The organism is Citricoccus sp., assembly GCF_035445025.1.
Lineage (GTDB): Bacteria > Actinomycetota > Actinomycetes > Actinomycetales > Micrococcaceae > Citricoccus.
The window spans coordinates 1-56,747 of sequence record NZ_DAOMPX010000013.1; the positions used below are offsets into that span (position 1 = coordinate 1).

Below are 56,747 nucleotides of genomic sequence, written 5' to 3' on the forward strand. Positions count from 1 at the left end.
GCCTGGATGCGGTCGAGCGGAACGCGCCCCTGCCGGAGCGGCTGGTCCGGGACCTGCCGCAGGTGCACGTCGCCGAGCACCTGCAGACCTCGTTGCGCCAGATGCAGCGGGACGGGGCGCACCTGGCTCTGGCCGTGGACCACGATGGACATCCGTATGGAATCGTCACCCTCGAGGACATGCTCGAGGAACTGGTCGGGCAGATCCGCGACGACAGCCGTGTCTCCCGGTAGCAACGGTGAGCGGGCGGCCTGGTCCTCCCGCCCGGTTCCCGGTCCTGCGGGCCGCCCGTCCGAGGGTGGCCCGCAGGACCAGTCCGGTCACAGGCCATGAACGGCCTCGACGGGGCCGGGATCGTCGGGGACCTGCTGTCCTGGGTCGGATTGTGCCTGGGCCTGCCCCTGCTGCTGGCCGGGATGCTGCGGCGTTCCAGGGAACGGTCCCTGGTGGCCACCGAGGTCGTCATCGTTCGAGGCCCGCCTGAACCGCAGGCCCGCTGGTTCGCCAGCGGGGAGTTCTACGACCGCCCCCTGCACGCGACGGAGCACTCCCACTATGCCGGCAGGGACGTCTGCACCGGGTACGTCAGCCCCCGGGAGCCCTGGGTCATGGGTTTCGAGCGTCATCGGCAGGCCACCGGTACATGCCTGGCACTGGGTGCGACCTTCATCATCATCGGGCTCTGCGGCCTCATCCTCTCGATCATCCCCCTGGTGATCGGCTGAGGTCGGTGGCCGGGGCGCCGGGTGGACCACCGGTTCGCGTCATCCGCTCCCTTCGGGTCGGCGAAGCGCGTCGATCGGCCCCCTGGCACCCGGCCCGGCGGCTTTGTACCCTCGGAGGCACGAGGTGAGTCGACGGTGCCCCCTGATGATGTCTTCGTCCCCTATGGCCCCTCCCATTGGGGTGCGCTGGTCGTCTGCGTCCTCGGCGCCGTGTTCGTCATCGGCGTGGGCCGGCGGTTGCGGGGCTCCGGGGCCGAGGTGGTCTTCTCCCGGGTGTTCGCCGGGGTTCTGGCCGTGTACGCGGTGGCGATGCTCGTCTATCGGTGGTGGCCGGGCCAGTTCGACCTCCACATCGCCCTGCCGGTCCACCTCTCGGATCTGGCGTGGATGGTCGCGGTCATCGCGCTGTGGACCCGGACCCACTGGGCGTTCGCCCTTACCTACTACTGGGGACTGACGCTGAACCCGCAGGCCATCCTCACCCCGGCCCTGAACTCGCCGGACTTCCCCCACATCGACTTCATCGACCTCTGGATCCAGCACCTGCTGGTGCTGTGGGCGGCGCTGTACCTGACGTGGGGACGCGGCACCCGGGTGGCCTGGGGCAGCTACCGGATGGCCCTGGTCGTCACGGTGGCGTGGGCGGTGGCGGCCTTCGGGCTCAACGGCTGGCTGGGGACCAACTACGGCTTCCTCAACGCGAAGCCCGACAACCCATCGGTCCTTGATCTCTTCGGGTCCTGGCCCTGGTACCTGGCCGTGGAGTTCCTCATTATCTCCGCGGTGTGGGCGCTCATGACCTGGCCGTGGACGGCCCGGCGGCCGGCCCGGCGGCTGGCCCGGGCCTGGACGGCGTCCCCGGACGCACGAGCCCCACGGACAGACCGTGGACGGCATCGCCGGCCGCGGTAAGGGGCGGACCGTCCGCAGTCCGGAACGGTTCCGTCGCGGACGGGCGTGACATAGCGTGACGGAATGGACGCCGACACCCTGGTGAATCTCGCGCTGGTTGTGATGTTCGTGCTGATCGGAGGAGTCTTCGCCGGCACCGAGATGGCCATCGTGAACGTGCGTCCATCCCAGGTCCGGACCCTGGAGTCCACCGGTCCGCGCGGGGCCAGGACGGCGGCCCTGGTCCGGAACCCCAACCTGTTCCTCTCCGCCGTGCAGATCGGGGTGACGGTCGCCGGGTTCTTCTCCTCCGCCTACGGCGCCTCGACCATCGCCCCGGACCTCGAGCCGTGGCTGGTGTCCCTGGGGATGGGGGAACAGACGGCGGGCACCACGGCCCTGGTGGGACTGACCCTGGTCATCGCCTACCTGTCCCTGGTGTTCGGGGAACTGGTCCCCAAGCGGCTGGCCATGCAAAACGCGATGGCTCTCACCCGGACTCTGGCCCCGCCGCTGGGAGTCTTCGCGCGCCTGATGCGCCCGGTCATCTGGCTGCTCTCGGCCTCCACGAACGTCGTGATCCGCCTGCTCGGCGCAGATCCGACGGTGGACCGGGAATCGGTCTCCGCCGAGGAGATCCGGTCCATGGTCTCGACCGCCGAGTCGCTGGAGGAGGTGGACCGGCGGGTGCTCACCGCCGTCTTCGAGGCCGCGGAACGCACCGTCGTCGAGGTGATGCGCCCCCGCCCCGAGGTGAACTTCCTCGACGGCGCGACCACGGTCGGGCAGGCGCTGCGGGAGTTGGCCACGCTGCCGAACTCCCGCTACCCGGTGACCGGGCGGGACACCGATGACGTGCTGGGCTTCGTCCACGTCCGGGACCTGCTCCGGGTGGAGGACCGCACGCTCACCCTGGGGTCGATCGCTCGGACCATCACGGTGCTGCCCGGGACGGTCGAGGTCCTGCAGGCGCTGCACCGCATGCGGGACAGCGGTGACCAGATCGCCCTGGTGATCGACGAGTACGGCGGCACCGACGGGATCGTCACCCTGGAGGATCTGCTGGAGGAACTTGTCGGCGACATCTACGACGAGTTCGACGACAGCCTGGAGCCGGCGGGCGGCACCCTGAGCGAGGGGCAGGACGTGGAGGTCGACGGTGGGTTGATCCTGCAGGAGCTGGCCCAGCACACCGGCGTGCACCTGCCCGACGACGGTTCCTACGAGACCGTGGGCGGGTTCATGATGGCCGAGCTGGGCCGGGTCCCGGCGATCGGGGACGTGATCGACGTCGGGGGGGCCTCGCTGCGGGTCCTGGCCATGGACGGGCGGCGCGTGGGCCGCGTCCAGATCAGCCGGGGTGCCGGAACCGGACCCCCCGAGACGGGTCCCTGAGCCGCGCACCGGGGCCGCCTGCTGTCGGCCCCGGCCTCCCCCGGTCTCCCTCCGGCCGAGGGAACGGGGACGCCCATGGCACGGGTGACACCGGTCCTCAGCGGTGGCTTCCCGAGGTGTCGGCGGGGCGCGTACCGGAGGCCCGACGCCGTGGCCAGAGCGGTTCGAGGGTGGCGTCCTCCTCGGCGGTGGCGCTGCGGAACGGCGGGTCGGCCGGGGCGGACGGCCCCTGGCGCCCCTGCCCGCGGGTGGCCCGCAGGCTGGCGATGACGGACACGGTCAGGATGAGGGCGACGACGGCCAGGGAGACCGGGGTGGGGATGTAGAACACGTCGATCTTCAGCAGCATCTTGATCCCGACCCAGACCAGAACCAGCGCCAGGCCGACCTTGAGGTAGACGAAGCGGTGGATCAGGTCGGCCAGCAGGAAGTACATCGCCCGCAGTCCCAGGATGGCGAAGGCGTTGGCGGTGAAGACCAGGAACACCTCGTCGGTCACCGCGAAGATGGCCGGGATCGAGTCCACGGCGAACACCACGTCCGTGGTCTCGATCAGCACCAGCACCGCCAGCAGCGGCGTGGCCAGCACCACCCCGTCCCTGCGCACCAGCAGCCGCTGGCCGTGGAAGGTGTCGGTCATCGGCACCAGCCGGCGGAACGCGGTCAGCGCCCTGGACTGGTCCGGGTTCAGTTGTTCGTGGCGCTGCCGGATCATCCGGTACCCGGTGTACAGCAGGAAGGCGGCGAACACGTACAGCACCCAGGTGAAGTGCTGGATCAGCACCGCGCCGGCGGCGATGAAGATGCCGCGGAACACGAGGGCGCCGAGCACCCCGAGGAACAGCACCCGGTGCTGGAACCGGGGCGGGACGGCGAAGTGGGTGAAGATGATGGCCCACACGAACACGTTGTCCACGGACAGGGACTTCTCGATCAGGTACCCGGCGAAGTACTGCTGGCCGTACTCGGCACCCCATCCGGTCCAGACGAGCACGCCGAAGCCGACACCGCACGCCACCCAGACCGCGGACCAGGCTGCGGCCTCCCGCACCCCGATGACGTGGGCACGACGGTGGGCGACCAGGTCGACGACCAGCATCGCGATGATGAAGGCCAGGACCACTGACCAGATCCACAGGGGGACGTCCATGACGGGACACCTTTCGATCGATGAGATCGAAGGTCTCTCCCGGCCGGCTGAGGGCCCGCCCGCCGGGCCCGGTGGGCCGTAGTGACGACGGGTCGGCTGGGGGGATACTCCCCTTCTGGTGCAGAAAATTAGACCATGACCGCACCGGAGGGTTCAAGACCCCCGTTCATCCCCCTCACGGCCGTGGAGAGGACCGGGGCGCTCACTTCCGTCCGACGAACCAGCCCGCCAGCGTCTGCAACCGGGTCTCGAGCTGCTCGGCCGTGGCCTGGGCGACCGCCGGTCCCCCGCTGATCTCCCGCAACCGGTTGTGGATGATCCCGTGCGGGGTGCCGGACCGGGCCGACCAGGCCGAGACGTTCTTCGAGAGCTGGCTGCGCATCTCCTTGAGGCGGCGGTGGTCCACCACGGTGGCCTGACCGTCATGGCCGGCCGCCCCCGTGGCGGCGTGGTCGGCCCGTGGACGGCGCCGGAGCTGTTCGGCCTGGCGCTGGCGCAGCAGCTGCCCCACCTGTTCGGGCTCCAGCAGTCCCGGGATCCCCAGGAAGTCCAGCTCGTCCTCGGACCCGACCGCCCCGCCGGTGCCGAACTCGGAACCGTCGAAGAGCACCCGGTCGAAGGCCGCCTGGGACTCCAGTGCCTTGAACTCGGAGCGTGTCAGGGAGTCCGAGGCCCGGTCCTGGCGGTTCGCCGCCGCGAGCAGGTCCTCCTCCGGGGACTGGGACAGGTCCTCCGACTCCAGGACACCGGGGGCCGCTTCGGGCCGGTCCAGGGCGTGGTCGCGCTCGGCCTCCATCTCGTTGGCCAGCAGCATCAACTGGGGCACCGAGGGCAGGAACACGCTGGCGGTCTCCCCCCGGCGCCGGGAGCGCACGAAGCGGCCGACGGCCTGGGCGAAGAACAGCGGGGTGGAGGTCGAGGTCGCGTACACCCCGACGCAGAGCCGGGGCACGTCCACGCCCTCGGAGACCATGCGCACCGCGACCATCCAGCGTTGAGTGCCGGCCGAGAATTCCTCGATACGGTCGGAGGCGCCCTTGTCATCGGACAGGACGACGGTGATCTCCTCACCGGTGATGGCCTGCAGCTGGGCGGCGTAGGCGCGCGCGTCCTCGTGGTCCGTGGCGATCACCAGGGCGCCGGCGTCGGGGACGTTGCGTCGCACCTCGGTCAGCCGGCGGTCCGCCGCGCGCAGCACCGAGGGGATCCACTCCCCCTCCGGGTTCAGGGCGGTCCGCCACGCCTGGGCGGTGATGTCCTTCGTGGCCGCCTCGCCGAGCTGGGCCTCCATGACGTCACCCGTGGAGGTCTGCCAGCGCATCTGACCGGAGTAGGCCATGAAGATCACCGGCCGCACCACGTGGTCCCGAAGCGCCGGTCCGTAGCCGTAGGTGTAGTCCGCCTTCGACCGGCGGATCCCGTCCTCGAACTGCACGTAGTCCACGAAGGGGATGGCGGCGGTGTCCGAGCGGAACGGCGTGCCGGTCAGGGATAACCGGCGGGTGGCCGGCTCGAACGCCTCCCGGATGGCGTCGCCCCAGCTCAGGGCGTCACCGCCGTGGTGGATCTCGTCCAGGATCACCAGGGTCCGGGCGTTCTCCGTCCGGTTGCGGTGCAGGATCGGTTTCGACGCCACCTGCGCGTACGTCAGCGCGACCCCGATGTACTCGTCGCCGTGGCGCCCGTCCGCGTTCTTGAAGTTCGGGTCGATCGCCAGCCCGATCCGGGCCGCGGAGTCCGCCCACTGCCGCTTGAGGTGCTCCGTGGGGGCCACGACGGTGATCCGGCTGACCGTCCCGGCCTCCATGAGCATCTTCGCAACGCGCAGCGCGAAGGTCGTCTTACCGGCGCCCGGGGTGGCCACGGCCAGGAAGTCCTGGGGCTGCTTCGAGAAGTACAGCTCGAGGGCCTCCTGCTGCCACTGGCGCAGCTTCGGGGCGGTCCCCCAGGCCGCCCGCTCCGGCAGGGCGGGGGGCAGGTCTTCACCGATTTGGAACAGTGCATCGGACACGGAGCTTCGCTGGCCTCCTCAGGCGGGGACGGTGCAGGGGTGCGGTGGACGGACGGCGCGGTGAGCGCGGCGGGGCGGGGCCCTGCGGCGGGCCGGCCGGGGATCCCCGGAACGGGGCGGATGGGCGCGCGCCGGGTCGTCGGACACGACGACGGCACGTCACCGACAGGTGTCGGCCCGGCTGCGCGGCCGGGCCGGCCCGGTATGGACGCCGAGCCGTGGGTCAGTCGCGGCCTCGGCCGCCGAACCAGCCGCGCCGGCCACCGCTGGAACCCTCGCTGCCGGAGTCGCCGTCCTTCGGCCCCTTGAGGCCGTCGTAGATCTCCTTGCACTCCGGGCAGACCGGGAAGCGCTCCGGGTCCCGTCCTGGCGTCCAGACCTTGCCGCACAGGGCGACCACGGGGGCGCCGGTGACGGCGGACTCCATGATCTTCTCCTTGCGGACGTAGTGCGAGAAGCGCTCGTGGTCGCCCGGTTCGGCGTCCTGCAGCTGCTCCTGGCGGTCCAGCACGGCGGCCCCGGCGCTGCCGGGACCCTGCGGTGCTCCGGGGTCGTTCAGATCGGGCTCGGCGGGCAGACTCATGCGCCCCAGTCTACCGGTCCGCGGTCTCCGGCACGCCCGTCCGGTTGCGCCCGGTTCCGTCCCGTCGCCGCCGGCCTCCCGGCCCGGGGTCATGCGAACTTCAGCACGGACTGGTAGGTTTCCGCCTGGGCCCGGTCGAACCAGCGGCTGCCCCAGCGGATGCCGAGCCCCAGGACCAACAGCCCCAGCCCGAGGCCCACGACGAGGGTGAGCCACTGGAAGAGCATGTCACCGGTCAGCAGGGCCAGGACGAACAGGATGAGCTCGGGCAGCACCAGCAGCCCGAGGACCACCATCGCGCCCAGCGAGACCAGCAGCATCCGCATGGCCGAGCCCTCCGGGGTGGCGAAGGGGCTGTCCCCGGGTTTCGGCACCGGATAGATGAAGCGGGCCGAGGACACCGCGGACACCCCCGCGCCGGTGAGCAGTGCCCCCACCGCCAGGCCGACCAGCCCCGGCAACAGGTCCCAGGCCCCCGCCATCCAGGTGGTGGCCAGCGTTAGGACGAGTGTCAGGGGCAGGGCCCACAGCAGCAGCGCCCCGACCCGGCCCACACGGTCGTCCCGGCCGGATACCCCGGCGGTGACGTGCAGCGCGAACGCGGAGCTGTCATAGGCGATGTCCGCGGAGATCGCGTAGCCGAGCATGAACCCGGTGATGGGGCCCATGAACAGCATCAGGGAGTGGTCGCCCGACTGTGCACCCAGGAACCAGAACAGCACCAGCATCAGGGGCACGACCATGAGCGAGGCCGAGTAGCGCGGGTCCTTGAGCCAGTAGATGATCGACCGGGCGGCGATCGCCCCGGCGGGCGTGGCGGGCAGCGAGCCCAGCAGCCCGAGCCCCGCCCTGGAGGTGCGGGTGGCCGGTCCGGACCCGCGCACCTGGGTGTAGCTGCGGTCGACGGCGAGCTGCCAGAGCCAGACGGCGCCGGCCACCCAGGCGAGGCAGAGCAGTCCCTGCCCGAGCGCCTCGCCGTACCGGCCCTCGGCGGCCGCCCAGGGCGCGGCCGTGAACGATCCCAGCGGAGTCCACGCGATGACCGCGGCGATCCCCGGCAACCGGTCTGCGGCGGCCTCCACGGAATCGACGATCCCGGCCAGGATCACCCCGCTGAGCATGAGCGGGACCAGGGCGATGATGGACACGATCTCGCGGATGCGCCGGCGCCCGGTGAACGCCGCCAGCAGCCCGGTGACCGCGTAGGAGACGCAGATGCAGAACAGCGCGCCCAGGATCGCCGTCGGGATCGCGGTGAGCAGGGCCGGCAGCGAGTCGCGCCAGGCCAGGGACGAGAGCAGGTAGGCGATGAGGGTCGCCGCCCCCGGCACCGTGACCAGTCCGGCCAGGGCCAGGCCCGGCACGAGTGCGCGGGACGGGATGCCGAAGGTGGCGAAGTTGGCCGGGTCCAGCGTCATGTCCACCCCGGTGAAGAACACGGGGACCACGATCCAGCCGAGCACGGCGGCTGCGCCGACCAGCGTCAGGACGGTCCCCCGCCACTGCACCTCGAGGTCCGGCAGGAAGGTGGCACCGACGCCCCACATCGCCAGCACGAGGACCGTGTAGGCGATGAAGAAGACGGACATCACCAGCTGGAGCGTGCTGCGCCTCCACCCGTTGACGGTGATCGCCAGCTTCATGCGCATCAGGTGTGCAACCATGACAGCCCCTCTCCGCTCGTGCGGCCGCCCACGAGGTCCACGAACCGGTCCTCCAGGGACCGGCCCGCCCGGACCTCGTCGACCGTGCCGGCGGCGAGCAGGGTGCCCTCGGCGATGACGGCCACGTGGTCGCACATGCGCTGGACGAGGTCCATGACGTGGCTGGAGACCACGACCGTGCCACCGGAGGCGACGAACTGGGCCAGGATGTCCCGGATGTTGGCGGCCGAGACGGGGTCGACCGCCTCGAACGGTTCGTCCAGGACCAGCACCCTGGGAGCGTGGATCATGGCGGAGGCCAGCGCGACCTTCTTGGTCATGCCCGCCGAGTAGTCGACCACGAGCTTGCCGGCGTCCTGGGAGAGGTCCATGACGCGCAGCAGGTCGGCGGTGCGCTCGGCCACGGTCTGGCGGTCGAGCCCGCGCAGCAGGCCGGAGTAGGTCACCAGCTGCTCACCGGTCAGCCGGTCGAACAACCGCACGCCGTCCGCCAGGACGCCCATCCGCCGTTTGGCGGCCAGCGGCTCCTCCCAGACGTCCGTGCCGTGGATCCAGACCCGTCCGTGGTCCGGGCGCAGCAGGCCCGTGGCCATGGACATGGCCGTGGTCTTGCCGGCCCCGTTGGGACCCACCAGCCCGTAGAACGACCCCGCGGGCACGTCCAGGGAGATGCCGTTGACGGCGATCTTCTCCCCGAAGCGCTTGGCCAGTCCGCGGATCGCGATGGCGGTGTGCGGGTCGGGCAGCTCCCGCGCCCCGGCGTCGGGGCGCAAGGTGGGCAGCGGGGCGGGGTGGTCGGTGCCCGGCGGGGCATCGGGGGTGTCAGGAAGGCTCATGGAACCGACCGTAGCAAGGGCCGCGGTCAGCGCCCCGGTGCACCACGGGCCGGAGGGCCATGACCCACGTCATGACGCGGGGGCCACGGCCGCCCGGACTCAGAACAGGGCGCGGGCCAGTGCCTTCCGCGAGGCCTGGGTACGGGGGTCCTGGTCCCCGACCACCGTGTACAGGTCCACGAGGTGCTCGCGGGCGGGGTCGCGCTCCGTGCCCGGATGGGTGGCGATGAAGCGCACCAGCCGGGTGAAGGCGTCCTCGACGTGTCCACCGAGGAGGTCGAGGTCGGCCACGTCGATCTGGGCCTGGACGTCGTCCGGGGCGGTGGCCGCCCGCTCACGCACCGCTGCCGCGTCCATGGCGGCCGTCCGGGCGAACAGTCCCGCGTGGGCCAGGCCGGCCTTGGCGTCCTCGTCACCGGGGTTCTCCGCCAGGGCCCGCCGGTAGGCGTCCAGGGCGGCGTCGTAGTCACCGCGGTCGATGGCGTCGACCGCCTCCTGGTGCAACGGCGGCAGGGGCGGCTGGGCCGGGGCCTCGGCCGGGGTGCCCGCGTGGTCCCGTGGCGGACCCAGCGGGGGGACGGTTCCGCTCACGCCGTTCTGGGCGGCGGCGGCGAGGAGCTCGTCGATGAGCTGGCTGAGCTGTTCGGCGGGCACCGCCTGGTTCAGCACCGGGACCGGCTGCCCGGCCAGCACCGCGACGACGGCGGGCCCGGCGGGCAGTCCGAAGACCTGGAGGGCCTGGGGCTCGGCCTCGGCGTCGACCCGGGCCAGCACGAGCCGTCCGCCGCGACGGTCGACCTCGGGGGCGACCAGGGCGTCGAGCTGGCCGCTGACCGGGTCGGACGGCATCGCGAGGTGGATCAGGACCGGGACCCGGCCCGAGAGCTGGACGAGTTGCTGCAGGTCGGCCTGCCGGGCCCCGTCCAGGACCCAGCTGCCCTCGGGGGCGGCAGCGGCCCCGGGCTGCCCCGGAGCCGCCCCCGGGCCGGCGGCCGGCCGCTGCTTGAGTCCGGACAGGTCCACCGCTCCGCGCAGGTGGGACGGCATCGCTCCAGGCTGCTGTGACATGCTCCCGTGTTCTCCTCGTCTCGTGGTTCGTCCGCCGGACCGGACTCCACGGACCGGCGGGTCGTCAGCTCAGGAACTTCACGGTACGCAGCTCGTCGGCCATGCCCACGAGGGAGATCCTGGCATCCTCCCCGCTCGCTCCGGCAGCCGGCACGTGCAGGGCCAAGACCTCACGGTACGTCATCCGCACGCCCTTGTGGGTCACCCGGCCGCCCCCACGCAGCTCGGCCGCCAGCTCGTCCACGATCACGGCGCCACCGGCCTCCTTGGGCCGGGCGTAGGTCCGGGCGTAGAGGTTGCCCAGGACGATCGCCGACCCGTCCGCCAGCCGCAGCCCGACGACGGAATCGGGCACGGACTCGCGCCGGAACGTGAAGCGGGCGTCGTCGGCGCCCTCGACCAGTGACTCCTGGTACTCGTGCACCGCGTCCACGTAGGGATTGGCCTCGATGCTCTCCGAGAAGTCGTCACCGGCGTCGCTGAGGTACCGCGCCGTTCCGGCCACGGCGTGACCGGGGGCCATCATCAGTCCCTCGGCGTCCGCCGATTCGAGGACCTCGACGCCGGTCTGGTCCAGGCTGCCCGCCGGCAGCTGCGCACCGGGGGTCATCGGCGCCGTGGCCACCAGCCGGTACTGGCCGCGCGCCGACTCCTGCCGGAGCATCAGGATCTGCGGCGTGCTGTTGCCCTTGCCCTCCGTGATGGCCATGGCCGTCCGCGGGAAGGAGGGGTCCGAGACGGCCGCGGCCGAGAGCACCGGCGAGGACCCGATCGGTTCCGGCGCCGGGATGCTGTCGTCGATCTTCCGGTTGCGGTAGTTCAGGGAGCGCATCTCCAGCGCGTGCTCGGCGACGCGCGGCCGGAGCTTCGTCGCGTTCTGGGCGAGGTCCCCGGCCCTGACCGTCTGGGCGACCTTGCCCAGGATCCGCTCCAGCTGGGCATCGGTCAGGACGGAATACGCCTCGTCCCCGGCCTCCTCCGTGGCGGCCGGCGACGAGGCCTCTGCGGTGGCCGCGGGGGCGGCACCGGCCGGGGCCACGCCGGTCAGCCCGATCGCCAGCGCGGTGACACCGGCGCCGATCGCGCGGAGGGCGCGCCGGGTGGCGGGCCCTCCGGAGGGTCCCGGCACGGCCGCCCCGGAGGTGCTGGTCACCGTGCCGGCGGTGGACCCGGTGCCGGACGATGCCGCGCCGGAGGGGGGCGACGCCGCACCGGCCCCCGGCGCGACCGGGGTCCCGGCGCCGTCGCGGGGACCCCGCGCGCGCCGGGCCGCGGCCCAGGCCAGCAGGCCGATCCCGATCAGCACCAGCAGCCCGCCGATGACGTACAGCGGCACGATCCAGGGGTTGTCGCCGACGCGGTTGGTCCAGGTCACCGTCATCTCGGTGGGGGCGGGGTCGGTGCCGTCACGGGCGACGAGCAGCGCCCAGTCCCCGTCGGAGGGCACGCTCCAGCGCTGTTCCAGGCGGTCCTTGCCCTCCTGGACGTCGAGCCAGAGGTCGGAGCCCTTGGGGTCCGGAACGGTGGCCTCACCCTCGGCGTGCTCGACCTCGATGCGCGGGGCCTCCCCGCCGGGGACATCCGTGGTGATGCCCGTGACGGTGTTGTGGGCGGCGTCCCCCACCCAGGCCTGGACGTCGCGCTCGCGGCCGAGCATCACGGTGAAGGAGCCCTCCCCGGAGATCGTGTACTCCACCGGAGCCTCGTCCACCGCGTCGATGCCGGAGGTGATCACCGTCAGCGGCGCCTCGGCGGGCTGCTGGCCGACGGTCGCCGTCATCGTCTCCGGTGGGGCCCAGATCGTCTGCAGTCCGCCGGCGCACAGCAGGGCGGCGATGCCCAGCAGAAGGGCCACTATTCCGGATACAACTCGCACTCGGTCACCTGTCGATGGGGGTCGGTTCGGGCCCAGAGGGCCAGCGACCAGTATAGCCGGAAGGTCACCGAATGATAACGGCAGGTCAGTGACGTAACCTGTCGCTTGTGCAGGACCATGACCCCTCCCGACCGGGCCCCGGCCCTGTCGCCGGCGCCGGCCCGGAGGCCGCCGGCCGCCCCCCGGGGCCGCCCTCGGCTGCGGTCCCGACGGCCGGCGCCCCGGCGCCCGCCGCCCCGGTGGCCGACGACCGCGAGCCCCCGGAACCCCGGCGCCCGCCGGGGTTCCTCCGGCGCGTCCTCGCCACCCGGCGGGTGCCGGGCGCCCGGCCCCGGCCCCGGTTCGACGTCCGCTCCCCGGAGGCGGAACGGGCGCCGGTGGACACGGCCGAGGTCCCCGAGGAGAGCCGGGTGCGGCTCATCGGTGCCGCCCACCCCATCCAGACCGGGTTCCTGCTGACCGTGGGCGTCGGGCTGGCACTGCTGGTCTACGGCATCCTCTCGGCCAACACGCAGTTGCTGGTGTGGATCGGCGCGGCACTGTTCATCTCGCTGGGCCTGGACCCGATCGTGCGCCGGATCGAACGCTGGGGCGCCCCCCGCGGAGTAGGCGTCGCGGCCGCGCTGCTGTTGCTGGCGGCCATCCTCACGGCCTTCTTCTCCCTGCTCATCCCCACCGTGGTGGAGCAGACCACGGCGTTCGTCAACGACCTGCCGGACATGGTCTCGGACTTCCTGGAGTCCCAGTTCTTCCACGACCTGGACTCGCAGTTCGGCATCCGGGAGATCGCGGAGACGGAGATGAACAGGTTCGTGGCGGACTCCGCCAACTACACCGCGATCTTCGGCGGACTGTTCGGCGTGGGCAGCGCGATCGTCAACACCGGTTTCTCCGTGCTGATCGTGCTCGTGCTGACGCTGTACTTCCTGGTGTCCCTGCCGGCCATGAAGTTCTGGGCCTACCGGCTGGCCCCGCGCTCCCGCAGGCATCGCGTGGAGTACCTGGGCGAGGAGATCACCTCCTCGGTGGGCTTCTACGTCATCGGCCAGTCGGTCGTGGCCGTGCTGAACGGCCTCGTGGCCTTCATCGCCGTCTCGATCGCCGGACTGCCCTTCGGTGCGCTGCTGGCGTTCTTCGCCGGGCTGATGGCGTTCATCCCACTGGTGGGCGCCCTCACCGGTGGGATCATCATCACCGCCGTCGCACTGACGGGTGGCTGGCAGCAGGCCCTGATCTTTGCGGCCATCTACTTCACCTACCTGCAGGTCGAGGCCTATTTCGTCTCCCCGCGGGTGATGAGCAAGGCCGTGGCCGTGCCCGGTTCGGTGGCCGTGATCGCGGTGATCGCCGGGGCGGCGCTGCTGGGCGTGCTCGGGGCCCTCATGGCCATCCCGCTGGCCGCCGGGGTGATGCTGGTGGTCCGGGAGGTCCTCCTGCCCCGGCAGGACCGTCTCTAGGCCTGGCGGACACCGGCCAGGACCGGTCCGTCCCACGTCGCCGGCATCCGCACTGCCCTGCCCAGCGCCGTGGACGCCACCTCGTCCAGGGCCCGGTGCGTGTGGGTCCGGCCCACCCACAGGTGCCGCGCCCCGTCGACGCCGACCACCTCGGCCTGCGGCACCCGGGCGAAGCGCCGCACCGCCTCGGCCGGTCGCAACGTGTCGTCCAGGCCGGGGACGAGCACCCGCAGGGGCCGTCCGTCGGCTGCCCAGCGGTCCAGGTCGTCCGGGGTGGAGCGGCGCAGCGGCGGTGAGAGCAGGATCCCGCCCACGGCCCGCTGGGCGTGGGGCACCAGCAACCCGTGCTTGAGCACCAGCTCGGTGCCGAAGGACCAGCCCAGCAGCCAGGGGGCCGGCAGTGACCGCTCGGCCACGAACGCCAGCGCCGCGGCCACGTCGGCCCGCTCGGAGACGCCGTCACCGAACGACCCGTCCGAGCAACCGCGCGCCGAGCACGTGCCGCGCGTGTTGAACCGCAGCACGGCCAACCCGGCCGTCGCCGGAAGCCACTGGGCCGCCTTGAGGTAGAGGTGGAAGTCCATGTGCCCGCCCACCGTGGGAAGCGGGTGGAAAGTCACGAGCGTGGCCCGGGGTGCCCGGTCGACGGGCACGGCGAGTTCGCCGACCAGGTCCAGGCCGTCCTCGGTGCGCAGCACGATGCGTTCGCGCGCGGCGGGCAACACCGTCCGGGAATGGATCGGTTCCGCTCCCCGCGTGTCCCGGTAGTCCTCGGCCACGGGCCCGGGAGGCAAGGGGACCGCGGGGGCGTCGTCGGGGGCCCCGCGCATCGGGCCGTCCTGTGGGTGCGGCATCGTCAGTACCGTCCGTCCTGCCGGCGCGTGCTCCAGCACTTGGGATGCCAGTGGCGCCGCTCCGCGCCGGCGGCCTCGTCACCCAGGATCGAGTCGCTGCGCCAGGCCACCAGGTGGGCGAGCCCCGGCGGGATGGTGCGCCCGCACCCCGGGCAGGTGTAGTCCTTCACGGCGCGCCAGGCGGGGATCCTGCGCACGTGCCAGCCGCCGTCGGGACCGGTCTCGTGCCGGTAGCCGGGGTCCAGTCCCAGCAACCGGTCCAGTTCTCCGGGGCCGCCGGGCCCCACCCCCGACGCCGGCTCCGTCCCCCGGTGGCGACCGGCGCGTCCGGCACCCGCTCCGGTACCGGGGCGGCGGCGGGGTCGGTTGGAACGGGGCACCTCCTCATGGTGTCACAGCACGGGCGCGGTGGAGCCGTCCGGGCGCCGGCTGCCAGTAGACTGCCCGGTGTGCGTTTGGTGATTGCCCGGTGTTCCGTCAACTACGAGGGGCGCCTGCGCGCCCACCTGCCGCAGGCCACCCGCCTGCTCCTGGTCAAGGCGGACGGCTCCGTCCTGGTCCACTCCGACGGCGGGTCCTACAAGCCCCTCAACTGGATGAGTCCGCCGGCGACGCTGCGGGTCGCCCCGCCCTCCGAGGAACTCGCCGAGGAGGGCGTGCGCGAGGTGTGGACCGTGCAGTCGACCAAGGCCGACGACCGCCTGGTCGTGCACGTCTTCGAGGTCCTGCACGACACCTCGCATGAGCTGGGCGTCGACCCCGGGCTCGTCAAGGACGGCGTCGAGGCCGACCTGCAGCGCCTGCTGGCCGAGCAGATCGAGCTGCTCGGCACGGGCCACTCGCTGGTCCGGCGGGAGCACATGACGGCCATCGGCCCGGTCGACATCCTGGCCCGTGACCCCGAGGGCGGCACCGTGGCGGTCGAGCTGAAGCGCCGCGGGGACATCGACGGTGTCGAGCAGCTCACCCGCTACCTCGACCTGATGAACCGGGACCCGCTGCTGGCCCCGGTCCGGGGCGTCTTCGCCGCCCAGCAGATCAAGCCCCAGGCCCGTACACTCGCCGAGGACCGCGGCATCCGCTGCCTCACCCTGGACTACGACGCGATGCGCGGCGTGGACGATGCCGAGTCCCGCCTCTTCTGACCCCGTCCCCGTCCCCCGTCCGCACGCCCCCGGGCGCCTGGTCACCCCGGGCCTCGTGGACCAGCACTGCCACGGCTACGGCGGCACCGACTTCGCGACCGCCGGACCGGAGGCCGTGCGCACGGCGCTGGCCGCGCTCGCCGGGCGCGGGGTGACCCGCGTGGTGGCCTCCGTGCCCACGATGCCGGCGTCCGAGATGCTGGCCGCGGTGCGCCGGCTCGCCCCGCTGGTCCGCTCCGGGGACCTGGCGGGAATCCACCTGGAGGGCCCGTTCCTGTCCCCCGCCCGGTGCGGGGCACACCCCCCGGCAGACCTCCTCGCCCCGGGCACCGGCGCGTCCCGGGCGCTGGTGCACGCCCTGCTGGAGGCCGGTGCGCAGGGTGGCACGGATCCCGGGTCCGGGGGCGGCAACGCCATCACCGCCATGACCTACGCCCCAGAACTGGACGGGGCGGCCGGTCTGGAGGCCGCGCTGCTGGCCGCCGGGGTCAGTCCCTCCCCCGGCCACACGGACGCCACGGCGGACCAGTTCGACGATGCCCTGGACCGGCTCGCCGGGGCGCCCGGGCCGCCCGCGGTCACCCACCTGTTCAACGCCATGGCCGGCTTCCACCATCGTCGTCCGGGGCCCGTCCCCGGTGCCCTGCGGGCGGCGGCAGGGGGCCTGCTGCGGCTCGAGCTGATCGCCGACGGACGGCACGTGGACCCGGCCGTGGTGCGCGACGTCATCGCGCTGGTGCCCGACGCGGTCTGCGTGGTCTCCGACGCCTCCGCCGCCACGGGTGCGGCACCGGGCCGCCACCGGCTCGGACGCGTGGACCTGGACTCCGCACCGGGCAGCGCGCCGAGGCTGGCCGCCTCGGGCACCCTGGCCTCCGGGTCGGTGTCCCTGGACCGGGCCCTGGGCCTGCTGCTGGAGTGGGGCGTGGCCCGGGACGCCGCCGTGCGCTCGGTGACCGCCACCCCGGCCCGGGGCCTGCCGCCCGGGCGCCGGGACTCCGGCTGGGTGGTGTGGGACGCACCCGGGGTGCCGGGCGACATCATACTCCCCGCGGGACATCCCCTCCGCCGGGGTCGTTAACGCATCCAGCGCACCGCCGTCACGGCGATGCGCTGGAGGATGTTCCGACCGGAGCTCAGTGGGCCCGGCGGCGCGAGGCCCGGTGGCCCCGGCTGGCCCGGTGACGTCGGGACGGCATCTCCCGCCACGTGCCGAAACCGACCGCGGGGCCGGCCTCGATCCAGGCCGAGAGACCCGAGCAGTCATCCGTGTGGATGTCCAGGTCGATCGGTGACGGCCCGCCATCCACGCGCACCACCACCGACCCGTCCTGCCGCCCGGGCGCCCCGCGGCGCAGCCGCAACTGGTGTCGGGCCGCCTTCCACCGGGGCCGGGGATCGATCGACCAGACCGTCATCAGGTCCAGCCCGGCCTCGTCATACCGGCCGATGACCAGCGTCCCGGCGCCGCGCTCGTCCGCGGGCCGGGCACGGGCCGTGAACGTCCCGGGCGTGCGCACCAGGGTGCGCCAGCGCCACCACACCATGAAGGCGAGCACCAGCAGCGCGGCGGCGATCGCCGCGACCAGTGCCGACCACCCGGGGCTCACGTCAGGCTGCGCCCTGTCCGGCCGCGGTCCCGTTCAGGGACGCCGCACCCGCCACGATGACCACGCGGTCGTTGTCCACGGAGAAGAACCCGCCCTCGGCGTGGGCCGTGATGGTCTGCCCGCCGGCCTGCTGGACGACGACGTCGCCGTCGCCCAGCACGGCCAGCATCGGGGTGTGACCCGGCAGGATGCCGATCTCGCCGTCGATGGTCCGGGCGCTGACCGACTGCGCCGGTCCGGACCACACGAAGTGGTCCTCCGCCACGATCTCCACCTCGAGTTCGTGCCTGTCAGCCATGATCAGTTCTCCGACTGGATCTTGGCCCAGTTGCGCTCGACGTCGTCCAGTCCGCCGACGTTGTAGAACGCCTGCTCGGAGATGTGGTCGAGGTCACCGTTGGCGATGGCATTGAAGCCCTCGATGGTGTCCTTGATCGGGACGGTCGAACCCTCCACGCCGGTGAACTGCTTGGCGGTGTAGGTGTTCTGGGACAGGAACTGCTCGATGCGGCGGGCGCGGGAGACGACGATCTTGTCCTCTTCTGAGAGCTCGTCGACACCGAGGATCGCGATGATGTCCTGCAGTTCCTTGTTCTTCTGCAGGATCTGCTTCACGCGGGTGGCGGCGTCGTAGTGCTCCTGGCCCACGTACTGCGGGTCGAGGATGCGCGAGGTCGAGGCCAGCGGGTCCACGGCGGGGTACAGGCCACGGGAGGCCAGGGTACGCGTCAGGTTCGTGGTGGCGTCCAGGTGGGCGAACACGTTGGCCGGGGCCGGGTCGGTGTAGTCGTCCGCGGGGACGTAGACGGCCTGCATCGAGGTGATGGAGTGGCCGCGGGTGGAGGTGATGCGCTCCTGGAGCACGCCCATCTCGTCGGCGAGGTTCGGCTGGTAGCCCACGGCGGAGGGCATGCGGCCCAGCAGCGTGGAGACCTCGGAACCGGCCTGCGAGAAGCGGAAGATGTTGTCGATGAACAGCAGGACGTCCTGGTTCATCTCGTCACGGAAGTACTCGGCCATGGTCAGGCCGGTCAGGGCGACGCGCAGACGGGTTCCCGGCGGCTCGTCCATCTGGCCGAACACGAGGGCGGTGTCCTTCAGGACGTCCGCCTCCTCCATCTCGACCCAGAGGTCGTTGCCCTCACGGGTACGCTCGCCGACACCGGCGAACACGGAGGTGCCGCCGAAGTTGCGGGCCACACGGGTGATCATCTCCTGGATGAGCACGGTCTTGCCCACGCCGGCGCCGCCGAACAGGCCGATCTTGCCGCCCTTGATGTACGGGGTCAGCAGGTCGATGACCTTGATGCCGGTCTCGAGCATCTCGGTGGAGCCCTCGAGTGCCGCGAAGTTCGGCGCCGGGCGGTGGATCGGCCAGCGCTCGGTGACCTGCAGCTCGGAGGTCGGCACGTCCAGGGACTCACCCAGGACGTTGAAGATGTGGCCCTTGACGACCTCGCCCACCGGGACGGAGATCGGTGCGCCGGAGTCGGTCACGGAGGCGCCCCGGACCAGTCCGTCGGTGGACTGCAGGGAGATGGCGCGGACCAGGTTGTCGCCCAGGTGCTGCGCGGTCTCGAAGGTGACGGTGCGGGTCTCACCGTTGAGGGTGATCTCGGCGGTCAGGGCGTTGTACACGGCCGGCATGGCGTCCGCGGGGAATTCGGCGTCGATCACCGGGCCGATCACGCGGGCGATGCGACCGATGGCGCCGCCGGTGGCGGTACCGGTGCCCTGTTCGTTCGTGGTGGCAGTCATCTCTCTCACTTCTTTGGTGTGGATGGCGGTTGCTGTGGTGCCGGTCGGCCCGGGGTCAGGATGCGCTGAGCGCGTCCGCACCGGCGATCAGCTCGGTGAGTTCCTGGGTGATCTCGGCCTGGCGGGCGTTGTTCATCTTGAGCGTGTACTCGCGGACGAGGTCCTTGGCGTTGTCACCGGCGGACTTCATGGCCCGCTGGCGGTTGGCCAGCTCCGAGGCGGCCGACTGGAGCATCGCCGAGAAGATCCGGGACTCGATGTACTTCGGCAGCAGGGCGTCGAGGACGTCCTCCGGTGCCGGCTCGTACTCGTAGAGCGGCAGCAGCTCGGTCTCGTCGGTGACCTCCTCCTCCACCACCTCGAGGGGCAGCAGCCGGACGACGGTCGGCACCTGGCTGACGAGCGAGTGGAACTCGGTGAAGACGACGTGGATCTCGTCCACGCCACCGTCCTCGGTGTCGTGCAGGAACGAGTCGACCAGCGTGCGGCCGATCTCCCGGGCGCGCTCGAACTTCGGGCTGTCGGTGTCCCCGGACCAGATGTCCTTGTACTCCCGGCCCCGGAAGTCGAAGTACCCCTGGGCCTTGCGGCCGACGAGGTAGACGTCGGTCTCCTTGCCCTCGGAGTGCAGCTTCTCCAGCAGCTCCTCGGCGTGGCGCAGGATGTTGGCGGAGTAGGCCCCGGCCATGCCACGGTCCGAGGACAGGATCAGCACGGCCGAACGGCGCGGGTTCTCCACCTCGGAGGTCAGCACGTGCTCGATGTCCTGCTGCGATGACACGGCGGACACGGCGCGGGTGATCGCGTTGGCGTACGGCAGCGACGCGGCCACGCGTTCGCGGGCCTTGCCGATACGGGACGTGGCGATCAGCTCCATCGCCTTGAAGATCTTCTGCATCGACTGCGTCGAGGCGATCTTCTGGCGGTAGACCCGGATCTGGGCTCCCATGGTTGTCCTTTCCTTCGTTCCCGCTCACCGGTGCCCGCCCTCGCGGGCGGGCACCGGTGAGCGGTCACGGTCAGCGCTTCTGCTTGACGATCTTTTCCTGGGTGACCGCGTCGGCCGCCAGCGGATCGTGTTCCTCGTGCCCGGCGGCCACGAGCTGGCTGTCGCCCTCGCCGAAGAAGCCCTTCTTGAAGGACTCGACCTCGGCCTTGAGGGTCTCCAGGGCGGAGTCCTCGAGCTTGCCGGTCTCCCGGATCGACGCCAGGACCAGGTCCTTGTGGCGCAGGTGGTCCAGGAACTCGCGCTCGAACCGCAGCACGTCCTCGACCGGGACCTCGTCCAGGTGGCCGTTGGCGCCGGCCCAGATGGACACGACCTGCTCCTCGACCGGGTACGGGTTGTACTGCGGCTGCTTCAGCAGCTCGGTCAGGCGCTCGCCACGGGCCAGCTGGCGGCGGGTGGCCGGATCCAGGTCCGAGGCGAACATGGCGAAGGCCTGCTGGTCGCGGTACTGGGCCAGGTCCAGCTTCAGGGTGCCGGAGACCTTCTTCATGGCCTTGATCTGCGCGGCGCCGCCGACGCGGGACACGGAGATGCCCACGTCCACGGCGGGACGCTGGTTGGCGTTGAACAGGTCCGACTGCAGGAAGATCTGGCCGTCGGTGATGGAGATGACGTTGGTCGGGATGTAGGCCGAGACGTCGTTCGCCTTGGTCTCCACGATCGGCAGGCCGGTCATCGAGCCGCCGCCGAGCTCGTCGGAGAGCTTGGCACAACGCTCCAGGAGCCGGGAGTGCAGGTAGAACACGTCACCCGGGTAGGCCTCGCGTCCCGGCGGGCGGCGCAGCAGCAGCGAGACCGCACGGTAGGCCTCGGCCTGCTTGGAGAGGTCGTCGAAGATGATCAGGACGTGCTTGCCGCCGTACATCCAGTGCTGGCCGATGGCCGAGCCGGCGTAGGGGGCCAGGTACTTGAAGCCAGCCGGGTCAGAGGCCGGGGAGGCCACGATCGTGGTGTACTCCAGCGCGCCGTTCTCCTCCAGGGTGTGGCGGACGGCGGCGATGGTGGAGGCCTTCTGGCCGACGGCCACGTAGATGCAGCGGACCTGCTTCTTCGGGTCGCCCGAGGCCCAGTTGTCCTTCTGGTTCAGGATCGTGTCGATGCCGATGGCGGTCTTGCCCGTCTGGCGGTCACCGATGATCAGCTGGCGCTGGCCGCGGCCGATCGGGATCATCGCGTCGATGGACTTCATGCCGGTCTGGAGGGGCTCCTCGACGGACTTGCGCTGGGTCACGCCCGGCGCCTGCAGCTCCATGGCGCGGCGTCCCTCGGCCTGGATGGGTCCCAGGTCGTCGATCGGTGCACCCAGCGGGTCCACGACGCGGCCCAGGAAGGCATCGCCCACCGGGACGGAGAGGACCTCTCCGGTGCGCTGCACCTCCTGGCCCTCCTCGATGCCCTGGAAGTCGCCCAGGACGACGACGCCGATCTCACGGGTGTCGAGGTTCTGGGCCAGGCCCAGCGTGCCGTCTTCGAAGCGAAGCAGCTCGTTGGCCATGGCGGAGGGCAGTCCCTCCACACGGGCGATGCCGTCCGCGGCGGAGACGACGTGGCCGACCTCCACACGTTCGGTGCCGGCCGGTTCGTAGGATGCCGCGAACTCATTCAGGGCATTGCGAACATCGTCAGCGTTGATGGTCAAGTCGGCCATCTGCGTTCCCTGCTCTCTAACGTTGGTGATCATCGAGATGACGATGACCGAAGGTGTCTGGGTGGATTCGTCGGACCGGCCTCAGCCGGCCAGTTTCCGCTGGAGGTCGAGGAGCCGGGTCTGGAGGGAGGAGTCGACGACGTCGTCGCCCACCTGGACCCGGATGCCACCGACCAGTTCGGGATCGACGGCCACGTCCAGCTTCAGGTCGCGGCCGAAGAGGCGCTTGAGCCCGGAGGCCAGGCGTTCCTGCTGCCCGGGCCCGAGCGGACGGGCGACCGTGACCTCGGCGATCCACGTCCGCTGGCGCTGGGCCACGGCGTCCACGAAGTCCCGGACCAGGTCGACCGGCTTGCTGCCGCGCGGGTTCTCCACGGCCTGGCGCACCAGCAGGCGCGCCTCCGGGGAGGCGCCTCCCATCAGTCGCTCGGCCAGGGTGCCCCGGGCTGCGGCGGGGGCCTGCGGATCCGTCAGTGCACGCTGGAGATCATGGGATTCCCCGACCGCACGGTTGAAGGACAACAGCTCGTCCGAGAGCCGCTCCAGTCCGCCCAGGCCCTCGCGTTCGGCGGACCCGGCCACCGCGGTGGTGGCCAGCTGCTCGAGCGCGTCACCGAAGTCCCGGTCCCGGGACCAGCGGCGGCCGGCGAGGTCGGCCAGGACGGTGAAGCCCGCCTCGGAGAGCTTGCCGCCGAACAGGGACCGGACCACGCCGACGCGACGCTCGGTCGTCCACGAGGGATCGGTCAGGGCCCGGCGCAGGGGCGCGCTGGAGTCGACCGTCCCGAGTGCCGAGAACAGTTCGCCGGCCAGCGGGAGTCCACCGGTGGTCAGGACGGAGTCCAGGTCCCGGCGGGCGGCCGTCAGTGAGTCGGAAGATGCACCGGCCATTACTCAGCAGCACCTGCGCTGGTGGAGGCCTGGCCCACGGTCTCGCTGCGCTCGAGGTCCGCGAGGAACCGGTCCACGACGCGCTGCGAGCGGGCATCGTCCTCGAGGGACTCGCCCACGATGCGGCCGGCCAGGGTGGTGGCCAGGGCGCCGACGTCGTTGCGCAGCGAGGACTCGGCCTGCAGGCGCTCGGCGGCGATCTGGGCGTGGGCCTGCTCGACGATGCGGGCCGCCTCGCCGGAGGCCTTCTCGCGGGCGTCGGCCAGGATCTGGGCACCCTCGGCGCGCGCCTCCTCGCGGATGCGATTGGCCTCGGCGTAGCCCTCCTGCTGCTGCTGCTCGTAATTCGCCTTGAGGGCGTTGGCCTCGGCCTGGGCCTTCTCCGCCTTCTCGAGGCCGCCTTCGATCGCGGCATACCGGTCCTGGTACGCCTTCTCCAGGGCCGGTGCGATGTACTTGATCACGAGGAACATCAGCACGGCGAAGCCGACGGCGGTGACCAGCACCTCCCACCAGTTGGGGACGAGAGGATTCGCCCCCTCGGCTGCCGCGAGGATCGTTTCAGACCTGATCATGGTTCAACCATCCTTTGGTGATATTTCCTGTCATGGGTGGCCGGACTGCCGGCCGAGGATGGACAGGAATTAGAGGACGAAGGCGAAGACCAGGCCCAGGATGGCGAGGGCCTCGGCCAGGGCGAAGCCGAGCAGGGCGATCGGCTGCAGGATGCGCTGGGCCTCCGGCTGGCGGGCGACGCCGTTGATGTAGGCGGCGAAGATCAGGCCCACGCCGATCGCGGAGCCGATGGCGGCCAGGCCGTAGCCGATGAGGTTCAGGTTACCGGTGATTTCCATGGTGTTCCTTTCAAGATGCCAGGCGGCAGGTTGTGAGGGAATCCCCGGCGTGGTTCCGGCGATTGCCGGTACCGGGAAGTCATGTGGTGCCGGACGGCGTCCGTCACCCCGTTCCCGCTCCGTCCCGTCTACTGCCGGGCCGGGTGCGGGGCCGGAAGGTCAGTGTTCGTTGGCGGCGAGGGCGCCCTGGATGTAGATCGCGGTCAGCAGGGTGAAGACGAAGGCCTGCAGGAACATGATCAGCAGCTCCAGGAAGTACATGGCCACGAACCCGAGGATCACCAGCACGCCGGTGCCCTGCAGTGCGAGGTTCCCGGTCTCCATGATGAGGAACTGCGCGCCGGCGCCGGCCAGCATCACGATCATGTGGCCGGAGAGCATGGTGGCCATCAGACGCAGGGAGTGGGTCAGCGGCCGGACGATGAAGTTGGAGATGATCTCCAGCGGCACCAGCAGCGGCAGGATCCAGCCCGGCACCCCGCTGGGGACGACGGCGAGCTTGAAGTAGCGCGGCCCGTTGCGGCGGACGCCGACGCCGATCCAGATGATGTAGACGATCAGCGCCATGGCGTAGGCCGAACCGGCGTGCGAGAAGCTCGGCAGCTGCAGCAGCGGGATGGCGCCGAAGATGTTGTTCAGCAGGATGAAGAAGAAGATGCCGAACAGCAGCGGCACCCAGGCCTTGAATTCCTTCTCGCCGATGATGTCCCGGCCGATGCCGTTGCGCACGAACGCGTAACCGGACTCGGCCAGCCACTGGACCTTGCCGGGCTTGAGCTGCGCCTTGCGCATCGCCAGCATGAAGAAGGCGGTGATCAGGATGACCGACAGGATGATCATGGCCATCTGCTTGCCGAAACCGGTGCCGTACTCGGCCATCCAGGGGATGATGTCCGGGAGGTGAGCGTCGTCGATCGTGGGAGGAACAAATCCACCCTCGTTGGTGGAGCTGGCGAGCACGATCGGTAGCACGCTGATCCTCTCTGCAGTGTCCGTCAGCGGAACGCGGTCAGTGGGCGTTCCCTCCACGCGGTCCCGGGCGGCGACACGGCTCGGCCCGGACCGTCGTTATTGATCGTTGATGAGCCTATCAAACCGGGCACGGTGCTCATGACCAGATCGGCCGTTTCGAGGCGGTTTCCGGGCCTCAGGACGATTTATTTCTACGTTGTGTCGAAGTCGGGCCGGCGGAGCGGCTCAGTCGTCGTAGATCTGCTGCCGGGTGCGGGCGAAGACCATCACCTCGGTGGCCTGCCAGACGAGGATGGCCAGGAGCGCCCCCACGCCCGCGGGGAGGGGCTGGAGCCAGGCCGGGACGGGCACCGCCGTGAGCAGCACCGCCATCAGGACGAGCTTGACCACGAAGCCGAACAGGGCGATGACGATGGCCTGGTCACGCCAGCGGTTCCAGGACCAGGCGGTGAGCGCCAGGGTCATGGCGGACAGGACCACGACGGCCACGCCCGCCAGTCCCAGCGATCCGGCGGCCCCGGCGCCGGCCACCGGCCAGGCGATGAGGGTGGCGACGGCGAGCGTGAGGAGGCCCACGGCCAGGCAGGCCGTGAGGATCCCCCACCAGCCGTGCGTGTTCTGGCGGGGCGCGCGGGCCGCACCGGTGGATCGTCGGGTCTTCGGTGCGGGCCTCATCGGCTCCCCCTTCTGGAACGGCGGACCCAGGGATGCAGGGTCAGGTAGCCGGCGCCGATCAGCAGCACGGCCAGGACCGGCAGCACGATGCGCCAGTCGAGGAAGTTCAGCGACACCACCCCGTAGGCGATGAGGAAGGCCCACAGGTAGAGCAGCAGGACCGCCTGCCGGTGCGTGTATCCGCCGTCCACGAGCTTGTGGTGCAGGTGGCCGCGGTCGGCCGAGAACGGGCTGGAACCCCGCGCGGTGCGCCGCACCACGGCCAGCGAGAGGTCGATCAGCGGCAGGGCCACCACGGCGATCGGCAGCAGGATGGGCATGTACGCCGGCACGTTCCGGAAGCGGAAGCCCTCCATCGCCTCGAAGTCGGCGGTGACGGCGACCGCGGCCGTGGCCAGGAGCAGGCCGATGAGCATCGCCCCGACCTCTCCCATGAAGATCCGGGCCGGGTTGAAGTTGTGCGGCAGGAACCCCAGGCAGCAGCCGACGAGCAGTGCCATCAGCAGGGTGGCCAGGTTGGAGTAGTCGAACTGGTTGATGGTCCGGGTCAGCAGGTACGAGTAGATGAAGAACGCCGATCCGCCGATCACCGCGATGCCGGCGGCCAGCCCGTCCAGCCCGTCCACGAAGTTGATGGCGTTCATGGTCAGCACCAGGATGAAGATCGTCAGCCCGATCTGGACGGGTTCGCTGCCCACCGGGATCCAGCCCACCGGCATGGCCTCGACGCGGATGCCGTGCAGGGCCACCAGGGCGGCGGCACCGACCTGGCCGGTGAGCTTGAGCGTCCAGTGCAGGTCCCACAGGTCATCGGCCACCCCCATGACCAGGACCACGGCCAGTGCCAGGAGGACTCCGCGCACCGGGTCGGGATCGGTGAAGATCCCGTCCAGGAACGGGACCATGGCACCGATGCCGAGGCCGGCCAGGACGCCGGCGAACATGGCCACGCCGCCGAGCTTCGGCACGGGGCGGCGGTGGACGTCCCGCTGGCGGCGCGGGGTGTAGACCCGTCCCTTCAGCGCCAGGACCCGGACCGCGGGAGTCAGGACGAAGCTGACGAGGGCGGACAGGACCAGCAGGAGGAGGTAGGCCCTCATCGTCCGCCCGGTGCCGCCGGCCCGGACCGGCCCGCGTCGCCGGTGGCGTCCGGTTCCGGTCCCACGAGGTCGGGGACGACGCGGACGAGCTCGGAGAAGGCCAGGGCGCCCTGGCGGACCACCCGGAACGGCGAGACCGTGCAGTCGACGATGGTCGAGGGTGCGGAGACGTCACGGTCGCCGTCGTCGAGGTAGACGGCCACGGAGTCGCCGAGCATCTCCTCGGCGGCCCGGGCCGACGTCGCGGCCGGCAGGCCGGTGCGGTTGGCGCTGGAGACGGCCATCGGACCGACCTCCTGGAGCAGCTCGCGGGCGACCTGGTCGTCGGGGACCCGCAGCGCCACGGTCCCCCGGGTCTCCCCCAGGTCCCAGGCCAATGACGGCTGGGCGGTGAGGATCAGGGTGAGGGCACCGGGCCAGAAGGCCTCGGCCAGCTCCCGGGCGGCCGCGGGGATCTCCACAGCCAGTCCGTCCATCACCTGGGGGGCCCCGATCAGCACGGGCGGGGGCATCGAGCGTCCGCGGCCCTTGGCGGCCAGCAGGACGGCCACGGCCTGGGGCGAGAAGGCGTCGGCGCCGATCCCGTAGACGGTGTCGGTCGGCAGCACGACGCACTGCTGCCGGCCCAGGGCCTGCCGCGCGGCCGCGATGCCCTCGTCCAGTCCGGGCTCAGTGGTGCAGTCGATCATCGTGCTCACGGTGCCATTGTCCCATCGTCGCCCCCGGTGGCCCGCCCCTGCACCGGCCGGGCGGTGCGGACGGCCTCGGTGAACCGCGGCCGGTCGTTGAGGTCATCGTGGGTGAGCACCTCGGTGAACAGCCCGTCGCAGGCGAGCAGCCGGGCCATGGCGGCCTCCTGGGTGTCGTCGTGCTCCATGACCAGCACGCCGCCGGGACGCAACAGCCGGGCCGCCGTCGCGGCGATCACGGCCGGCATCCGCATGCCGTCCGCTCCCCCGCCGTAGAGCGCGAGCTCGGGGTCGCGACGCGCCTCGGCCTGCTCCGGGATGCGTCCGTCGGGGACGTAGGGCGGGTTGGACACCACGACGTCGACGCGGCCGTCGAGCGCGGACAGTGCGGTGGCGGCGTCGCCCAGGTGCAGGTCGACACCGCGCGGTCCGAGGTTGGCGGCGGCCCACCAGGCGGCCTCCGGGTCGGCCTCGACCGCGTGCAACCGGGCCCCGGGGACCTCGGCGGCCAACGCGGCCGCGATCGCCCCGGAACCGGTGCACAGGTCCACGCCGATGACATCCCCCGCCCCGCGCACCCGCGCGGCGTCGGCGAGGGCCTCGATGGCCCGGCCGGCCACGAGCTCGGTCTCCGGCCGGGGCAGGAACACCCCGGGGCCGACCTGCAGGTCCACGGACCGGAAGGGGGCGGTGCCGGTCAGGTACTGCAGGGGCGTGCGCGTGGACCGGGAGATCAGCAGGCGGCGCAGGTCCACGGCCTGCACCGCGGTGAGGGCGCGGCCGGACACCGCCCACGCGGCCACCTCGCCGCGAGAGGCGCCCAGGACGTGGGCGGCCAACAGCTCGGCGTCGGCGCGCGGGGACGGCACCCCGGCAGCGGCCAGCAGCTCGGTCCCGGAGCGCAGCAGGACAGCCAGTCCGCGCTCCTGCGGTGCTCCCGTGGACCGGACGCCGGGGGCACCCCCGGTGCCGGCCGGCGTCGGGCGAGGCCGTGAGGGGATGGTGCGTGGCGTGGTCATCGCGTCTGCCATGGGCGTTCCCCTACTTCCCCCGGCCGGACTGGTCCCGCCCGGAGTGCTGGCCCAGCGACTCCAGCCGGTGCTGCTCGTCCAGGTCGATGCAGGACTGCAGGACCGGGCCCAGGTCCCCGTCCAGGACGGCGTCGAGGTTGTAGGCCTTGTACCCGGTCCGGTGATCGGCGATCCGGTTCTCCGGGTAGTTGTAGGTCCGGATCCGCTCGGACCGGTCCATGGTGCGTACCTGCGAGGCCCGCGTGGCCGCGTTCTCGGCGTCGAGCTGTTCCTGCTGGTGGGCCAGCAGCCTCGAGCGCAGCACCCGCATGCCGGCCTCGCGGTTCTGGATCTGGGACTTCTCGTTCTGCATGGACACCACGATCCCGGTCGGCAGGTGCGTGATGCGCACGGCGGAGTCCGTGGTGTTGACGGACTGGCCACCGGGGCCCGATGACCGGAACACGTCGATCTTCAGGTCGTTCGCCCCGATCTGGACCTCCTCCGGCTCATCGACCTCCGGGAACACCAGCACGCCGGCGGCCGAGGTGTGGATCCGGCCCTGCGACTCGGTCACGGGCACCCGCTGCACGCGGTGCACCCCGCCCTCGAACTTCAGGTGGGCGTAGACTCCCTCCGCCGGGTCCGTGGAGGAACCCTTGACGGCCACCTGGACGTCCTTGTACCCGCCCAGGTCGGACTCGGTGGACGAGAGGATCTCCGTCTTCCAGCCCCTGGACTCGGCGAAGCGCACGTACATGCGCAGCAGGTCCGCGGCGAACAGGGCGGCCTCCTCACCGCCCTCACCCCCCTTGATCTCCAGGATGGCGTCGCGCGCGTCCGAGGGGTCGCGCGGGATGAGCAGCCGGCGCAGTCGCTCCGCGGCCTGGTCCGCGGCATCCTGCAGGGCCGGCACCTCGGCCGCGAAGTCCGGGTCGTCCTGTCCCAGTTCCGTCGCGTCCGCCAGGTCCTCGGCGGCCTGTCGCCAGGCCCGGTGGGCGGAGACGATCCCGTTGAGCTCCGCGTAACGGCGTCCGAGCCTGCGGGACAGGGCCTGGTCCTGGTGGACGGCCGGGTCGGCGAGCCGCTCGGTGAGTTCACGGTGCTCGTCCAGCAGCTCCTGCACGGACTCGAACATGGTGGTTCCTTCAGTCAGTGGCCACCCGGGGCGGTGGCCGTCAGCGGGGATCGGTGGTGGGGGTCGGTGGGAACGACTCAGCCCCCGGCCCGCCGCGTCCGTGCGGCGGGCCGGGGGCCGGCGTCGATGCTACTTCTCGCCCTTGGGCCCCAGCGTGGTCTTGGAGACCAGCATGAGGAACTCGGCGTTGGACTGGGTGTCCTTGATCTTGTTGGTCAGGATCTCCAGTGCCTGCTGCGTGTCCAGGCCGGACAGCACCCGGCGCAGCTTCCACATGATCTTGATCTCCTCGCCGGAGAGCAGGTTCTCCTCGCGGCGCGTGCCGGAGGCGTTGACGTCCACGGCCGGGAAGATCCGCTTGTCCGCCAGCTGGCGGGACAGGCGCAGCTCCATGTTGCCGGTGCCCTTGAACTCCTCGAAGATGACCTCGTCCATCTTGGACCCGGTCTCCACGAGGGCGGTCGCCAGGATGGTCAGCGACCCGCCGTTCTCGATGTTGCGGGCGGCGCCGAAGAAGCGCTTCGGCGGGTACAGGGCCGAGGAGTCCACACCACCGGAGAGGATGCGTCCGGAGGCGGGGGCGGCCAGGTTGTAGGCACGGCCCAGTCGGGTCATGGAGTCGAGCAGCACGACGACGTCGCGGCCCATCTCCACCAGCCGCTTGGCCCGCTCGATCGCCAGCTCGGCCACGGTCGTGTGGTCGTCCGCCGGGCGGTCGAAGGTCGAGGCGATGACCTCGCCCTTGACCGAACGCTGCATGTCGGTCACTTCCTCGGGCCGCTCGTCCACCAGCACCATCATCAGGTGCACCTCGGGGTTGTTGGTGGTGATGGCGTTGGCGATCGACTGCAGGATCATCGTCTTGCCGGCCTTGGGCGGCGAGACGATCAGGCCACGCTGGCCCTTGCCGATCGGGGCCACGAGGTCGATGACGCGCGGGCCGATCAGCTTGGGGTCGGTCTCCAGGCGCAGGCGCTCCTGCGGGTACAGGGGCACCAGCTTGTTGAACTCGACGCGCTTCGGGGTGTCCTCGGCGGGCTGGCCGTTGACCGAGGTCAGCTTCACCAGGGCGTTGAACTTCTGGCGGTTGCTGCCGCCGCCGCCCTGGCTCTCCCCGTCGCGGGGCGCGCGGATGGCACCGGTGACGGCGTCGCCCTTGCGCAGCCCGTACTTCTTGACCATGGACAGCGAGACGTAGACGTCGTTCGACCCCGGCAGGTAACCGGAGGTGCGCACGAAGGCGTAGTTGTCCAGCACGTCCAGGATGCCGGCGACGGGCAGCAGCACGTCGTCCTCGGTCACCTCGGTGTCGTCGACCTCCGGGCCGCTGCGCCCGCGACGGTTGCGGTTGCGGTCGTTGCGGTTGCGGTTGCGGCGATTGCGGCGGCTGTTGGGGTCGTCGTCGCGGTCGTTGCGGTTGTCGTTGCGGCCGCGTCCCCCGCCGGACTGCTGGTCCTGGCCGCCGTCCCGGGACTCCCCGCGCTGGTCACGGTTCTCGGAGCGGTTGCGCGCACCGCGGCCGGACTGCTGGTCCTGGCCACCGTCGCGGCCCTCGCCCTGGTTGCGGGAGCCGCGGCCGGACTGCTGGTCCTGGTCGCCGTCCCGGGACTCCCCGCGCTGGTCACGGTTCTCGGAGCGGTTGCGCGAACCGCGGCCGGACTGCTGGTCCTGGCCGCCCTCGCGGGCGTCCTGCTGGCGGGTGCCGCGGCCGGAACCGCCGGACTGCTGCTGGTCCGCTGCACCGTCGGTGTCCGGGCCCGCGGCCGGAGCGGCCTCGGCCGGTGCCTCCGCCGAGGAACCTGCCGGGGACTCGGCGCGGCGGGAGCGCGAACGGCGGGCCGGGCGGCCGGCGCCCTGGCCGGACTCGTCGGACTTCTCGCCGGCGGACTGCGGACCGGCCTCCTGCTGTGCGGGGGCGGACGTGTCGGCCACGGCGGCGTCAGCGCTCGTCACGGACGGAGCGTCGGCCTGCTTGGCGGCACCCCGGCCCCGGGTGCTGCGGCCGGAGGCGGTCCCGGTGGCGCCGTCGCCCGCGGTGGCCTTGTCGGCGGCATCCTTGTGCTCGGGCTTGCGGTCGGCCACGGCGCCGCCGCGCTGGTGGCTGGAGATGGCGGCCACGAGGTCGGACTTGCGCATCCGGGAGCCCCCGGTGATGCCGAGCTGGGAGGCCAGGGCCTGCAACTGTGCGAGCTTGAGGCCGGCCAGGCCGCCACCGGTGGGGGCCTGGGGGGAATTGCCCTCGGATGCCGTGGGCAGTTCAGTGGTTTCGGTCACGAAGGTTCCTTCTCCCTCGTCAGGCGGGATCCGACTGGAGGGATCCCGCTACGTGTGCTCCGGCCGCCCCGTGAACACTGGAGAACCAGGGGCTGAAGACCGGGATTCGAGTCCGCCGGCCGGAATGACGGCCGATGGACGTGGCGCCGGATGGCGCCGACCGGACCGCAGACGGTCCGGGAGGGGCGATCCAGGGTGCCGTGACAGGCCGGGGGCCAGCAGGACCGCCTTCGGTCCGCTCGGTGCCTGGATCCACACCGTCCGCCGGCTCCACGTAGAAACGGGGTCCGGCCGGCTTCAGCCCCGGGGGGGATGGCCTGTGCGGTGTGACTCCACCTTAGCACCCGCCACGTCCACCGGGAGAATGCGCACCCGCCACCCCTGCGCCGATCCGCTGAGGGCGGACTCCATGGTCCCGCGGGCCCGTTCGGCGCTGTCCTGGTCGGGGGCCAGCACCATCACCGTCGGCCCGGCACCGGACACGACGGCGGCCAGGCCCTCGGCGCGCAGCGCACGGACCAGCCCGACGGACTCGGGCATGGCCGGCTCGCGGTAGTCCTGGTGCAGCCAGTCCTGGGTGGCCGGGAGCAACCGGGACGGGTCGGTGGTCAGGGCGTGGACCAGCAGGGCGGCCCGGCCCGCGTTCGCCGCGGCCACGTGGTGCGGGACCTGCGGCGGCAGCAGTCCGCGGGCCGTCTCCGTGCTCAGCGGCTCCTCGGGGATCGCGACCACGGGCACCACGTCCGGATGGACGGCCATCCGCACGGACCGGTAGCCCCCGACCTCACCCCAGGAGACCGCGAAACCGCCGGTCAGCGCCGGGGCGACGTTGTCCGGGTGACCCTCCAGGCCCGCCGAGGCGTCCAGCAGCCCCTCCGCCGAGGCGCGCTCGGACTCGGGCAGCAGGGCGTCCGCGGCCAGCACCGCGGTGGCGTGGGCGGCCGCGGAGGACCCCAGTCCCCGCCCGTGCGGGATCCGGTTGGTGGCGGTCAGCTCGATCCCCGGGACCTCCCAGCCGCGCTCGGCGAGGTACTCGCGCAGGGTGGCGATCACCAGGTGGGTGCCGTCCGTGGGCACGGAGCCGGAGCCCTCTCCCTCCACCACGGCGGAGAACCCCTCGGCCACGGTGGTGATGACGACCTCGTCGCGCAGGTCCAGGGCCAGGCCCATCGAGTCGAAGCCCGGCCCGAGGTTCGCCGACGTCGCCGGGACGGAGACGCGGACCGTGATCCCGACGGGCACGGTCCGCAGTGCCGGGGACCCGGTGGCCGGCGGCGTGGTCCGGGGCTCGGCGGCGGGCATCACGACAGCCCCAGCGCCTCGGCCACCGCCACGACGTCGAAGGGCACCCGCTGGGGCTCCACGTCCGAGCCGTCGGCGTTGCGCAGGGCCCACTGGGGGTCCTTCAGCCCGTGACCGGTGACGGTGATGACCCAGCGCTTGCCGGTGGGCACGTTGCCGAGCCCGTGGTGCTTGATCAGCCCGGCCACCCCGGCGGCCGAGGCGGGCTCCACGAAGACGCCCTCCTTGGCGGACAACCAGCGGTGGGCGGCGAGGATCTCCTCGTCGGTCACGGAGTCGATCAGTCCCCCGGACTCGTCCCGGGCGGCCTCTGCCTGCTCCCAGGAGGCCGGGTTGCCGATCCGGATGGCCGTGGCCAGCGTGTCCGGATCCGTGACCGGGTGGCCCAGCACGATGGGTGCGGCGCCGGCGGCCTGGAAGCCCCACATCACGGGCGTCCTGGTGGACACGGCCGGCAGCTCACCGGCTGCGGCGCCGGGGTGCGGGTTGGTGTACGGCTGGGAGTACTCGCGGTACCCCTTCCAGTAGGCGGTGATGTTCCCCGCGTTGCCCACGGGCAGCAGGTGGTAGTCCGGGGCGTCGCCGAGGGCGTCCACCACCTCGAAGGCACCGGTCTTCTGGCCCTCGATGCGGTTGGGGTTCACGGAGTTGACCAGGAACACCGGGTAGTTCTCGGAGAGCTTGCGGGCCACGTCGAGGCAATTGTCGAAGTTCCCGTCCACCTGCAGCAGCGTGGCCCCGTGGGCGATCGCCTGGGACAGCTTGCCCATGGCGATCTTGCCCTCCGGCACCAGCACCGCGCAGGTCAGTCCCGCCTGGGTGGCGTAGGCGGCGGCCGAGGCGGAGGTGTTTCCGGTGGAGGCGCAGACGACGGCCTTCGCCCCCTGCTCCACGGCGGCCGTGATGGCCATGGTCATGCCGCGGTCCTTGAAGGAGCCCGTGGGGTTCATGCCCTCGAACTTGACCCAGACCTCGCCCTCGACGAGCCGGGACAGGGCCGGTGCCTCGATCAGCGGGGTACCGCCCTCGCCCAGGGTCACCACCCGGGTGGACTCGCTGACGGGCAGCCGGTCTGCGTACTCGCGGATCACTCCGCGCCATTGGTGTGCCACTGGTGTTCAGTTCCCTTCGACGCGCAGGACGGAGACCACGTCGGTCACTGCGTCCAGCTCCTTGATGGCGGTGACGGTGGAGGCCAGGGCCCGTTCCCGGGCGCGGTGGGTGGTGATCCGCAGCAGGGACTCGGCCGGCCCCTCCGCTCCCGGGGAGCCGGGCACGCCCTCGGCGGCGTGCACCTCGTAGACGGCGCTGTCCTCGGGCAGCGGCACCTGCCGCATCGCCTCGATCGACACGCCGTGCTCGGCCACGACCGTGGCGATGGCGGCCAGCACGCCGGGCCGGTCGGCCACGCGCAGCACGATCATGTAGCTCGTGGTGGCCTCTCCGACGTCCAGTGCCGCCAGGGCCCTCTTCGGCGTGCGCGTGCGGCCGGGCCCGCCGCGGACCAGTCGGCGGGCGATGGACACGGTGTCCCCCATGACCGCGCTGGCCGTGGGGGCACCCCCGGCGCCGGGGCCGTAGAACATGAGTTCACCGGCGTTGTCGGCCTCCACGAACACGGCGTTGTAGGCACCGCGCACGGCGGCCAGGGGGTGCTCGCGCGGCAACAGGGTCGGATGCACCCGCAGCACGGCGCCGTCGACGCCGGCCTCGGACCGGATGCGCTCGGCGATCGCGAGCAGCTTGATGACGTATCCGGCCTCGGCGGCGGCCTCGTTGTCCGCGGCGGTGATCCGGGTGATGCCCTCGGCGTGGACCTTGTCCATGGAGAACGACGCGTGGAAGGCCAGGTTGGCCAGGATCGCGGCCTTGGCCGCGGCGTCCAGGCCCTCGACGTCGGCCGTCGGGTCGGCCTCCGCGTACCCGAGCCGCTGGGCCTCGGCCAGGGCGTCGTCGAAGGACGCCCCGGTGGTGTCCATCTGGTCGAGGATGTAGTTCGTGGTGCCGTTGACGATGCCCATGACCCGGTTGACGCGGTCCCCGGAGAGGGAGTCGCGCAGCGGCCGCAGGATCGGGATGGCCCCGCCCACCGAGGCCTCGAAGGACAACTGCGTGCCGGCCTTGGCGGCCGCGGCGAACAGCTGGCTGCCGCTCTGGGCCAGCAGCGCCTTGTTCCCGGTGATCACGGCCGAGCCGTTGGCGATGGCCCGCTCGATGAGTGTCTTGGCCGGTTCGATCCCGCCCAGCAGCTCGATGACGATGTCCGCGGAGTCCACGAGGGACTCGGCGTCCGAGGTGTAGAGCTCGCGGGGCAGCTGGTAGTCACGCGCTCCCTCGGGGTTGCGGACGAACACCCCGACCAGTTCGAGCTCGGCGCCCACGCGGGCCGCGAGCATCCGGGCGTCCTCGGTGAGGATGCGGGCCACCTGGGAGCCGACGGTGCCGGCGCCGAGCAGCGCGATCTTCAGGGGCGGGATCGTGTCGGTCATGGTCCTCCGTTGGGTCTGGGATGAAGTGCTGGGGTGTCCGGGGGCGGGGGCGTCAGAGGCCGGTCTCGCGGGCGAAGAGGTCCTCTTCGGTCTCCCGCCGGATGATGACACGGGCCTGCCCGTCCCGGACGGCCACGATGGCCGGACGCGTGAGCTGGTTGTAGTTGCTGGACAGCGAGTGGCAGTACGCACCCGTGGCGGGCACCGCGAGCAGGTCACCGCGCGCGACGTCGTCGGGCAGGTAGGCGTCCCGGACCACGATGTCCCCGGACTCGCAGTGCTTGCCGACCACGCGGGAGAGCACCGCGGGCTCGGTCGAGGTGCGCGAGGCCAGCGCCACGGAGTAGTCCGAGTCGTACAGCACCGGGCGGGCGTTGTCGCTCATCCCGCCGTCCACGGACACGTACCGGCGGGGGTGGGTCCTCCCACCGGCGCCCCCCGCCGCGTCCGGGGCGTCCACGGACACGGTCTTGCGCACGCCGGCCTCGTACAGGGTGAACGTGGAGGGTCCGGAGATGGCCCGGCCCGGCTCGATCGAGATCCGCGGACAGGCCAGCCCCAGGCGCTCGGTGGCCGCCCGGACGGCGGAGGCCAGGGTGGTGGCGATGTCCTCGGGCGTGCGCGGATCGTCCGCCGCGGTGTAGGCGATGCCGTGCCCGCCCCCGAGGTCCAGCTCGGCCAGTTCCACGCCGTGGGTGTCCCGGATCTCGGCCAGGAAGCCCAGCAGCTTCTCCGCCGCCACCCCGAAGCCCTCGGCCTCGAAGATCTGGGAGCCGATGTGGCAGTGCAGGCCCAGCAGGTCGATGGACTCGGCCGCCAGGGCCTGGGCCACGGCGGCCGCGGCCGGCGAACCGGCCGTGCCGCTGCCCTGCCCGGCGTCCGGGGCGGACATCGACAGGCCGAACTTCTGGTCCTCGTGCGCGGTGGCGATGAACTCGTGGGTGTGGGCGTGCACGCCCGGGGTGAGCCGGAGCATCACCGGTGCCCTCACCCCGGCCTCGGCGGCCAGGGCGGCCAGCCGGTCGAGCTCGTCCAGGGAGTCCACGACGATCCGCCCGACACCGGCGTCCAGGGCACGGCGCAGTTCCGCATCGGACTTGTTGTTGCCGTGCAGGCCGATGTGGGCCGGGTCCACCCCGGCGCGCAGCGCGATGGCCAGCTCACCGCCGGAGGCGGTGTCCAGGCGCAGCCCCTCCTCGGCGACCCACCGGGCGGCCGCGGTGCACAGGAAGGACTTGCCGGCGTAGTACACGTCCACTCCCCCGCAGAGCTCCGCGAACGCCGCGTCGAAGGCGTCGCGGAACGCCCGTGCCCGGGCCCGGAAGTCCTCCTCGTCCAGGACCAGCAACGGGGTGCCGAACTCCGCGGCGAGCCGGGAGACGGGAATGCCCTGCACGGCGATCTCGCCGTCGTCGTCGCGGGACACCCCGGCCGCCCAGAGCTTGGGGACCAGGGCGTTGGGGTCCCGGGGGTACTCCAGCCAGTCCGGGGCCAGCGGCGAGGGCCCGGCGGCCGGGTTCGCGTGATCGGTCGGGGTCGGCATCGGCGTCCTCACATCCTCTCCGGGGCGCTGACGCCCAGCAGTCCCAGTCCGTTGGCGAGCACCTGGGAGGTGGCCTCGTTCAGCCACAACCGGGTGCGGTTCAGGTCCGTGATCTCCCCGGGCGTGCCCTCCCGGGAGGTCACCGGGACGATACGGCAGGCACCGTACCAGGAGTGGTAGGCCCCGGCGATGACCTCCAGGTGGCGGGCCACCCGGTGGGGCTCGCGGAATTCGGCGGCCTGGGCGACCACCGAGGGGAACTCGCCGAGCCGGGCCAGCAGATCCGACTCGGTGGCGTGGGTCAGCAGGGACGCGTCGAAGGCGGAGCGGTCGACGCCGGCCGCCTCGGCCGTGCGCGCCGCCCCCCGGGTCCGGGCGTGAGCGTACTGGACGTAGAACACCGGATTGTCGTTGGTCCGGGAGGTGAGGATCTCCGGGTCGATGGTGATCGGCGAGTCCGCGGGGTACCGGGCCAGCGAATAGCGCAGGGCGTCGGCGCCGAGCCAGGACACCAGGTCCTTGAGCTCGATGATGTTGCCGGCACGCTTGGACAGCTTGGCCCCGTTGACGGAGATCAGCTGGCCGATCAGCACCTCGATGTTGCGGTCCGGATCGTCCCCGGCGCACGCGGCGATGGCCTTGAGCCGGCCCACGTAACCGTGGTGGTCGGCGCCGAGCAGGTAGATCTTCTCGGTGAAGCCGCGGTCCTTCTTGGAGAGGTAGTAGGCGGCGTCGGCGGCGAAGTAGGTCGGCTCGCCGTTGGCCCGGATGAGCACGCGGTCCTTGTCGTCGCCGAAGTCGGTGGTGCGCAGCCAGACGGCGCCGTCACGGTCCTCGATGTGGCCGAGCTCGCGCAACCGGGCCACCGCGTTCTCGATCGCCCCGGACTCGTGCAGCTGCTTCTCGGAGAACCAGACGTCGAAGTGCACGCCGAAGTCGGCCAGGGTGGTGCGGATGTCCTGCATCTGGTGCCGGTAGGCGGACTCGCGGATGATGGGCAGCGCCGCCTGCTCGTTCACCGTCCGGATGTCCGGGTGCTCGGACAGGACCTGGTGGGCGAGGTCCTGGATGTACTCCCCCGGGTAGCCGCCCTCCGGGACCGGCAGGCCGTGCAGCCGGTTGTAGACCGACTGGGCGAACACGTTCATCTGGTTGCCGGCGTCGTTGATGTAGTACTCGGCGGTCAGCTCCGCCCCCGAGGCGTGCAGCAACCGGGCGATGGCATCGCCCAGGGCAGCCCAGCGGGTGTGGCCGATGTGCAGCGGCCCGGTCGGGTTCGCCGAGACGAACTCCATGTTGACCACGTGGCCGGTCAGGGCCGAGTTCCTGCCGTAGTCGGCACCGGCCTCGACGATGGTCCGGGCCAGCTCACCGGCGGCGGCGGCGTCCAGCGTGATGTTCAGGAAACCCGGTCCGGCGATGTCCACGCCGGCGACACCGGGCACCTGCTCCAGGCGCCGGACGAGCAGGGCCGCGAGGTCACGGGGGGCCATGCCCGCCTTCTTGCCCAGCTGCATGGCGACGTTCGTGGCCCAGTCCCCGTGCTCGCGGTTCTTCGGTCGCTCGACCTTCACCTGCGCCGGGATCTCGACGGCGATCTCGCCGGAGTCGACGGCGTCCTGCAGGCAGGCGGCCAGGGCTGTGGAAAGGTCTTCGGGGGTCACCCGGGACAGTCTAATGTCGCGCAGGCAGCCGCCGCGAAACCGGCCGGCCGCGTGACCTGACGGGGCGCACGGGGCCCGACCGGGTGCGATTTCTTCTGTCGGCCCCGGATGCGATAGGGTTGTGAAGTCCCGCTCGGCCCCACCGGCCGCGAGACCCCCGCCTCCGTAGCTCAGGGGATAGAGCGTCTGCCTCCGGAGCAGAAGGCCGCAGGTTCGAATCCTGCCGGGGGCACCCTCTTCCTCCTCATCGTCCAGCGCGTTTCCGCGCCGACGATCCCCCCGGCACCGGGGTGACCCACAGCCGGATGATCCCCCGCACCACCACGGTCCCGTCCTCCCTCGTGGCCGTCACCGCCACGGGCACGTCCGGCGCCCCGTCCCAGTCCGCCGTGGTGCTCTCGGCGACGCACGTCACCTCCGAGTCCGCCGCGGCCAGGTACTCCACCTCCATGCCCTTCGGCAGCCACCGCATCCCGGGAGGCACGGTGGCCTCGGCGAGCAGGCCCATCGCCGCCTCCAGGCCGTTGCAGACCGCGATCGCATGGACAGTGCCGAGGTGGTTCTGCGTCGAGCGCCGCAACGGCACCGTCACCTCCCCGTAGTGCGTCGCCATGGCCTGCACGCCGAGGTGCGCCGAGGCGAAGTACGGAGCACGGCGGCAGAACGCGGCGGTGAACAGCCGTCGGCCGCCCGGCAGGGCGGAGAGGCGCCGGTAGAGCGAGAGCGTCGAGTTCATTACCCGATACTACGGGTATCGAGTGATACTCCCCACGGGCCGGCACCAGGACCTGGGCCGTGCCCCGGCCGGCTCGCCACCCGTGACCGGAGCCGTGCCGGGTCCGCACCCGGGCGCCGGGCCCGGGTCGGCAGGACGCCCGGGGCTGTACTGTCCCGCGGCAAGCCGCGAGGATGAACCGTGACCGCAGTGCCCCGAACGCCCGACGACCCCTGAGGGAGGCCACGGGACCGTGACCGTCTTCGGATTCCACGCCAGCCACGAGCAGGCCTCTCCGCGCCAGCTGCTCCAGGACGTGCACGCCGCCGAGCGCGCGGGCTTCGCGGCCGCCATGTGCTCGGACCACCTCGCCCCCTGGTCCCGACGGCAGGGGCACTCGGGCTTCGCGTGGTCCTGGCTCGGCGCCGCCCTGGCCGGCACCGGGATGCGCATGGGCGTGGTGACCGCCCCCGGCCAGCGCTACCACCCGGTGATCCTCGCCCAGGCATCCGCGACGCTCGCGCAGATGTTCCCCGGACGGTTCTGGATGGCCCCCGGCAGCGGGGAGAACCTCAACGAGCACGTCACCGGTGACCCCTGGCCGGACAAGGAGGACCGGCAGCTGCGTCTCGAGGAGTGCGTCGAGGTGATCCGCCGCCTGCACCGGGGTGACACCGTGGACCACCGGGGCCGGATCACCGTGGACCGGGCGAGGATCTGGGACCTGCCGCCGACGCCGGTCCCGCTCATCGCGCCCGCGCTCAGCCCGGAGACCGCCGCGCGCTCCGCGGCCTGGGCCGACGGTCTCATCACCGTCAACCAGCCCCTCGACGACCTCAGGACGGTCCTGGAGGCCTACCGCGGGCAGGGCGGAACCGGGCCGGCGGTGCTGCAGGTCCACCTGTCCTGGGCCCCGACCCGTGCCGAGTCCGAACGGATCGCCGTGGACCAGTGGCGGTCCAACACGGTCCCCCGTCATCAGCTGGAGGACCTGGCCCGGACGGAGGACTTCGAGGCGGCCTCGGCCGGGGCCGGACTGGACGAGGTGGCCCAGGCGGTGGACGTCTCCGCCGATCCCCACTGGCACGTGGAACGGCTCGCCGAGTACGCCGGGCTCGGGTTCGACGAGGTATACCTGCACTGCGTGGCCCAGGACCAGGGTCCGTTCATCGAGACGTTCGGCCGTGAGGTCCTGCCGGCCCTGGCCGGCCTGACGACGGAGGCGAACCCATGAGGTCGGCGCAGACCTCGGACCTGTGGTGGAAGAACGCCGTCTTCTACTGTCTGGACGTCGAGACGTTCATGGACGCGGACGGGGACGGAACCGGAGACTTCGAGGGCCTGACGGACCGGATCGACTACCTCCAGGAGCTCGGGGTCACCTGCCTGTGGCTGATGCCCTTCTACCCCTCCCCCGGACAGGACGACGGTTACGACGTCACCGACTTCTACGGCGTCCACCCGCGGCTGGGCGACCACGGTGACCTGGTCGAGTTCCTCCGCGCCGCCCGGGACCGGGGCATGCGGGTCATCGTCGACTTCCTGGTCAACCACACCTCGGACCGCCATCCCTGGTTCCGCGCGGCCCTGCGGTCGAAGGACTCCCCCTACCGCGACTACTACGTGTGGCGGCAGGACCCGCCGCCGGACACCTCCCACGAGGTGGTCTTCCCGGACCAGGAGGACTCGATCTGGACGCGGGACGAGAAGTCCGGGCAGTGGTACCTGCACCGGTTCTACCGGCACCAGCCCGACCTGAACGTCATGAACCCCCGCGTGCGGGACGAGCTCGCCAAGGCCATGGGGTTCTGGCTCGAGCTCGGCGTCGACGGGTTCCGGATCGATGCCGTCCCCTACTTCCTGGAGGCCTCTCCCACGGACGGTGCCCGGGAGCCCGAGGATCCGCACGAGATCCTGCGGGACCTGCGCTCCTTCACCCACCGCCGGAAGGGCGACTCGGTGCTGCTCGGCGAGGTCAACCTGCCGTTCGCCGCGCAGCGCGAGTTCTTCGGGGGCCGGGACGGTGACGAGTTGACCATGATGTTCGACTTCCTCTCAATGCAGTACACCTACCTCTCCCTGGCCCGGGCCGACGCGCGTCCGCTGGCGAGGACCCTGACCCGGCGGCCGCGCCTGGACCCGGACAACCAGTGGGCGACGTTCCTGCGCAACCACGACGAGCTGACCCTGGACAAGCTCAGTGACAGCGAGAGGGAGGAGGTCTTCGCGGCGTTCGGCCCGGATCCGGCGATGCAGGTCTACGGCCGTGGCCTGAGGCGGCGCCTGCCGCCGATGCTGGAGGGCGATCCACGCCGGCTGCGCCTGGCCTACTCCCTGCTGTTCTCCCTGCCGGGCTCGCCCGTGCTCTTCTACGGCGAGGAACTCGGTATGGGCGAGGACCTTGACGCCCCGGGACGGTTGTCCGTCCGGACGCCGATGCAATGGGATCCCGGCCGCAACGGCGGCTTCTCCACGGCGGCCCCCTCGCGGCTGGCCGCCCGCCCCGTGACCGGGGCCTACGGTCCGGAACACGTCAACGCCCTGCAGGCCCGGAAGGACCCGGACTCCCTGTACCACCACATCCGCCGGCTCATCCACGCCTACCGTCGGTCCCCGGAGATCGGCTGGGGGGAGCTGGAGATCCTCGAGCACTCCGCCGCCGGAGCACCCGCGGACTCCACGGAATCGGTGCTGGCACACCGGTTGTCCTGGGGCGGTCCCGGGCACGATCCCGGGGGCCGCGGTGGCGCGGTGCCGCTGTCCACGCTGATGCTGCACAACCTCTCCGCCGGTGCGAAGTCGGTCCGGCTGGACCTGACCGGGCAGCACCCCACGGCCGACGGCCTCGCGGGCCGGCCGCTGCTGGACCTGCTGGACGGGGACGACCTCGTCGTCGCTGCCGACGGCACCGTGGAGGTACGCCTGGACGGCTACGGCTACCGGTGGCTGCGGGCCGTCCATCCCCAGGACCACCGCCTCACCTGAGCCACCTCCGTCGACGGGAGCACCCCATGACCACGCCACAGCCCTTCTCCGACCGGACGACCGCCCTGGACTTCATCGTGTCCTGCCAGCAGGACCCCGCCACGGGCACGGCGTTCCTCGGGGAGGACCGGGCCGGCGTCGAGGCCGAGCTCGAGGGCCTGGGGCAACCGTGGCTGCAGACCGTGCGGGCCGTGGTGGAACGGGGGCGGCTCCTGGCCGCCGTCGCCGTGGAATGGGACGAGGAGCCCTCCATGGCGTGGGTGCACGGCCCCTGGGGCACCCCGGACGCCGTGCGTACGCACGGTCCTGGCCTGGTCATGGCGGCGGTGGACCAGGTGCCCCCGGCCATCCGCCGGTTCGAGCTGTGCGGCCACGTGGCCAACACGGCGATGGCCGTGGTGGCGGACCGACTGGGACTCGCACCGACGGAGACGAGCCTCGCCCTGGTGGTGGCGGCCGACGAGGCCGCCGGCTGGATCCCGCCCGAACCGCTCCAGGCCGTGACGGTCCGGCCGGCCGTCCCGGCAGACCGGGCCGCACTGGCCCGGTTGCACGCACCCGAGTTCGGCGAGGCGTACGCCACCGTGGACCAGTTGCTCACCCACCACCGCACGGTGGTCGCGGAGGCACCGGACGGCCGGCTGCTCGGCTATGCCTCGGGGCGGATCCAGGACGACGGCTCGGCCTACGTGGACTTCACCGCCGTCGACCCGTCGGCGCGCCGCCGCGGCGTGGGCCGGCACGTGGTCACGGCCCTGGTCCGGCTGCTGCTCGCCGAGGGCTCCCCGGAACTGGTCCACCTCACGGTGCGCGAGTCCCGCACCGCCGCGCAGCAGCTGTACCTGTCCCTGGGGATGCGCCAGGACGCGGCCCTGCGCGGATACCGCGGTCCCCGGCCGGCTCGGGACGCCACATCGTCCCGCGGCGCGGTGTCCTGACCCGGCGCCTAGACCGTGGCCGGCGACACGGTGATGTCGGCACCCCGGGACACGGCCACGGCCTCGTCGAACTCGGCGTCGATCTCCGGGTCACCGCGGTAGGTGGCCAGCGAGACCGCGATGCCCGCGAGGGCGGCGAGCACGAAACCGGGAACGATCTCGTACAGGGCGAAGGCCCCGCCCCAGGCATCGTCCGGCATGTTGCCCCACCAGAAGACGGTCGCGGCACCGACCACGAGTGCGGTCAGGGCGCCCCAGGTGTTGAAGCGCCTCCAGAACAGGGACAGGATGACGATCGGGCCGAACGAGGCCCCGAAACCGGCCCAGGCGAACGCGACCAGTTCCAGCACGCTGGACTCGGGATCCAGGGCCAGCAGCAGGGCCACGAGAGACACGACGACGACGCCTCCCCGGCCGAGCCACAGCCCGCTCCGGGGGCTCGCCTCCCGGCCCACGAGCTTGTAGAGGTCCTCCACCAGGGCCGAGGAGCACACGATCAGCTGCGAGGAGATGGTGGACATCACGGCCGCCAGCACAGCGGCCAGCACGAGTCCGGCCACGAAGGGGTGGAACAGGACCTGGGACAGGGCCAGGAAGACCGTCTCGGGGTCCTCGAGGGTGACGCCGGGATTCGCCTGGACGTAGGCGATGCCGACCAGGGCGGTCAGGACGGCCCCCAGGGCGCAGATCGCCATCCAGGCGATGCCGATCCGCCGGCCGACCACGGCGTCCCTCGCCGAGCGCAGGGCCATGAACCGGACGATGATGTGCGGCTGGCCGAAGTACCCCAGACCCCAGGCCAGTGCGGAGACGATCCCCACCCAGGTGGCGTTGGCGAAGAAGGACAACCGGTTGCCGCCCTCCGCCAGTGACGCGTCGGCCGCCTGGATGGAGGACACCACCTCGCCCCAGCCGCCCAGCTCGATGATCGCCACGGTCGGCACCGCGACCAGGGCCGCCAGCATCATCAGTCCCTGGACGACGTCGGTCAGCGAGGCACCCAGGAAGCCGCCGAAGAGGGTGTAGACGACCGTGATCCCGGCCACGAGCAGCATGCCGAAGAGGTAGGTGGACCCGAACGAGGACTCGAAGAACTTGCCTCCGGCCGCCATGCCGGAGGAGACGTAGAAGGTGAAGAAGACCAGGATGACGAGCCCCGCCACGATCCGGAGCACCCGGGTGCGGTCACGGAACCGGTTCTCCAGGAAGGAGGGGATCGTGATGGAGTTGCGGGCCACCTCGGTGTAGGCACGCAACCGCGGGGCCACGAACCGCCAGTTCAGCCAGGCCCCGACCGTCAGGCCGATGGCGATCCACGCCTCGACGAGGCCCGCGGCGTAGATCGCACCGGGCAGGCCGAGCAGCAGCCAGCCGGACATGTCCGAGGCCCCTGCGGACAGGGCGGCGACGCTGGGGCGCATCCTGCGTCCGGCCAGCATGTAGTCGTCCAGGTCGGTGTTCTTCCGGGCCGCGTAGAACCCGATGGCCAGCATGGCCGCGAAGTACAGCCCGATCGCGATGAGCTTGTAGGCGTAGTCCATGTTCTCCTCGTCCCCGTCGGCGCGAGACGGCCGGGGGACCTCGACGGCAGGGTGCGATGGGTCACCATGCCACGAATTCCCGTCGAGGGCCAACCGCCCGCGCCGACGTGGGCCCTATTGCAGCAGGGTCTTGTCGTCGATCGTGGCACCCTTGATCTTCTCGAACTCGCCCAGCAGGTCCTTCACCGTCCGGCCCCGCTTCTCCTCCTCGGTGAGGTCGAGGATGATCTGGCCCTCGTGCATCATGATGAGCCGGTTGCCGACCCGCAGGGCCTGCTCCATGTTGTGCGTGACCATGAGCGTGGTCAGCCCCTTGTCCTCGACCACCTGGCGGGTCAGCCGGGTGACCAGATCGGCCCGCTGGGGGTCCAGGGCGGCGGTGTGCTCGTCGAGCAGCAGGATCTTCGGGTCGGAGAAGGTCGCCATCAGCAGGCTCAGGGCCTGGCGCTGGCCGCCGGAGAGCAGTCCCACCTTGGCCTTGAGCCGGTTCTCCAGGCCCAGCTCCAGGGTCGCGAGCTCGTCCGCGAAGCGACTGCGCTTGGACCGGGTGACACCCGTGGCCAGCCGGCGCGGCCTGCCCCGGCGGTCGGCGATGGCCATGTTCTCCTCGATCGTCAGGTGCGGCGCGGTGCCGGCCATCGGATCCTGGAACACCCGGCCGACGAAGGCGGCGCGCTGGTGGTCCTGCAGCTTCGTGACGTCCCGGCCGTCGATGGTCACCGTCCCCTCGTCCGGGAACAGGTCCCCGGAGACGATGTTCAGCACGGTGGACTTGCCGGCCCCGTTGGAGCCGATCACGGTCACGAAGTCGCCCTCGGCCAGGTGCAGGTCCACGCTGCGCAGCGCGCGACGCTCATTGACGGTACCGGCGAAGAAGGTCTTGGAGACGGAGGAAATGGTCAGCATCAGCGATCTCCCTGTTCGGTCGTCGTCGTGGCGGCACCCGTGAAGGAGCCCGTGCCCGGGGCACCGGTGGCGAGCGCGGGAGCACCCGGGGTCTCCAGCACGGCATCGGGTTCGCCCTTGCGGGCCCGGGTCTTGCGCCGGCGCTTGAAGAACGGCAACTGCGGCACGATCAGGGCCAGGATCACCAGGATGGCCGAGACCAGCTTCATGTCGTTCGGGTTCAGGCCGACCTCGAGGGACAGCTGGATGACCACGCGGTAGAGCACGGAGCCGACCACCACGGCCAGCGCCGCGATCAGGATGGTGCGCTGCCCGAAGATGGCCTGGCCGATGATGACCGAGGCCAGTCCGGCCAGGATGAGGCCGATGCCCATGCCGATGTCGGCGAAGCCCTGGTACTGGGCGATCACGGCACCGCACATGCCCACGAGGCCGTTGGACAGGGCGAGCCCGAGGATCTTCTGGTTGTCCGTGTTCACCCCGAAGGAGCGGATCATCTTCTCGTTGTCACCCGTGGCCTGCATGGCCAGTCCCGTGTCCGTGTGCAGGAACCACACCAGCACCAGGGCCAGCACCACGGCCAGCAGGGTGAAGGCGGCGATGCCGACCGGGCCGCCGAGGACACCGGCCTCCCGCAGCGGGGTGATGGCCGTGTCCTCCCCGAGCAGGGGGACGTTGGCCTTGCCCATGATGCGCAGGTTGATCGAGTACAGGCCGATCTGGGTCAGGATTCCGGCCAGCAGGCCGTTGATGCGGCCCTTGGTGTTGAGCAGGCCGGTGATGACGCCGGCGATCAACCCGGCCACGAAGGCCATGAGGATCGCCATGATGGGGTTGATCCCGTTGGTGATCGAGATCGCGGCGACGGCGGCGCCGGTCGTGAACGAGCCGTCCACGGTCAGGTCGGGGAAGTCGAGGATGCGGAAGGTCAGGTAGACCCCCAGGGCCATGATGGCGTAGATCAGACCGAGCTCGATGGCGGTCGTCATGACAGCTCCAATGCGGCAGTTTCAGGAGGTGCCGCCCCGGCCTGGGCCGGGGCGGCACCGCGTCGTGGGAGGTGAGGGGCGCCGGGCGGGGCGGTTACTCGCCGACCGTGTGGTCGGCCTCGTCGAGCATCGACTGGGGGATCTCCACGCCCATGGCCTCGGCGGCCTTCGGGTTGACGTAGAGCTCCAGCTCGGTGGGGGTCTCGACCGGCATGGTGGCGGGATCGGCGTCCTCGGTGAGGATGCGCACGGCCATCTCGGCGGTCTGGGCGCCCAGCTTCTCGTAGTTCAGGCCGTAGGTGGCCACGGCCCCGCGCTCCACCGAGTCACCCTCGGCCGCGATGACCGGGATCTTCTGGTTCTGGGCCACGCCCAGCAGGGACTCGAGGGCGGAGACGACGGCGTTGTCGGTCGGCACGTAGAACGCGTCCACGTCCAGGGAGTTGGCGGCCTGCTGCACCTCGGAGGAGTTCGAGACGGTGGCCTCGACGATCTCCATGCCCAGCTCACCGGCGGCCTCCTTGGCCCACTCGACCTGGACCTCCGAGTTGACCTCACCGGAGGAGTAGACGATGCCCACCCGCTTGGCCTCGGGGGCCAGTTCCTTGAGCAGCTGCAACTGCTCCAGCACGGGGTTGGCGTCCGAGGTGCCCGTGACGTTCGCGCCCGGGGCCTCGAGGGAGTCCACGAGCTTGGCGGTCACCGGATCGGTCACGGCGGTGAACAGCACCGGGATGTCGCTGACCGCCTGGGCCACGGTCAGGGCCGAGGGGGTCGCGACGGCCAGGATCAGGTCCGGCTCGGCCGAGGCGAAGGTGCCGGCGATGGTGTTCGCGGTGGCCTGGTCGCCCTGGGCGTTCTGCACGTCGAGGGTGACGTCCAGCCCGGCCTCCTCGAGGCCCTCCTCGAAGCCCTTGCGGGCGGCGTCCAGGGAGGGGTGGGTGACGAACTGGGAGATGGCGATGTTGTACGACTGGGCGTCGGCCTCGGTGCCCTCGCCGCCGCCTGCCGTGGCCTCCCCGCCGTTGCCGGAACCGCCGCAGGCGGTCAGTGCGAGGGCGGAGACGGCCAGCAGGGCCCCGGCACGAAGCCCGGTGCGGGCCTTGTGGGTGCGAATCATGATGATGGTCCTTTCCATGCCGCGGTCCCCGGCGGATGGACGCAGGCTGCGCCGTCGGGTGGGATGACCGGGGACGTTGGAAGCTAAGAATAGACGTGACGCGCAACACAATGCACCACAACGCGCCCTCTCCGTGGAAAATCCCGTCCCAGGGACACGGATCGGCAGACCTTCTGTTCTCATCGCCGGGGAGAAGCCCTCCGGATCAGGACGTCTGGTCCGCCGGGCGGCCCCGCCGCAGACAGGCCGTGGTCCGGCCGTCCCGGCGACTAGACTGGCCGGTGCCATGTCCCAGTCCCCCGCCGCCACCATCCGCCTCGAGTACCCACCGCAGTTGCCGGTCTCGGCCGAGCGGGACACCATCAAGGATGCCATCCGGGACCACCAGGTGGTCATCGTGGCCGGGGAGACGGGTTCGGGAAAGACCACCCAGCTGCCCAAGATGCTCCTGGAACTGTCCCTGGACCCGGATGAGCCGGCCGTGTCCGGCACCGGCATGATCGGGCACACCCAGCCGCGCCGGCTGGCGGCACGGTCCGTGGCCGAGCGCATCGCCCACGAGCTCGGCACCCCGATCGGCACCGACGTGGGCTACCAGGTCCGGTTCACCGCCGAGACCTCGGCGGACACCCGGGTGAAGGTCATGACGGACGGCATCCTGCTGACCGAGATCCAGCACGACCGGCTGCTGTCGAAGTACGCCGCCATCATCATCGACGAGGCCCACGAGCGCAGCCTGAACATCGACGTGCTGCTGGGCTACCTCAAGCGGGTCCTGCCCGAACGGCCCGACCTGCGCGTGGTCATCACCTCCGCCACGATCGACCCGGAGTCCTTCGCCGCGCACTTCGCCCTGCCGGCCCCGGACGCCGCACCCGGCGACGCACCGGTGCCGGCCCCGATCATCGAGGTCTCCGGACGCACCTACCCGGTGGAGATCCGCTACCGGCCCCTGGACCAGCCCCGGCCGCAGGACGATCCCGACGACGACGCGGACGATGACGAGGACGCCCGGGACCCGGTGGACGCGGTCTGCGACGCCGTCGACGAGCTCTCCCGGGAGCCCGGAGGGGACATCCTGGTGTTCTTCTCCGGTGAGCGGGAGATCCGCGACGCCGCCGAGGCCCTGGCCCCGCGCGTCGCGGCCAACCGCCGGCTGGGCACCACGGAGGTGCTGCCGCTGTACGGCCGGTTGTCCATGGCCGAGCAGCACCGGGTCTTCTCCCCGGGCGGTCGCCGGCGGATCATCCTGGCCACGAACGTCGCCGAGACGTCCCTGACCGTGCCGGGCATCAAGTACGTCATCGACACCGGCACCGCGCGGATCTCCCGGTACTCCCACCGCACCAAGGTCCAGCGGCTGCCGATCGAGCGGATCAGCCAGGCCAGCGCGAACCAGCGCTCGGGCCGGTGCGGACGCACCTCGGACGGCATCGCGATCCGCCTGTACTCCGAGGAGGACTTCGCCTCCCGGCCGGAGTTCACCGACCCGGAGATCCTGCGCACCAACCTCTCCGCGGTCATCCTGCAGATGTGCTCGATGGGCGTGGCGCGCACCCCGGCCGACGTCGGGGACTTCCCGTTCCTGCAGGCCCCGGACTCCCGCCAGGTCACCGACGGCGCCGCGGTGCTCACCGAGCTCGGGGCGCTGAACAGCGGCCAGCCCGACGCCCGGGGCAAGGCCTACCCCAAGGGCACGATCACGCCGGTGGGGCGGAAGCTGGCGCGGCTGCCGGTGGACCCGCGCCTGGGGCGGATGATCGTCGAGGCCGGCGAGCGCGGCTGCGTGCGCGAGGTCATGGTCCTCGCCGCGGCCCTGACCATCCAGGACCCCCGGGAACGCCCCACGGAGCAGCGGGCCCAGGCCGACGAGCAGCACGCCCGGTTCAGGGACGAGAACTCGGACTTCTCCGCGCTGCTGAACCTGTGGTCCTACCTGCGCGAGCGCCAGAAGGAGCTCTCCGGCAACCAGTTCCGCAGGATGTGCCGCAGCGAGTACATCAACTACCTGCGGGTGCGCGAGTGGCAGGACCTGGTCCAGCAATTGCGCCAGCTGGCCAGGCCCCTGGGCATCTCGGTCTCGCCCGGCCCGGTGGACCCGGTGGGACAGCACGAGGCCGTCCACCGGTCCCTGCTGTCCGGGCTGCTGTCCCACATCGGCTCCTGGGACGAGCGCAAGCGCGAGTACGCCGGCGCCCGGAACACCCGGTTCGCCGTGTTCCCCGGTTCGGCCCTGTTCAAGAAGCGCCACGCCTTCGTCATGGCGGCCGAACTGGTGGAGACCTCGCGGCTCTGGGCGCGGATGGTGGCGAGGATCGATCCGGACTGGGCGGTGGAGGCGGCCGGGGCCCTGGCCAAGCGCACCTACAACGAGCCGCACTGGTCCCGCCGCTCCGGTTCCGTGGTGGCCCGGGAGAAGGTCACGCTGTTCGGCGTCACCCTCGTCCCCGACCGCCCGGTGCAGTTCTGGAGGATCGACCCGGCCCTGTCCCGCGAGCTGTTCATCCGGCACGCGCTGGTGGAGGGTGACTGGAAGACCCGCCACCACTTCTTCGCCCGCAACCGCCAGGCCCTGGCCGAGGTCGAGGAACTGGAGACGCGGTTGCGCCGGCGCGACCTGCGTGTCTCGGACCAGGACCTGTTCGAGTTCTACGACGCCCGGATCCCCGCCACGGTCGTCTCCGAGCGGCACTTCGACTCCTGGTGGAAGAAGGCCCGCCACCGGAGTCCGGAGCTGCTCGACTTCGACCCGCGGTCCCTGCTGGCGGTGGACACCGACGAGCTGGACACCGGCCAGTTCCCCACCACCTTCCACCACCCCACGGCCGGTGGCGGGATCGACCTGGACCTGTCCTACGACTTCAACCCGGCCGCGACCGCGGGCGAACCGGACGGCATCACGGTCATCATCCCGGTCCTGATGCTCAACCAGATGGACCCGGAGCGCTTCCGGTGGCTGGTCCCGGGGCTGCGCGTGGAACTGGTGACCGCGCTGATCAAGTCGCTGCCCAAGGCCGTGCGGAAGAACTTCGTGCCGGCCCCGGACGTGGCCCGGGCCGCCGTCGAGCGCCTGGGCCAGGACGCCGACCCGCAGGTCGACGACCTGCTGCCCGCGCTGGAGCTGGCGTTGCGCCGGCTCAAGGGCTTCGTCATCCCGCCGGGGTCCTGGGACCTCTCGGCGGTGCCGCCGCACCTGGTGCCCGACTACCGGGTGGTCGACGGCCGCGGTGCGGTGATCGGCGGCGGCCAGGACCTGGCGGCCCTGCAGGACCGGCTGGCCGGCCAGAATCGCACGGCCATCGCCGAGTCGCTGGCGCGGGCCGCCGGCGGCCCCGCGGCAGGGCCCGCCGGCGGCACCCCCTCCCCCGGCGCCGTCCCCGGGACGGGCGGCCGCGGCGGGACCGGCCGGGGTGCGACGCCGGGCGGCGGGCAGGCAGGACCGGCCCGGTCCGCGGTGCCGGCCCTGGCCGAACGCCACGGCATGACGACGTGGGACGTCGGGGACATCCCCCGCAAGTTGGACACCAGGATCGCCGCCGGGTCCGGGACGCAGCGCATCACCGGGTATCCGGGTCTGACCGCCGAGACCCTGGCGAACGGTTCCCCGGCGGCCGGGCTGACCGTGTTCCGCACCGAGGCGGACCAGCGCGCCGCCCACCGGGCCGGTGTGGTGAACCTGCTGCTCGCCCAGGTCCCGAGCCCGCAGCGCTACGTGCTGGACCACCTGGACAACCGGGAGAAGCTGACCTTCACGCAGAACCCCCACGGCTCGGTGGACCAGCTGGTGGCCGACTGCACCCGGGCCGCGGTGGACAGGCTGGTGCCCGAGGACCTGCCCTTCACCGCCGGCGAGTTCCAGGACCTGTTCACCGCCGTGCGCGCGGAACTGATCGACACGGTGTTCGCCGTGACGGCCGTCGTGGAGAAGGTCCTGTCCCGCGCCAGCCGGGTCCGCCGCGAGCTCAAGGGCTCGGTGTCCCTGGCGATGGCGCCGGCGCTCAGTGACATCAAGGCCCAGCTGGACCAGCTCATCGTCCCCGGCTTCGTGGCGGCCACGGGATGGCGGCACCTGCAGCACCTGCCGCGCTACCTGGACGGCATGCTGCGCCGGATCGAGAGGCTCCAGGCCGGTGGGCACCTGCAACGGGACGGCCTGGACATGGCCGTGGTCCAGGCCCTCGAGGACGACTTCGATGCCGCCGTCGCCGCCGTACCGGCCGGCCGGCCGGTGCCCGCGGCCCTGGAGGAGGTGCGCTGGCTGCTCGAGGAGTTGCGGATCAGCTTCTTCGCGCAGGACCTCGGCACCGCCGTGTCCGTCTCCGAGAAGCGCGTCCGTCAGGCCCTGAGGCAGGCCACGGGCTGACCTGACGGCCCGCGGCGGCGGCCTGCGGTCCCTTGTCCGCGTCGAGGCGCCGGTGCCACACTGGCCGCCATGAAGGTACTCGACGAGCTCATGGGACGCGTGGAGCGCTGGAAGGCGCTGGACCGGGTCGGGCGTCCCGCCGCGGCCGCCGTGGGACGGGTGGTGAGCCCGAGGCCGGTACGCAATCTCCTCAGCGGCACCGCCCTGGGACACCCGGCGCATCCGCTGCTCACCGACCTGCCGATCGGGGCCTGGTCCATGGCCACGCTGCTGGACCTGGTGGGAGGACGGGCGTCCGAACCGGCCGCCGACCTGCTCGTGGCCGCCGGGATGGCGAGCGCCGTCCCCACGGCCGCCACCGGGCTCAACGACTGGTCCGACACCCAGGGTGCCGCCCGCCGGGTGGGCCAGGTGCACGCCGCCTCCGTCAACATCGGCCTGGCCCTCTACACGGCCTCCTTCGTGTCCCGCCGCCGCGGGGCCCGCACCGCGGGCAAGGTCCTCGGCCTGGCCGGGCTCGGGGCCGTCATGGCCGGCGGGTACCTCGGTGGGCACCTCAGCTACGCCCTGGGCGTCAACGTGAACCGGACCGCGTGGCGCAAGGGCCCCCGGGACTGGACCGAGGTCCTGGACGCCGCGGAGCTGACGCCCGGCGGGCACCGCGTGGTGCAGGCGGGCCCGGTGTCCGTGCTGCTGGTGTGGGACGCGGAGGGGATCACCGCGCTGGACAGCGTCTGCAGCCACATGGGCGGCCCCCTGGAGGAGGGCACCATCGCCGACGGCTGCGTCACCTGCCCCTGGCATGGCAGCACGTTCCGGCTGGGGGACGGAAGCATCGTCCGCGGCCCGGCCAGCGTCGCCCAGCCGGCCTACGAGACGCGGGTGCGGGACGGCCGGATCCAGGTCCGGGCCCGGCCCTAGCCGGTACCGGCCAGGGCGTCAGTCCCCGGGGACGAACTCCCCGTGACCGGCCACCCGCAGCCCGGCACGGATCTTCTCGGCGGCGGCGTCCAGGTCCTCCGGCTCGGGGCTGTTGTCCACCTGCTCCAGGTCGAAGTCGTCGAGGGAGTTGGACGGCCAGACGTGCACGTGCAGGTGCGGGATCTCGTACCCGGCGACCATCAGTCCGGCCCGCTGGGCGCCGAAGGCCTCCACCTGCACCTTGCCGATCGCCTGGGCCACCGTGACCAGGTGCGAGACGAGCCCCGGATCCGCCTCGGTCCACTTGTCCACCTCGGCGCGGGGCACCACGAGGGTGTGACCCTGGGTCAGGGGACCGATGGACAGGAAGGCCGCGCAGGTCTCGTCCTGCCAGACGAAGCGGCCGGGCAGCTCCCCGTTGATGATGCGCGTGAAGACGGTGCTCATGGTGTGGACTCCTCCATCGTGGTGGTGCGTGGGTGGACGTTCAGGGACGGGTGCGGGCGGATCCGCGCGGCGGGCCGTCAGGGGTGCTCGCCGGTGGCCACCGGACGACCCGGCGTGTTGGACCAGGCCGACCAGGAACCGGGGAACAGCGCCGCCCGGTACCCCGCGATGTTCAGCGCGGCCACCTCGTGGGCGGCGTTCACGCCCGAGCCGCAGTAGGCCCCCACCGGGTGGTCCCGGTCCGCCCCCAGGGCGCGGAACCGCTCGGCCAGCTCGGCCGCCGGAAGGAACCGGCCGTCCTCGTCCACGTTCTGCGTGGTGGGGGCGCTGACGGCGCCGGGGATGTGTCCGGCCTGGGGGTCCAGCGGTTCCTCCTCCCCGCGGTAGCGGGCGGCGGACCGGGCGTCCAGGAGCAACCCGGACCGGGGCAGGCCCGCGGCGGAGTCCATGTCGAGCACCGGCATCCTGCCCCAGTCGGTCCGGGCGTTGCCGGGGCGCGGGATCACCTCCCCCGCCTGCAGCGGCAGTCCGGCCGCCCGCCAGGCCGCCAGGCCGCCGTCGAGCAGGTAGGTGCGGTCCAGGCCCACGTGCCGCAGCAGCCACCAGGCCCGGGCGGCCGAGGTCCCCTGGGCGTCGTCGTAGACCACCACGGTGTCCCCGTCGTCGATGCCGAGCATCCGCACGGTGTCCCCGAACCGGTCCGGGTCCGGCAGCGGGTGCCGGCCCTCGCGCGGGTTGTCGTGGCCGGCCAGCTGGCTGTCCATGCTCACGTACACCGCCCCGGGAAGGTGGCCCCGCAGGTACTCGCCGTGGCCGTTCTGGGACCCCAGGGCGGTCCACCGGACGTCCAGCACCTTCACGGCCTCGGGATCAGGACGCGGCTCCGTGGCCGCGAACCCCGGACGTGGCGGTCCGTCCGGCACCGGCGCCGCGGCCGGGGCATGGCCCTGCCAGGCGGCCACCGTCCGTGCGTCCACCAGGACGGGGGCGGCGCCGTTCACCCGATCCACGCGGTCTCCCCCTCCTCCAGGACGAGCAGCGTGGTCCCGTGGCGCTCGGCGAACGCGGTGGCCTGACGGCGGTACATCGGCAGCCCGCGGCCGTTGAGCAGCCCGTCGTGGACGGGGATGGCCTGGCGGGGGCGCACGGCGGTGATGAAGTCGACCATCTCGGCCAGCTTGGACCACGGGGCGCTCAGCGGGACCAGGAGGGTGTGCGGGGCCGGGCCGTCGGGGACGATGTAGCTGTCCCCGGGGTGGTAGACCTGCCCGTCGAGGACGTAGCCGGTGTTGGCGACCACGGGGATCTGGGGATGGATGAGGGCGTGCTGGCCACCCACGGTCCGCACCGCGAAGCCCGCGGTCTCGAACTGTTCCCCGGGACCCGTGGCGATGATCCGCTCGGCCGGGACCCCGGCGGCGCCGGCGGCACCGGCGAGCCGGGCGGCAGGGGCCGCGGGGGCACGGACGGTGACCTCCGGGTTCGCCGCGAGGAAGTCGAGGACGGGTCCGTCGTCGAGGTGGTCTGCGTGCTCGTGGGTGACGAGGATGTGCTCGGCACCCTCCAGTGCCACCGGGACGTCCGTGAAGTTCCCGGGGTCGATGACCAGGCGCCGGCCGGCCTTCTCCAGCCGGACGCACGCGTGACCGAACTTGGTCAGGGCGATCTGCGATTCCACCCGGCCAGCCTATCCCGGAACCTCGGCCGTCGTCAGTCACCGACCCGTCCGGAACGGCACCGAACCGCCCGGTCAACCGCGGGTCGAGGAGGGTGGACGGTGAGCCGGTGAGGACCCGGTGACGGGCGGGGCCTGCGGAGGACGCGGGGCCGGACCCGGCGCTGGTAGCCTGTGCGGGACATGAACGCCGGACCCGACGCGACCACGCCGCCCCCGCCGCAGCCCCCCAGGCCGGCCCGGGGACGGTCCACTCGGCAGAAGACCGCGGTGAACAGGGCACTGGACGAACTCCGCGACTTCGTCAGCGCCCAGGACCTGTTCGCCCTCCTCAAGGACCAGGGTGAGCAGGTCTCCCTCGCCACCGTCTACCGCATCCTGCAGCAGCAGCAGCAGGAGGGGCTGGTGGACGTCCTCAACCCGGACGACGGGGAGTCCCTGTACCGGCGCTGCGAGGTGCAGACCCACCACCATCACCTCGTGTGCCGGCGGTGCGGGCGCGCCGTGGAGATCGAGGCGCCGGCCGTGGAGCGGTGGACCGCACGGATCGCGAGCGAGCACGGGTTCACGGATGCGGAGCACACGGTGGAGATCTACGGCATCTGCCCCGACTGCTCGCGCCCCTGAACCTCGTCCGGCCCGCAGTCCGGGTCCACGAGCAACGGTGCCGAGGAGCGGTGCAGCGACCCCAGCCCGTAGACGTCCTCCAGGTTCCTGCGGGTCATGACCTCCGCCGGGGCCCCGGAGGCCACGACGCGCCCGTTGACCAGGATCACGTGGTCGGCGGCGCCGGCCTCCTCGAGGTCATGGGTGGTCAGCACCACGGAGTGCCCGTGCTCCGTCTCGGCGTGGATGATGCGGTCGATCGTCCGGGCCGAGGTGATGTCCAGTCCGGTCATCGGCTCGTCGAGCATGAGCACCTCGTGCCCCTGCGCCAGGCCCTGCGCCACGTACACGCGCTGCCGCTGGCCCCCGGAGAGCTCCTCCAGGTGCCGGCCGGCCAGGTCCGTCACGTTCATCTTCTCGAGGGCCTCCGCCACGGCGGCCCGATCCGCCCGGGAGAACGGGCGCAGCCACCCCCGGGAGGGGTAGCGGCCCATCCTCACGACGTCCCGCACGGTCATCGGCGTGCCCACCGGGAACACCACGGACTGCATGACGTAGGAGATCCGCCGGCGGTTGGCGCGCGCGGATCCGCCGAGCACGCGCAGCGAGCCCGACGTCGGCTCCAGCACCCCGGCGATCGCCTGCAGCAGGGTGGACTTGCCGGACCCGTTGGGTCCGATCACGGCCGTCACCCCGCCCACCGGCACCCGGAACGTGGAGGCCCGCAGGGCGACGTGGCGCCCGTGGGACAGCACGAGGTCACGGGCCTCGACCAGCGCCTGGGCCGCGGCGCTCATGCCGTCACCTCGGCACCGCGGCGCAGGGGGCGGATCCTGCGCAGGGTCTCCCGGACGGTCAGGACGATGAAGAACAGCACGATGGGCACCAGGGCCATGGTGGCCGAGCCCGCCGTGCCCAGGTGGTAGCTCAGGCCCAGCCCCACGACCACCGAGACCGCCGCGATGCCGGTGGAGACGGCGAACATCACCGGCACCGTCCGGGACACGAGTGCCGCGGTGGCCGGCGGGCCGACCAGCAGCCCGAAGACGAGCATGGTGCCCACGGCCTGGAAGCTGCCGATCACGGCGGTCGCGATGAGCACCAGCAGCAGGGCGTGGGTCAGCTTCGGGTGCATGCCCAGGGACTCCGACTTGGCCCGGGAGAAGGACAGGGCCATCAGCGGGCGGTAGAGCAGGACGGCGAAGAGGATGACCACGACGGCCATGATCGCCTGGACGCGGATGTCCGCCCAGGTCACGC

Annotated in this window: 52 protein-coding genes and 1 tRNA gene (1 of these 53 running past the window's edge); 14 read left to right on the plus strand and 39 right to left on the minus strand. The window is 71.8% G+C overall.

The features are described from left to right. The 4 genes from PLJ28_RS06195 to PLJ28_RS06210 form a co-directional block, all read left to right on the plus strand. A partial coding sequence (locus PLJ28_RS06195) for a CBS domain-containing protein (RefSeq protein WP_324589973.1) occupies positions 1-233 on the plus strand: 233 nt, incomplete at its 5' end. A 96-nt stretch (positions 234-329) separates the two neighbouring features. Continuing rightward, on the plus strand, positions 330-725 hold the full coding sequence (locus PLJ28_RS06200; protein WP_183524648.1) for a hypothetical protein: 396 nt from the start codon (positions 330-332) through the stop codon (positions 723-725). A gap of 135 nt (positions 726-860) precedes the next feature. Next, complete coding sequence (locus PLJ28_RS06205; RefSeq protein ID WP_183524645.1) at positions 861-1,637, plus strand: YwaF family protein; 777 nt, start codon at positions 861-863, stop codon at positions 1,635-1,637. 63 nt (positions 1,638-1,700) lie between these two features. Continuing rightward, on the plus strand, positions 1,701-3,011 hold the full coding sequence (locus PLJ28_RS06210; protein WP_183524640.1) for a hemolysin family protein: 1,311 nt from the start codon (positions 1,701-1,703) through the stop codon (positions 3,009-3,011). Positions 3,012-3,108: 97 nt separating this feature from the next. Here PLJ28_RS06210 and PLJ28_RS06215 read toward each other — a convergent pair whose 3' ends face one another. The 7 genes from PLJ28_RS06215 to PLJ28_RS06245 form a co-directional block, all read right to left on the minus strand. Continuing rightward, positions 3,109-4,161: a TerC family protein gene (locus tag PLJ28_RS06215; RefSeq protein WP_298045349.1), complete on the minus strand. Its 1,053-nt coding sequence runs from the start codon at positions 4,159-4,161 to the stop codon at positions 3,109-3,111. Between the two features lie 202 nt (positions 4,162-4,363). Further along, positions 4,364-6,172 carry a DEAD/DEAH box helicase gene (locus tag PLJ28_RS06220; RefSeq protein WP_183524637.1) on the minus strand — a complete coding sequence of 603 codons (1,809 nt, stop codon included), beginning with the start codon at positions 6,170-6,172 and terminating at the stop codon, positions 4,364-4,366. A 223-nt stretch (positions 6,173-6,395) separates the two neighbouring features. Further along, complete coding sequence (locus PLJ28_RS06225; protein ID WP_298045351.1) at positions 6,396-6,755, minus strand: DUF3039 domain-containing protein; 360 nt, start codon at positions 6,753-6,755, stop codon at positions 6,396-6,398. A gap of 89 nt (positions 6,756-6,844) precedes the next feature. After that, the gene (locus PLJ28_RS06230) at positions 6,845-8,419 is read right to left on the minus strand and encodes a transporter (protein WP_183524634.1); all 1,575 of its coding nucleotides are present in this window, start codon (positions 8,417-8,419) and stop codon (positions 6,845-6,847) included. Continuing rightward, on the minus strand, positions 8,404-9,255 hold the full coding sequence (locus PLJ28_RS06235) for an ABC transporter ATP-binding protein (protein ID WP_183524631.1): 852 nt from the start codon (positions 9,253-9,255) through the stop codon (positions 8,404-8,406). Before PLJ28_RS06235 ends, PLJ28_RS06230 begins: the two co-directional genes overlap by 16 nt. A gap of 99 nt (positions 9,256-9,354) precedes the next feature. Next, on the minus strand, positions 9,355-10,323 hold the full coding sequence (locus PLJ28_RS06240; RefSeq protein ID WP_255459404.1) for a tetratricopeptide repeat protein: 969 nt from the start codon (positions 10,321-10,323) through the stop codon (positions 9,355-9,357). A 64-nt stretch (positions 10,324-10,387) separates the two neighbouring features. Next, positions 10,388-12,178, minus strand: coding sequence for a DUF8094 domain-containing protein (locus PLJ28_RS06245; RefSeq protein ID WP_183524628.1), 1,791 nt, complete (start codon positions 12,176-12,178; stop codon positions 10,388-10,390). Positions 12,179-12,438: 260 nt separating this feature from the next. On the opposite strand from PLJ28_RS06245, the gene PLJ28_RS06250 reads away from it, so the two are divergent. Next, positions 12,439-13,656: an AI-2E family transporter gene (locus PLJ28_RS06250; protein ID WP_183528236.1), complete on the plus strand. Its 1,218-nt coding sequence runs from the start codon at positions 12,439-12,441 to the stop codon at positions 13,654-13,656. Here PLJ28_RS06250 and PLJ28_RS06255 read toward each other — a convergent pair. Next, positions 13,653-14,486 (minus strand): alpha/beta hydrolase, encoded by an 834-nt coding sequence (locus tag PLJ28_RS06255; RefSeq protein ID WP_183524624.1) that lies wholly within the window; start codon positions 14,484-14,486, stop codon positions 13,653-13,655. The two genes, PLJ28_RS06250 and PLJ28_RS06255, sit on opposite strands and share 4 nt — an antisense overlap. A gap of 26 nt (positions 14,487-14,512) precedes the next feature. After that, positions 14,513-14,890: an Rv1322 family protein gene (locus tag PLJ28_RS06260; RefSeq protein ID WP_183524621.1), complete on the minus strand. Its 378-nt coding sequence runs from the start codon at positions 14,888-14,890 to the stop codon at positions 14,513-14,515. Between the two features lie 69 nt (positions 14,891-14,959). Here PLJ28_RS06260 and nucS point away from each other — a divergent pair, with 69 nt between their 5' ends. Beyond that, positions 14,960-15,655, plus strand: a complete 696-nt coding sequence (gene nucS, locus PLJ28_RS06265; RefSeq protein WP_029139162.1) for an endonuclease NucS — start codon at positions 14,960-14,962, stop codon at positions 15,653-15,655. Next, the gene (locus tag PLJ28_RS06270; RefSeq protein WP_298045360.1) at positions 15,633-16,736 is read left to right on the plus strand and encodes an amidohydrolase family protein; all 1,104 of its coding nucleotides are present in this window, start codon (positions 15,633-15,635) and stop codon (positions 16,734-16,736) included. Before nucS ends, PLJ28_RS06270 begins: the two co-directional genes overlap by 23 nt. 55 nt (positions 16,737-16,791) lie before the next feature. Here the strand turns inward: PLJ28_RS06270 and PLJ28_RS06275 are convergent, their stop codons facing one another. The 20 genes from PLJ28_RS06275 to argS all read right to left on the minus strand — a co-directional run bounded on the left by PLJ28_RS06275 (position 16,792) and on the right by argS (position 38,281). Then, on the minus strand, positions 16,792-17,265 hold the full coding sequence (locus tag PLJ28_RS06275) for a DUF2550 family protein (RefSeq protein ID WP_010144350.1): 474 nt from the start codon (positions 17,263-17,265) through the stop codon (positions 16,792-16,794). Between the two features lies 1 nt (position 17,266). Beyond that, a complete protein-coding gene (locus PLJ28_RS06280) occupies positions 17,267-17,563 on the minus strand; it encodes a F0F1 ATP synthase subunit epsilon (protein ID WP_010144349.1) in 297 nt (98 codons plus the stop codon). Between the two features lie 2 nt (positions 17,564-17,565). Further along, a complete protein-coding gene (gene atpD, locus PLJ28_RS06285; RefSeq protein ID WP_298045362.1) occupies positions 17,566-19,023 on the minus strand; it encodes a F0F1 ATP synthase subunit beta in 1,458 nt (485 codons plus the stop codon). A 55-nt stretch (positions 19,024-19,078) separates the two neighbouring features. Further along, positions 19,079-19,972: a F0F1 ATP synthase subunit gamma gene (locus tag PLJ28_RS06290; protein ID WP_298045363.1), complete on the minus strand. Its 894-nt coding sequence runs from the start codon at positions 19,970-19,972 to the stop codon at positions 19,079-19,081. A 70-nt stretch (positions 19,973-20,042) separates the two neighbouring features. Continuing rightward, a complete protein-coding gene (atpA, locus tag PLJ28_RS06295; protein WP_183524606.1) occupies positions 20,043-21,680 on the minus strand; it encodes a F0F1 ATP synthase subunit alpha in 1,638 nt (545 codons plus the stop codon). An 81-nt stretch (positions 21,681-21,761) separates the two neighbouring features. Next, on the minus strand, positions 21,762-22,571 hold the full coding sequence (locus PLJ28_RS06300) for a F0F1 ATP synthase subunit delta (protein WP_183524603.1): 810 nt from the start codon (positions 22,569-22,571) through the stop codon (positions 21,762-21,764). After that, positions 22,571-23,146 carry a F0F1 ATP synthase subunit B gene (locus tag PLJ28_RS06305; RefSeq protein WP_183524600.1) on the minus strand — a complete coding sequence of 192 codons (576 nt, stop codon included), beginning with the start codon at positions 23,144-23,146 and terminating at the stop codon, positions 22,571-22,573. The genes PLJ28_RS06300 and PLJ28_RS06305 overlap by 1 nt, the downstream gene beginning before the upstream one ends. Before the next feature lie 69 nt (positions 23,147-23,215). Beyond that, entirely contained in the window at positions 23,216-23,425 is a 210-nt protein-coding gene (locus PLJ28_RS06310) for an ATP synthase F0 subunit C (protein ID WP_010144343.1), read from the minus strand. A gap of 159 nt (positions 23,426-23,584) precedes the next feature. Beyond that, positions 23,585-24,397, minus strand: a complete 813-nt coding sequence (gene atpB, locus PLJ28_RS06315; RefSeq protein WP_183524597.1) for a F0F1 ATP synthase subunit A — start codon at positions 24,395-24,397, stop codon at positions 23,585-23,587. A 225-nt stretch (positions 24,398-24,622) separates the two neighbouring features. Beyond that, positions 24,623-25,072 carry a hypothetical protein gene (locus PLJ28_RS06320; RefSeq protein ID WP_183524593.1) on the minus strand — a complete coding sequence of 150 codons (450 nt, stop codon included), beginning with the start codon at positions 25,070-25,072 and terminating at the stop codon, positions 24,623-24,625. Beyond that, entirely contained in the window at positions 25,069-26,172 is a 1,104-nt protein-coding gene (locus tag PLJ28_RS06325) for an MraY family glycosyltransferase (protein WP_183524590.1), read from the minus strand. Before PLJ28_RS06325 ends, PLJ28_RS06320 begins: the two co-directional genes overlap by 4 nt. Next, positions 26,169-26,870 carry an L-threonylcarbamoyladenylate synthase gene (locus PLJ28_RS06330; RefSeq protein ID WP_370577093.1) on the minus strand — a complete coding sequence of 234 codons (702 nt, stop codon included), beginning with the start codon at positions 26,868-26,870 and terminating at the stop codon, positions 26,169-26,171. The genes PLJ28_RS06325 and PLJ28_RS06330 overlap by 4 nt, the downstream gene beginning before the upstream one ends. Next, positions 26,867-27,892: a peptide chain release factor N(5)-glutamine methyltransferase gene (gene prmC / locus PLJ28_RS06335; RefSeq protein ID WP_255459403.1), complete on the minus strand. Its 1,026-nt coding sequence runs from the start codon at positions 27,890-27,892 to the stop codon at positions 26,867-26,869. The genes PLJ28_RS06330 and prmC overlap by 4 nt, the downstream gene beginning before the upstream one ends. A 10-nt stretch (positions 27,893-27,902) precedes the next feature. Further along, on the minus strand, positions 27,903-29,009 hold the full coding sequence (prfA, locus tag PLJ28_RS06340; protein ID WP_183524587.1) for a peptide chain release factor 1: 1,107 nt from the start codon (positions 29,007-29,009) through the stop codon (positions 27,903-27,905). Between the two features lie 129 nt (positions 29,010-29,138). Further along, a complete protein-coding gene (rho, locus tag PLJ28_RS06345) occupies positions 29,139-31,283 on the minus strand; it encodes a transcription termination factor Rho (protein WP_183524584.1) in 2,145 nt (714 codons plus the stop codon). A gap of 297 nt (positions 31,284-31,580) precedes the next feature. Next, positions 31,581-32,585 carry a homoserine kinase gene (thrB, locus tag PLJ28_RS06350; RefSeq protein WP_183528230.1) on the minus strand — a complete coding sequence of 335 codons (1,005 nt, stop codon included), beginning with the start codon at positions 32,583-32,585 and terminating at the stop codon, positions 31,581-31,583. Beyond that, positions 32,585-33,697, minus strand: a complete 1,113-nt coding sequence (thrC, locus tag PLJ28_RS06355; RefSeq protein WP_029139160.1) for a threonine synthase — start codon at positions 33,695-33,697, stop codon at positions 32,585-32,587. The genes thrB and thrC overlap by 1 nt, the downstream gene beginning before the upstream one ends. 6 nt (positions 33,698-33,703) lie before the next feature. Further along, positions 33,704-35,074, minus strand: a complete 1,371-nt coding sequence (locus tag PLJ28_RS06360; protein ID WP_183524581.1) for a homoserine dehydrogenase — start codon at positions 35,072-35,074, stop codon at positions 33,704-33,706. Between the two features lie 52 nt (positions 35,075-35,126). Continuing rightward, complete coding sequence (lysA, locus tag PLJ28_RS06365) at positions 35,127-36,617, minus strand: diaminopimelate decarboxylase (RefSeq protein ID WP_298044365.1); 1,491 nt, start codon at positions 36,615-36,617, stop codon at positions 35,127-35,129. Positions 36,618-36,625: 8 nt separating this feature from the next. After that, the gene (gene argS / locus PLJ28_RS06370; RefSeq protein ID WP_183524576.1) at positions 36,626-38,281 is read right to left on the minus strand and encodes an arginine--tRNA ligase; all 1,656 of its coding nucleotides are present in this window, start codon (positions 38,279-38,281) and stop codon (positions 36,626-36,628) included. Between the two features lie 159 nt (positions 38,282-38,440). On the opposite strand from argS, the gene PLJ28_RS06375 reads away from it, so the two are divergent. Continuing rightward, positions 38,441-38,513: transfer RNA gene (locus PLJ28_RS06375), tRNA-Arg, on the plus strand. A 12-nt stretch (positions 38,514-38,525) separates the two neighbouring features. Here the strand turns inward: PLJ28_RS06375 and PLJ28_RS06380 are convergent. Then, positions 38,526-39,017 (minus strand): hotdog fold domain-containing protein, encoded by a 492-nt coding sequence (locus PLJ28_RS06380; RefSeq protein WP_183524573.1) that lies wholly within the window; start codon positions 39,015-39,017, stop codon positions 38,526-38,528. A 232-nt stretch (positions 39,018-39,249) separates the two neighbouring features. Between PLJ28_RS06380 and PLJ28_RS06385 the strand changes: the two genes are divergently transcribed. From PLJ28_RS06385 to PLJ28_RS06395, 3 genes are read left to right on the plus strand one after another with little or no spacing between them, the layout of a single operon-like run. Beyond that, positions 39,250-40,230 (plus strand): TIGR03885 family FMN-dependent LLM class oxidoreductase, encoded by a 981-nt coding sequence (locus PLJ28_RS06385; RefSeq protein ID WP_183524570.1) that lies wholly within the window; start codon positions 39,250-39,252, stop codon positions 40,228-40,230. Further along, positions 40,227-41,981 carry an alpha-amylase family protein gene (locus tag PLJ28_RS06390; RefSeq protein WP_183524567.1) on the plus strand — a complete coding sequence of 585 codons (1,755 nt, stop codon included), beginning with the start codon at positions 40,227-40,229 and terminating at the stop codon, positions 41,979-41,981. The genes PLJ28_RS06385 and PLJ28_RS06390 overlap by 4 nt, the downstream gene beginning before the upstream one ends. A 26-nt stretch (positions 41,982-42,007) precedes the next feature. Continuing rightward, positions 42,008-42,919: a GNAT family N-acetyltransferase gene (locus PLJ28_RS06395; RefSeq protein WP_183524564.1), complete on the plus strand. Its 912-nt coding sequence runs from the start codon at positions 42,008-42,010 to the stop codon at positions 42,917-42,919. 8 nt (positions 42,920-42,927) lie between these two features. Here PLJ28_RS06395 and putP read toward each other — a convergent pair whose 3' ends face one another. The 4 genes from putP to PLJ28_RS06415 form a co-directional block, all read right to left on the minus strand. Continuing rightward, positions 42,928-44,460: a sodium/proline symporter PutP gene (gene putP, locus PLJ28_RS06400; protein ID WP_183524561.1), complete on the minus strand. Its 1,533-nt coding sequence runs from the start codon at positions 44,458-44,460 to the stop codon at positions 42,928-42,930. A 114-nt stretch (positions 44,461-44,574) separates the two neighbouring features. Continuing rightward, positions 44,575-45,366: an ABC transporter ATP-binding protein gene (locus PLJ28_RS06405; RefSeq protein WP_183524558.1), complete on the minus strand. Its 792-nt coding sequence runs from the start codon at positions 45,364-45,366 to the stop codon at positions 44,575-44,577. Continuing rightward, positions 45,366-46,355: an ABC transporter permease gene (locus PLJ28_RS06410; protein ID WP_183524555.1), complete on the minus strand. Its 990-nt coding sequence runs from the start codon at positions 46,353-46,355 to the stop codon at positions 45,366-45,368. The genes PLJ28_RS06405 and PLJ28_RS06410 overlap by 1 nt, the downstream gene beginning before the upstream one ends. 94 nt (positions 46,356-46,449) lie before the next feature. After that, positions 46,450-47,475 (minus strand): ABC transporter substrate-binding protein, encoded by a 1,026-nt coding sequence (locus PLJ28_RS06415; RefSeq protein WP_183524552.1) that lies wholly within the window; start codon positions 47,473-47,475, stop codon positions 46,450-46,452. Between the two features lie 286 nt (positions 47,476-47,761). Between PLJ28_RS06415 and hrpA the strand changes: the two genes are divergently transcribed. Together hrpA and PLJ28_RS06425 are read left to right on the plus strand one after the other, a co-directional pair. Further along, positions 47,762-51,838: an ATP-dependent RNA helicase HrpA gene (gene hrpA, locus PLJ28_RS06420; protein WP_183524549.1), complete on the plus strand. Its 4,077-nt coding sequence runs from the start codon at positions 47,762-47,764 to the stop codon at positions 51,836-51,838. A 69-nt stretch (positions 51,839-51,907) separates the two neighbouring features. Continuing rightward, a complete protein-coding gene (locus PLJ28_RS06425; RefSeq protein WP_183524546.1) occupies positions 51,908-52,759 on the plus strand; it encodes a Rieske (2Fe-2S) protein in 852 nt (283 codons plus the stop codon). Positions 52,760-52,777: 18 nt separating this feature from the next. Here the strand turns inward: PLJ28_RS06425 and PLJ28_RS06430 are convergent, their stop codons facing one another. From PLJ28_RS06430 to PLJ28_RS06440, 3 genes are all read right to left on the minus strand, one after another. Next, positions 52,778-53,206 (minus strand): HIT family protein, encoded by a 429-nt coding sequence (locus PLJ28_RS06430; protein WP_010144314.1) that lies wholly within the window; start codon positions 53,204-53,206, stop codon positions 52,778-52,780. A gap of 77 nt (positions 53,207-53,283) precedes the next feature. After that, a complete protein-coding gene (locus tag PLJ28_RS06435) occupies positions 53,284-54,216 on the minus strand; it encodes a sulfurtransferase (RefSeq protein ID WP_183524542.1) in 933 nt (310 codons plus the stop codon). Further along, complete coding sequence (locus PLJ28_RS06440) at positions 54,204-54,884, minus strand: MBL fold metallo-hydrolase (RefSeq protein ID WP_183524539.1); 681 nt, start codon at positions 54,882-54,884, stop codon at positions 54,204-54,206. Before PLJ28_RS06440 ends, PLJ28_RS06435 begins: the two co-directional genes overlap by 13 nt. A 180-nt stretch (positions 54,885-55,064) precedes the next feature. Between PLJ28_RS06440 and PLJ28_RS06445 the strand changes: the two genes are divergently transcribed. Then, positions 55,065-55,508, plus strand: coding sequence for a Fur family transcriptional regulator (locus PLJ28_RS06445; RefSeq protein ID WP_183524536.1), 444 nt, complete (start codon positions 55,065-55,067; stop codon positions 55,506-55,508). Here the strand turns inward: PLJ28_RS06445 and PLJ28_RS06450 are convergent. Further along, complete coding sequence (locus tag PLJ28_RS06450; protein WP_183524533.1) at positions 55,475-56,284, minus strand: metal ABC transporter ATP-binding protein; 810 nt, start codon at positions 56,282-56,284, stop codon at positions 55,475-55,477. The genes PLJ28_RS06445 and PLJ28_RS06450 overlap by 34 nt on opposite strands. Then, positions 56,281-56,747, minus strand: partial view of a metal ABC transporter permease gene (locus tag PLJ28_RS06455; RefSeq protein WP_324589975.1) — the 3' portion only. It continues 385 nt past the right edge of the window; only the last 467 of its 852 coding nucleotides appear in the window; its start codon lies off the right edge, out of view; it ends in the stop codon at positions 56,281-56,283. Before PLJ28_RS06455 ends, PLJ28_RS06450 begins: the two co-directional genes overlap by 4 nt.

Excerpts from the sequence above, each read along its gene's own strand:
- PLJ28_RS06200 (WP_183524648.1), top strand. The coding sequence starts at position 330 with ATGAACGGCCTCGACGGGGCCGGGATCGTCGGGGACCTGCTGTCCTGG.
- PLJ28_RS06210 (WP_183524640.1), top strand. The coding sequence starts at position 1,701 with ATGGACGCCGACACCCTGGTGAATCTCGCGCTGGTTGTGATGTTCGTG.
- PLJ28_RS06215 (WP_298045349.1), bottom strand. The coding sequence starts at position 4,161 with ATGGACGTCCCCCTGTGGATCTGGTCAGTGGTCCTGGCCTTCATCATC.
- PLJ28_RS06225 (WP_298045351.1), bottom strand. The coding sequence starts at position 6,755 with ATGAGTCTGCCCGCCGAGCCCGATCTGAACGACCCCGGAGCACCGCAG.
- PLJ28_RS06230 (WP_183524634.1), bottom strand. The coding sequence starts at position 8,419 with ATGGTTGCACACCTGATGCGCATGAAGCTGGCGATCACCGTCAACGGG.
- PLJ28_RS06235 (WP_183524631.1), bottom strand. The coding sequence starts at position 9,255 with ATGAGCCTTCCTGACACCCCCGATGCCCCGCCGGGCACCGACCACCCC.
- PLJ28_RS06240 (WP_255459404.1), bottom strand. The coding sequence starts at position 10,323 with ATGTCACAGCAGCCTGGAGCGATGCCGTCCCACCTGCGCGGAGCGGTG.
- PLJ28_RS06255 (WP_183524624.1), bottom strand. The coding sequence starts at position 14,486 with ATGCGCGGGGCCCCCGACGACGCCCCCGCGGTCCCCTTGCCTCCCGGG.
- PLJ28_RS06270 (WP_298045360.1), top strand. The coding sequence starts at position 15,633 with ATGCCGAGTCCCGCCTCTTCTGACCCCGTCCCCGTCCCCCGTCCGCAC.
- PLJ28_RS06280 (WP_010144349.1), bottom strand. The coding sequence starts at position 17,563 with ATGGCTGACAGGCACGAACTCGAGGTGGAGATCGTGGCGGAGGACCAC.
- atpD (WP_298045362.1), bottom strand. The coding sequence starts at position 19,023 with ATGACTGCCACCACGAACGAACAGGGCACCGGTACCGCCACCGGCGGC.
- PLJ28_RS06290 (WP_298045363.1), bottom strand. The coding sequence starts at position 19,972 with ATGGGAGCCCAGATCCGGGTCTACCGCCAGAAGATCGCCTCGACGCAG.
- atpA (WP_183524606.1), bottom strand. The coding sequence starts at position 21,680 with ATGGCCGACTTGACCATCAACGCTGACGATGTTCGCAATGCCCTGAAT.
- PLJ28_RS06300 (WP_183524603.1), bottom strand. The coding sequence starts at position 22,571 with ATGGCCGGTGCATCTTCCGACTCACTGACGGCCGCCCGCCGGGACCTG.
- PLJ28_RS06305 (WP_183524600.1), bottom strand. The coding sequence starts at position 23,146 with ATGATCAGGTCTGAAACGATCCTCGCGGCAGCCGAGGGGGCGAATCCT.
- PLJ28_RS06310 (WP_010144343.1), bottom strand. The coding sequence starts at position 23,425 with ATGGAAATCACCGGTAACCTGAACCTCATCGGCTACGGCCTGGCCGCC.
- PLJ28_RS06320 (WP_183524593.1), bottom strand. The coding sequence starts at position 25,072 with ATGAGGCCCGCACCGAAGACCCGACGATCCACCGGTGCGGCCCGCGCG.
- PLJ28_RS06325 (WP_183524590.1), bottom strand. The coding sequence starts at position 26,172 with ATGAGGGCCTACCTCCTCCTGCTGGTCCTGTCCGCCCTCGTCAGCTTC.
- prmC (WP_255459403.1), bottom strand. The coding sequence starts at position 27,892 with ATGGCAGACGCGATGACCACGCCACGCACCATCCCCTCACGGCCTCGC.
- prfA (WP_183524587.1), bottom strand. The coding sequence starts at position 29,009 with ATGTTCGAGTCCGTGCAGGAGCTGCTGGACGAGCACCGTGAACTCACC.
- thrB (WP_183528230.1), bottom strand. The coding sequence starts at position 32,585 with ATGCCCGCCGCCGAGCCCCGGACCACGCCGCCGGCCACCGGGTCCCCG.
- PLJ28_RS06360 (WP_183524581.1), bottom strand. The coding sequence starts at position 35,074 with ATGACCGACACGATCCCGCCCCTGAAGATCGCGCTGCTCGGCGCCGGC.
- lysA (WP_298044365.1), bottom strand. The coding sequence starts at position 36,617 with ATGCCGACCCCGACCGATCACGCGAACCCGGCCGCCGGGCCCTCGCCG.
- PLJ28_RS06380 (WP_183524573.1), bottom strand. The coding sequence starts at position 39,017 with ATGAACTCGACGCTCTCGCTCTACCGGCGCCTCTCCGCCCTGCCGGGC.
- PLJ28_RS06390 (WP_183524567.1), top strand. The coding sequence starts at position 40,227 with ATGAGGTCGGCGCAGACCTCGGACCTGTGGTGGAAGAACGCCGTCTTC.
- PLJ28_RS06395 (WP_183524564.1), top strand. The coding sequence starts at position 42,008 with ATGACCACGCCACAGCCCTTCTCCGACCGGACGACCGCCCTGGACTTC.
- putP (WP_183524561.1), bottom strand. The coding sequence starts at position 44,460 with ATGGACTACGCCTACAAGCTCATCGCGATCGGGCTGTACTTCGCGGCC.
- PLJ28_RS06405 (WP_183524558.1), bottom strand. The coding sequence starts at position 45,366 with ATGCTGACCATTTCCTCCGTCTCCAAGACCTTCTTCGCCGGTACCGTC.
- PLJ28_RS06410 (WP_183524555.1), bottom strand. The coding sequence starts at position 46,355 with ATGACGACCGCCATCGAGCTCGGTCTGATCTACGCCATCATGGCCCTG.
- PLJ28_RS06415 (WP_183524552.1), bottom strand. The coding sequence starts at position 47,475 with ATGATTCGCACCCACAAGGCCCGCACCGGGCTTCGTGCCGGGGCCCTG.
- hrpA (WP_183524549.1), top strand. The coding sequence starts at position 47,762 with ATGTCCCAGTCCCCCGCCGCCACCATCCGCCTCGAGTACCCACCGCAG.
- PLJ28_RS06425 (WP_183524546.1), top strand. The coding sequence starts at position 51,908 with ATGAAGGTACTCGACGAGCTCATGGGACGCGTGGAGCGCTGGAAGGCG.
- PLJ28_RS06430 (WP_010144314.1), bottom strand. The coding sequence starts at position 53,206 with ATGAGCACCGTCTTCACGCGCATCATCAACGGGGAGCTGCCCGGCCGC.
- PLJ28_RS06445 (WP_183524536.1), top strand. The coding sequence starts at position 55,065 with ATGAACGCCGGACCCGACGCGACCACGCCGCCCCCGCCGCAGCCCCCC.
- PLJ28_RS06450 (WP_183524533.1), bottom strand. The coding sequence starts at position 56,284 with ATGAGCGCCGCGGCCCAGGCGCTGGTCGAGGCCCGTGACCTCGTGCTG.